Annotated in this window: 43 protein-coding genes, 2 tRNA genes and 1 pseudogene; 24 read left to right on the plus strand and 22 right to left on the minus strand. The window is 66.1% G+C overall.

The genetic code is table 11. The features are described 5' to 3' along the window. Positions 1–366: 366 nt before the first annotated feature. On the plus strand, positions 367–660 hold the full coding sequence (locus IEY87_RS44615; protein ID WP_189144982.1) for a hypothetical protein: 294 nt from the start codon (positions 367–369) through the stop codon (positions 658–660). A 670-nt stretch (positions 661–1,330) separates the two neighbouring features. Here IEY87_RS44615 and IEY87_RS44620 read toward each other — a convergent pair. Together IEY87_RS44620 and IEY87_RS44625 are read right to left on the minus strand one after the other, a co-directional pair. Then, positions 1,331–1,897 carry a nucleoside/nucleotide kinase family protein gene (locus IEY87_RS44620; RefSeq protein ID WP_189144983.1) on the minus strand — a complete coding sequence of 189 codons (567 nt, stop codon included), beginning with the start codon at positions 1,895–1,897 and terminating at the stop codon, positions 1,331–1,333. After that, on the minus strand, positions 1,894–2,625 hold the full coding sequence (locus IEY87_RS44625) for a P-loop nucleotide/nucleoside kinase family protein (RefSeq protein WP_225277824.1): 732 nt from the start codon (positions 2,623–2,625) through the stop codon (positions 1,894–1,896). Before IEY87_RS44625 ends, IEY87_RS44620 begins: the two co-directional genes overlap by 4 nt. A gap of 180 nt (positions 2,626–2,805) precedes the next feature. Here IEY87_RS44625 and IEY87_RS46480 point away from each other — a divergent pair, with 180 nt between their 5' ends. Then, positions 2,806–2,943 carry a hypothetical protein gene (locus IEY87_RS46480; protein WP_225277825.1) on the plus strand — a complete coding sequence of 46 codons (138 nt, stop codon included), beginning with the start codon at positions 2,806–2,808 and terminating at the stop codon, positions 2,941–2,943. 224 nt (positions 2,944–3,167) lie between these two features. On the opposite strand, the gene IEY87_RS44630 is transcribed toward IEY87_RS46480, so the two are convergent. After that, positions 3,168–3,539 carry a winged helix-turn-helix domain-containing protein gene (locus IEY87_RS44630; RefSeq protein WP_189144985.1) on the minus strand — a complete coding sequence of 124 codons (372 nt, stop codon included), beginning with the start codon at positions 3,537–3,539 and terminating at the stop codon, positions 3,168–3,170. Positions 3,540–3,690: 151 nt separating this feature from the next. On the opposite strand from IEY87_RS44630, the gene IEY87_RS44635 reads away from it, so the two are divergent. The 8 genes from IEY87_RS44635 (at position 3,691) to IEY87_RS44670 (ending at position 9,719) form a co-directional block, all read left to right on the plus strand. After that, positions 3,691–4,020: an SCO3933 family regulatory protein gene (locus IEY87_RS44635; protein ID WP_189144986.1), complete on the plus strand. Its 330-nt coding sequence runs from the start codon at positions 3,691–3,693 to the stop codon at positions 4,018–4,020. Next, a complete protein-coding gene (locus tag IEY87_RS44640; protein ID WP_189144987.1) occupies positions 4,013–5,341 on the plus strand; it encodes an FtsK/SpoIIIE domain-containing protein in 1,329 nt (442 codons plus the stop codon). The genes IEY87_RS44635 and IEY87_RS44640 overlap by 8 nt, the downstream gene beginning before the upstream one ends. 23 nt (positions 5,342–5,364) lie before the next feature. Next, positions 5,365–6,081 (plus strand): DUF2637 domain-containing protein, encoded by a 717-nt coding sequence (locus IEY87_RS44645; RefSeq protein WP_189144988.1) that lies wholly within the window; start codon positions 5,365–5,367, stop codon positions 6,079–6,081. Between the two features lie 14 nt (positions 6,082–6,095). After that, positions 6,096–6,425: a hypothetical protein gene (locus IEY87_RS44650; protein ID WP_189144989.1), complete on the plus strand. Its 330-nt coding sequence runs from the start codon at positions 6,096–6,098 to the stop codon at positions 6,423–6,425. A 2-nt stretch (positions 6,426–6,427) separates the two neighbouring features. Next, positions 6,428–6,589, plus strand: coding sequence for a hypothetical protein (locus IEY87_RS44655; protein WP_189144990.1), 162 nt, complete (start codon positions 6,428–6,430; stop codon positions 6,587–6,589). Positions 6,590–6,838: 249 nt separating this feature from the next. After that, positions 6,839–8,170 (plus strand): replication initiator, encoded by a 1,332-nt coding sequence (locus IEY87_RS44660; protein ID WP_189145016.1) that lies wholly within the window; start codon positions 6,839–6,841, stop codon positions 8,168–8,170. Then, a complete protein-coding gene (locus IEY87_RS44665) occupies positions 8,167–8,358 on the plus strand; it encodes a helix-turn-helix transcriptional regulator (protein ID WP_189144991.1) in 192 nt (63 codons plus the stop codon). The genes IEY87_RS44660 and IEY87_RS44665 overlap by 4 nt, the downstream gene beginning before the upstream one ends. After that, a complete protein-coding gene (locus tag IEY87_RS44670; RefSeq protein WP_189144992.1) occupies positions 8,355–9,719 on the plus strand; it encodes a tyrosine-type recombinase/integrase in 1,365 nt (454 codons plus the stop codon). Before IEY87_RS44665 ends, IEY87_RS44670 begins: the two co-directional genes overlap by 4 nt. 1,596 nt (positions 9,720–11,315) lie before the next feature. Here the strand turns inward: IEY87_RS44670 and IEY87_RS44675 are convergent. Together IEY87_RS44675 and IEY87_RS44680 are read right to left on the minus strand one after the other, a co-directional pair. Further along, on the minus strand, positions 11,316–13,352 hold the full coding sequence (locus IEY87_RS44675) for a hypothetical protein (RefSeq protein WP_189144993.1): 2,037 nt from the start codon (positions 13,350–13,352) through the stop codon (positions 11,316–11,318). Continuing rightward, on the minus strand, positions 13,352–13,654 hold the full coding sequence (locus IEY87_RS44680) for a hypothetical protein (protein ID WP_189144994.1): 303 nt from the start codon (positions 13,652–13,654) through the stop codon (positions 13,352–13,354). The genes IEY87_RS44675 and IEY87_RS44680 overlap by 1 nt, the downstream gene beginning before the upstream one ends. Positions 13,655–13,963: 309 nt before the next feature. Between IEY87_RS44680 and IEY87_RS46485 the strand changes: the two genes are divergently transcribed. Beyond that, positions 13,964–15,559, plus strand: coding sequence for a restriction endonuclease (locus IEY87_RS46485; RefSeq protein ID WP_225277826.1), 1,596 nt, complete (start codon positions 13,964–13,966; stop codon positions 15,557–15,559). Positions 15,560–15,593: 34 nt separating this feature from the next. On the opposite strand, the gene IEY87_RS44690 is transcribed toward IEY87_RS46485, so the two are convergent. The 5 genes from IEY87_RS44690 to IEY87_RS44710 all read right to left on the minus strand — a co-directional run bounded on the left by IEY87_RS44690 (position 15,594) and on the right by IEY87_RS44710 (position 22,637). Continuing rightward, a complete protein-coding gene (locus tag IEY87_RS44690) occupies positions 15,594–16,253 on the minus strand; it encodes an HAD family hydrolase (protein ID WP_189144995.1) in 660 nt (219 codons plus the stop codon). Positions 16,254–16,324: 71 nt separating this feature from the next. Beyond that, a complete protein-coding gene (locus IEY87_RS44695; RefSeq protein WP_189144996.1) occupies positions 16,325–18,199 on the minus strand; it encodes a DNA/RNA helicase domain-containing protein in 1,875 nt (624 codons plus the stop codon). A 61-nt stretch (positions 18,200–18,260) separates the two neighbouring features. Further along, the gene (locus IEY87_RS44700; protein ID WP_189144997.1) at positions 18,261–19,004 is read right to left on the minus strand and encodes a CBS domain-containing protein; all 744 of its coding nucleotides are present in this window, start codon (positions 19,002–19,004) and stop codon (positions 18,261–18,263) included. A gap of 608 nt (positions 19,005–19,612) precedes the next feature. Next, positions 19,613–21,298, minus strand: coding sequence for a DUF2075 domain-containing protein (locus IEY87_RS44705; RefSeq protein ID WP_225277827.1), 1,686 nt, complete (start codon positions 21,296–21,298; stop codon positions 19,613–19,615). A 173-nt stretch (positions 21,299–21,471) separates the two neighbouring features. Further along, positions 21,472–22,637, minus strand: a protein-coding gene (locus IEY87_RS44710; RefSeq protein WP_372462274.1) for an IS3 family transposase whose coding sequence is annotated in 2 segments (ribosomal slippage) — positions 21,472–22,346 and positions 22,346–22,637 — 1,167 coding nt in all. Because the reading frame shifts where the segments join, the coding sequence is not laid out codon by codon here. Between the two features lie 417 nt (positions 22,638–23,054). On the opposite strand from IEY87_RS44710, the gene IEY87_RS44720 reads away from it, so the two are divergent. Then, positions 23,055–24,935, plus strand: coding sequence for a DNA/RNA helicase domain-containing protein (locus IEY87_RS44720; RefSeq protein WP_189144999.1), 1,881 nt, complete (start codon positions 23,055–23,057; stop codon positions 24,933–24,935). A 30-nt stretch (positions 24,936–24,965) separates the two neighbouring features. Here the strand turns inward: IEY87_RS44720 and IEY87_RS44725 are convergent, their stop codons facing one another. Beyond that, positions 24,966–25,307, minus strand: coding sequence for a nucleoside triphosphate pyrophosphohydrolase (locus IEY87_RS44725; RefSeq protein WP_225277828.1), 342 nt, complete (start codon positions 25,305–25,307; stop codon positions 24,966–24,968). Between the two features lie 31 nt (positions 25,308–25,338). Here IEY87_RS44725 and IEY87_RS44730 point away from each other — a divergent pair, with 31 nt between their 5' ends. Further along, entirely contained in the window at positions 25,339–26,355 is a 1,017-nt protein-coding gene (locus tag IEY87_RS44730) for an HNH endonuclease (protein ID WP_189145000.1), read from the plus strand. A gap of 32 nt (positions 26,356–26,387) precedes the next feature. Here the strand turns inward: IEY87_RS44730 and IEY87_RS44735 are convergent, their stop codons facing one another. The 4 genes from IEY87_RS44735 to IEY87_RS44750 all read right to left on the minus strand — a co-directional run bounded on the left by IEY87_RS44735 (position 26,388) and on the right by IEY87_RS44750 (position 29,112). Next, the gene (locus tag IEY87_RS44735; RefSeq protein ID WP_189145001.1) at positions 26,388–26,927 is read right to left on the minus strand and encodes a protein NO VEIN domain-containing protein; all 540 of its coding nucleotides are present in this window, start codon (positions 26,925–26,927) and stop codon (positions 26,388–26,390) included. 103 nt (positions 26,928–27,030) lie between these two features. Next, positions 27,031–28,274, minus strand: a protein-coding gene (locus IEY87_RS44740; RefSeq protein WP_189145002.1) for an IS3 family transposase whose coding sequence is annotated in 2 segments (ribosomal slippage) — positions 27,031–27,992 and positions 27,992–28,274 — 1,245 coding nt in all. Because the reading frame shifts where the segments join, the coding sequence is not laid out codon by codon here. Positions 28,275–28,305: 31 nt separating this feature from the next. Next, positions 28,306–28,776, minus strand: a complete 471-nt coding sequence (locus tag IEY87_RS44745; protein ID WP_189145003.1) for a hypothetical protein — start codon at positions 28,774–28,776, stop codon at positions 28,306–28,308. 263 nt (positions 28,777–29,039) lie between these two features. Next, positions 29,040–29,112 (minus strand) — tRNA-Arg (locus IEY87_RS44750). A gap of 998 nt (positions 29,113–30,110) precedes the next feature. Between IEY87_RS44750 and IEY87_RS44755 the strand changes: the two genes are divergently transcribed. Further along, complete coding sequence (locus IEY87_RS44755; RefSeq protein ID WP_225277829.1) at positions 30,111–31,244, plus strand: M15 family metallopeptidase; 1,134 nt, start codon at positions 30,111–30,113, stop codon at positions 31,242–31,244. Here IEY87_RS44755 and mscL read toward each other — a convergent pair. Genes mscL through IEY87_RS44770 form a run of 3 tightly spaced genes read right to left on the minus strand, consistent with a single transcriptional unit; the run spans position 31,241 to position 33,032 of the window. Beyond that, positions 31,241–31,642 carry a large conductance mechanosensitive channel protein MscL gene (gene mscL / locus IEY87_RS44760; protein WP_189145004.1) on the minus strand — a complete coding sequence of 134 codons (402 nt, stop codon included), beginning with the start codon at positions 31,640–31,642 and terminating at the stop codon, positions 31,241–31,243. The genes IEY87_RS44755 and mscL overlap by 4 nt on opposite strands. A gap of 23 nt (positions 31,643–31,665) precedes the next feature. Beyond that, positions 31,666–32,229 carry an SAF domain-containing protein gene (locus IEY87_RS44765; RefSeq protein WP_225277830.1) on the minus strand — a complete coding sequence of 188 codons (564 nt, stop codon included), beginning with the start codon at positions 32,227–32,229 and terminating at the stop codon, positions 31,666–31,668. Further along, a complete protein-coding gene (locus IEY87_RS44770; RefSeq protein WP_189145005.1) occupies positions 32,226–33,032 on the minus strand; it encodes an S-methyl-5'-thioadenosine phosphorylase in 807 nt (268 codons plus the stop codon). Before IEY87_RS44770 ends, IEY87_RS44765 begins: the two co-directional genes overlap by 4 nt. Positions 33,033–33,167: 135 nt before the next feature. Between IEY87_RS44770 and IEY87_RS44775 the strand changes: the two genes are divergently transcribed. Then, positions 33,168–35,135, plus strand: coding sequence for an MFS transporter (locus IEY87_RS44775; RefSeq protein ID WP_189145006.1), 1,968 nt, complete (start codon positions 33,168–33,170; stop codon positions 35,133–35,135). Positions 35,136–35,175: 40 nt separating this feature from the next. Here the strand turns inward: IEY87_RS44775 and IEY87_RS44780 are convergent, their stop codons facing one another. The 3 genes from IEY87_RS44780 to IEY87_RS44790 all read right to left on the minus strand — a co-directional run bounded on the left by IEY87_RS44780 (position 35,176) and on the right by IEY87_RS44790 (position 37,631). Next, on the minus strand, positions 35,176–35,463 hold the full coding sequence (locus tag IEY87_RS44780) for an FmdB family zinc ribbon protein (protein WP_189145007.1): 288 nt from the start codon (positions 35,461–35,463) through the stop codon (positions 35,176–35,178). A 68-nt stretch (positions 35,464–35,531) separates the two neighbouring features. Continuing rightward, complete coding sequence (locus IEY87_RS44785) at positions 35,532–37,037, minus strand: potassium/proton antiporter (RefSeq protein WP_189145008.1); 1,506 nt, start codon at positions 37,035–37,037, stop codon at positions 35,532–35,534. A 24-nt stretch (positions 37,038–37,061) separates the two neighbouring features. Beyond that, complete coding sequence (locus IEY87_RS44790; RefSeq protein WP_189145009.1) at positions 37,062–37,631, minus strand: 5-formyltetrahydrofolate cyclo-ligase; 570 nt, start codon at positions 37,629–37,631, stop codon at positions 37,062–37,064. A gap of 24 nt (positions 37,632–37,655) precedes the next feature. Here IEY87_RS44790 and galU point away from each other — a divergent pair, with 24 nt between their 5' ends. The 7 genes from galU (at position 37,656) to IEY87_RS44825 (ending at position 42,225) form a co-directional block, all read left to right on the plus strand. Beyond that, positions 37,656–38,558 (plus strand): UTP--glucose-1-phosphate uridylyltransferase GalU, encoded by a 903-nt coding sequence (gene galU / locus IEY87_RS44795; RefSeq protein ID WP_189145010.1) that lies wholly within the window; start codon positions 37,656–37,658, stop codon positions 38,556–38,558. Continuing rightward, positions 38,545–39,732, plus strand: coding sequence for a molybdotransferase-like divisome protein Glp (glp, locus tag IEY87_RS44800; protein ID WP_189145011.1), 1,188 nt, complete (start codon positions 38,545–38,547; stop codon positions 39,730–39,732). Before galU ends, glp begins: the two co-directional genes overlap by 14 nt. Then, positions 39,729–40,199, plus strand: coding sequence for a cyclic pyranopterin monophosphate synthase MoaC (gene moaC, locus IEY87_RS44805; protein WP_189145012.1), 471 nt, complete (start codon positions 39,729–39,731; stop codon positions 40,197–40,199). Before glp ends, moaC begins: the two co-directional genes overlap by 4 nt. Next, a complete protein-coding gene (locus IEY87_RS44810) occupies positions 40,196–40,672 on the plus strand; it encodes a MogA/MoaB family molybdenum cofactor biosynthesis protein (protein ID WP_189145013.1) in 477 nt (158 codons plus the stop codon). The genes moaC and IEY87_RS44810 overlap by 4 nt, the downstream gene beginning before the upstream one ends. 72 nt (positions 40,673–40,744) lie before the next feature. Further along, the gene (locus IEY87_RS44815) at positions 40,745–41,398 is read left to right on the plus strand and encodes a GNAT family N-acetyltransferase (protein ID WP_189145023.1); all 654 of its coding nucleotides are present in this window, start codon (positions 40,745–40,747) and stop codon (positions 41,396–41,398) included. Between the two features lie 124 nt (positions 41,399–41,522). Beyond that, positions 41,523–42,101, plus strand: a complete 579-nt coding sequence (gene sepX, locus IEY87_RS44820) for a divisome protein SepX/GlpR (RefSeq protein WP_189145014.1) — start codon at positions 41,523–41,525, stop codon at positions 42,099–42,101. A gap of 47 nt (positions 42,102–42,148) precedes the next feature. Beyond that, positions 42,149–42,225, plus strand: a tRNA-Ala gene (locus IEY87_RS44825). 235 nt (positions 42,226–42,460) lie between these two features. On the opposite strand, the pseudogene IEY87_RS47400 reads toward IEY87_RS44825, so the two are convergent. After that, positions 42,461–43,150: pseudogene (locus IEY87_RS47400) on the minus strand (site-specific integrase); the annotation flags it as partial. Here IEY87_RS47400 and IEY87_RS46490 point away from each other — a divergent pair. Both IEY87_RS46490 and IEY87_RS44840 read left to right on the plus strand, forming a co-directional pair. Beyond that, on the plus strand, positions 43,032–43,379 hold the full coding sequence (locus IEY87_RS46490) for a hypothetical protein (protein WP_225277831.1): 348 nt from the start codon (positions 43,032–43,034) through the stop codon (positions 43,377–43,379). The pseudogene IEY87_RS47400 and the gene IEY87_RS46490 overlap by 119 nt on opposite strands. Further along, positions 43,376–44,254: an IS3 family transposase gene (locus tag IEY87_RS44840; RefSeq protein ID WP_189145015.1), complete on the plus strand. Its 879-nt coding sequence runs from the start codon at positions 43,376–43,378 to the stop codon at positions 44,252–44,254. Before IEY87_RS46490 ends, IEY87_RS44840 begins: the two co-directional genes overlap by 4 nt. The last annotated feature ends 70 nt before the right edge of the window (positions 44,255–44,324 follow it).

The raw sequence follows: 44,324 nt of genomic DNA on the forward strand, positions 1-44,324 counted from the left end.
CTTCAAGGATCTGCTCCCATCGAGAGCGATCCTCATCGAACTCCCAGGTGCGCGTGTGCTCGACGTATCTGGCCACGCTATGAGACTAGAAGGGCATTTCATGCCCCTTCAGGTCGGATCACGGAGCTCCGTGAAGCTTCATGGGATAGACAGGGGCTTACAGGATTGCTAGCTTGGAGGCATGGCATCGGTGAGTGGCCGAGTGACGTGAACCCGGGCTTCCGTCGCCTCGCTGGGCGCGAACCGCAGCGAGGGACACCTGCGGGACGCGACGCGACAGGCCGCTCACTGATGCCCGCGACCGCTCGCCAGGGCGGCGCCTCTCGTTGCCCTGCTCCGTAACCACGAACGTACGGCGGTGATGGCATGACCTGCCCACGATCTCGTACCGACTACCGCGGCCTCCACGTGGCGGCCGCACACATCCAGGCCGAACTGCTGGAGTGGGAACATCCTGTCCTCCGTGTCGACCGGGTGCGGGTCCGGGCGCACACCTGCGTCTGCCAGAGCCCGATCTTCGAACTGTGTACGGCGGGCGGGCTGTGGTTCGTCCGCCGCATCACCGCCGAATCCCCCGCCGTCGTCGAGGAAAGCCCGCAACTGTCCGCCCGCGACGGCGAGAACCTGTGGTGGCGGATCCTGCACGGCAAGGCGCGCTGACCCAGCGCTCCGGCCCGGTGCCCGACGAAGGCCCCCGCCACCTGCCGGGCGATCTCGGCGGACACGACCGGACCTGCCGAATCCGACGGCCAGACGAGGCTCTCCCGGGATCAGCATGCCGGGGGCGGTACTCGCCTGCGGCGATCCCGCGCCGGATCCCGTCGGGCTCGAACCCCCTGACGCAACGACAGGAACCCCAAGACACCCAGCCACTCCCAGAAACCCCCAGGGACGGATAGGCAGGACTAGAAAGGCGGCGCAACCTCGATCATGCGGCACCCAGCCACACCGGCGCTCCCCGGTGACGACACACCAGCCCGGCCCGGACGGACACACACCACAACGCCCCGCTCCACAGCGGCGCTCCCCTCCCTGCACCGCGGGTGCTCATGGACATGACCCCACCCAAACGCGCACGCGACTTTCACGGCACCCACGCCGCTGGCCCCCGCCAGCCCTCTCAACTGGTCGAGTGGAGCCCGCCGGCGCCACGCACCGACCGCATCCGGGTGCGCGACCACACCTGTAGCTGCCGCTTTCCGACCTACGAGCTGTGCACGGCCGCCGGCCTCTCGTTCGTACGGCGCACCACCAGCGACAAAACGATCACCGAAAGCCCGTGGCTGCCCTCCCGCGAGGCACAACAGCTATGGCAGAAGATCTTGCACGGTCAGGCGTGGTAGCTCACGCGACGTACCTGCACGCCCTGGAAGGTACCGGCAATCTGCCGGGCCACTTCACCGGCCGATACCTGATCGGTGTACAGCCGGAGCGCGAAGAGCCCATCGCCATGGACATGCAGATCGGCCAAAGTCTCATCCCATGCCCGCAACCGCTGAGCCGTGTCACTGTCCCCGCGTCGCCGGGAACGTCGCTCGCACGTCTCGCGCGACACCCACAGCATGACCGGCAGCCACGGCCCGGCCTCGACCAGACGCCGAACGTCGGGGATGTTGCCCATGTGCACGACGGGCAACATCCCGGCGCCGGTGATCTGCTGAACCTGGTGGCGGTCGACGGCGTAGGCGTTGCCGTAGCGGTAGGTCTCGACCAGCAGCCGCCCGGCCGCGCGCAGTTCGGCCAGGCGCTCGAAGCCGACGAACTCGTACTCGCTGCCGTGCCAGGTGCCGGCCTTGAGCTTGCGCAGCAGCACCAAGCGCGAATCCAGCGCGGTCAGTGCGGCGGTCACGGTGCTCTTGCCGCTGGCCGGTGGCCCGTACAGCACGATGCCCGTCACGTCAGGATCCGTTTCAGCGTCTGGCGGGTCTGGTCGGCGAGGCTGATCGCCGCGCCGAGGCGGTTGTCCACGGTGATGTGCGCGGTCTGCGGGCTAGTGTCGGTGTCCAGGCCGCTGACGTACGTCTCCCAGTTCTTCAGCTTCCACGCATCACGGGGAGCCCCGCGAAACTCGATGTACTCGCGCATGGACTCCCGATCGCAGCGCACCCACACCACCGCTACATCGATGCCCCTGGCCGCGCACCGGTTGGTCAGCCGCGACACCCAATCGGGATCGACCAGCTCGGCGACGAACGGCGCGGACAAAATGGCCGAGGTGCCGACCTTGAGGTTGTCGAACGCGGTCTCCATCAGGCACCGGTACTCCAGCGGCCGGACCTCGCTCAGATACAGCTCGGTGTGCCGGTCATGCGGGTCACCGCCGAGGGAGACGAGCAGTCGTTCGACCATGGCGCGGGTCAGCGAGTCCTTGTCCAGGAACGCCCAGCCGGTGATGTCGGACAGGAACCGGGAGAACTCCGTCTTGCCCGACCCGGCGTAGCCGCCCACGATCGTCAGGATCGGTTTGGGGCTGCCCTGGCCGTGGCGGCGTCGCCAGGCATCCACGACGCGGTTGAGGAGGGCGTTCTGCTCGGCGTTGGACGGAGCGCCGGAGACCTTGACGAGCGTTTGTTCAATGACTTGGGCGGCGGCGTTGTCGGTGGCGGGGTCGGTGGATGGGGGCAAATCCGAGATGGAGTTTTCCACCTCGGTTATCTCGCCGGGTAGCGGCGAGCGGAAACCAAGGGCCGGTTCATTTGCCTGATATAGGAGACAATAGGCCCGCCGGTAGTGAGGTCCGGGATATACCGATCCCTGTTCATGTGACCAGAGTGTCTGGAAATTGGCGGCTGGTGCGGTCAGGCCGTGCCGGTGGGCGACCTGGCGGAGCTGGTCACCTGCGGCTTCGAGGGTGAGGCCGTGCGCTTCGCGGTGCTGGCGCAGGACCAGGGGCTGCCATCCGGGACGGTGAATTGTCTTCATCGCATCCTTTGCGCACTTTGAGGGGCGGGCATGTGTAAGCGCATGTGTAACCGCCGTGCAGGCAGCAGTGAAGAAGCTTAGCTAACGCTCTGTGATACTCACCAGCGCGAATCCGCGGTGAACTAACGGCATCCCCGCCGGGATAACGACCAGCCAGAAAAGGGGTGCCGAAGTGACCACAAATGAGCGGATAATAAGTGAGCTTCAGGCCATTCGGTCTGACATGGAGGAGTTGGCCTGCCGGGTCAGCGAGATCGCTTCGGCTCTGGGAACACGGCCTTCTCCAGATCGGCGATCCGGTCGCCGAGAACCGCCAGAGTGCTGCGCATCTGAGCGAGCTGGTCCATGACCTCGGATGAGGCCGGCTCCTCGGCTGTGAGAGCCGCCGCCGCGTCTTCGCGGACGAACACTCCCTTGCCCTGCTGGCCGATGATCAGATTCTCGGTACGCAGGACGCTGATGGCCGCCTTGACCACGCTGGCTGAGACGTCGTAGCGCTGGCAGAGCTGGGCGGTCGAGGGCAGCGCGGCGCCGGGCGAGAGTGAGCCCGTTCTGATCTGCGCGCGTAGGTCGTCGGCTATCTGGAGGTAGCCGGGCCGACCGGACTTCTCGACCATCCCGTGCCTTCCGTGAGGTGCGTGCACCTCCAGTTGAGCACAGCCACCCCGACATGCCAACCAAGTCTGCGTGGAAGCCCTTGACAACTTAGGATTCTAAGCGTTCTATGTATGCATAGCGTTACGCTCCAACTACTCAAAGGAACCAACCATGCGCACCGTCCCCATCCCTGTCGACACGAACAAGCTCACCATTACCTGCGTGAAGGCCCCGCGCCCGCGCGTCCTGAACCGGGACACCGGTGAGATCAAGACCGACAAGAACGGCAACACCGTCTACGAGGTCACGGTCTCGGTGGAGGACGAGTTCGGCCGGATCGAGCTCGTCAAGATCGGTATCACCGGTGAGCCGCCGATCAAGGCCGGTGACCCGGTCAACGCGGTCGGCCTGCTCGGCTACGTGTGGGAGATCGCCGGCCGGTGGGGCATCTCCTACCGCGCCACCGCGCTCCTGCCCGTGCGGGAGGCCACCGATGCCTGACCAGCACAGCATCGCGCTCGGGGTCCTGGCCGCTGTGGCGGCCGGGCTGTGGGCCTGGCGCCGCTGGCACTACCGCTCCTTCTGGCTGGTGCTCGGCTACCCGATCACCGCCGTCACCGTCCTGGCGACCTGGCGCAAGGTCGCGCTCGGCTGCGGGCTGACCAAGAAGCGGCAGCGTTTCTGGTTCACCACCGTGCCCGGCCTGGTCGCCTCCACCGGCGTCGTCCGCGTCAAGCGCAAGTGGCAGCGCATCGCTGTGGACACCAAGCCGTGGATGTGGCTGCCGATGCCGACCCGGCACGGCTGGCGGGTCACCCTGCACATCCTGGAAGGGCAGATCCCCGCCGACTACGCCGACGCCGCCGAACGGCTCGCGCATTCGTGGGGTGTGCACGCTGTCCGGGTCACCTCTGACAAGCCCGGACGGGTCCGCCTGGCCGCGACCATTCGCGACCCGCTCGTCACGGTCGACGAGCTACCGCCGTCGACGGAACTGCTCAAGGTGACCGTGGGCCGGTTGGAGACCGGCAGGCCCTGGGTCGTCGACTTCCGCACCGTCCCGCACTGGCTGAACGCCGGAGCCACCCAATCCGGCAAGTCCAACCTCGCCAACGCTTTGATTGTCGGCCTCTCGCCGCAGCCGGTCGCTTTGGTGGGCTTCGACCTCAAGGGCGGCGTGGAGTTCACCCCGTACAGCCCGCGTCTGTCGGCGCTGGCCACCAGCCGGGCCGAATGCGGCGGCCTGCTCGATGATCTGGTGGCGCTGATGACGGACCGGATGGGCGTGTGCCGGATGGCCTCGGCGCGCAACATCTGGCAACTCCCGCCCGGCCTGCGGCCCGTCCCGGTCGTGGTCCTGGTGGATGAGCTGGCCGAGCTGTATCTGATGGCTGACAAGAGCGAGAAGGACGAGATCGCCAGAACCTCCACCGCGCTGCTGCGCGTCGCCCAGCTCGGGCGGGCGTTCGGCATCTACCTGTTCTGCTGCGGCCAGCGGATCGGCTCCGACCTCGGGCCGGGGGTGACCGCGCTGCGGGCGCAGTGCTCGGGCCGGATCTGCCACCGGGTCAACGACCCGGAGACGGCGACCATGACGCTCGGTGATCTCGACCCGGCCGCGCTCGACTCCGCCCGTGCCATTGCCGCCGAGACGCCGGGGGTGGCGATCGTGGCCGGCCAGGACGGTCAGTGGTACCGGGCCCGCTCCTTCTACGTCAGCGAAGCCGCGGCCGAGTATGCCGCCCGCAGCTACGCCGACCGAGCCCCGGCCTGGGCCGACGTGATGGCCGCACAACCACAGCCCGACTCCCAGACCGCCTGACCCACCGGAAAGGAGGAACGCTGATGCGCCGCTTGGTCGCCTGGCTGCTCGACACCGGCCCGGTCCTCGTCCTGGCCCTCATCGCGGGCGCGGGCTCGTTCACCCACATCCGCGACACCGCCACCGAGCACGGCCAGCACGGCTGGATGGCTTGGGCCGTGGCCGTGTGCATCGACCTGACCTGCGTCATGGCCGCCCGCGAACGCCAACGCGACAAACACACCGGCCGACCAAGGCGCGGCCCGCTGTCGTGGCCCGTCCTCGTCCTGACCGGCGGCATCATCCTGTCCCTGGCCGCCAACCTGCAACAGGCCGACCCGACCGTCTGGGGCTGGATCACCGCCGCCACCCCGGCCGCCGCCTTCTTCGTCGCCGTCTCCATGCTCGAACGCCGCGCCGCCGCCACCCGCACCAGCGAATCGTCCCCGGACGTCTCGCAGACGTCCCCGTCCTGGACGGCGGCGTCCCCGTCCGTCCCCGACCGTCCTCAAGCCGGCCCGCCAGCGGTCCCGGCTGCGGACCGTCCCGCGCTCGTCCCCGTCCACCACGACGACCACCGGGGTGGCCACCAGGACGACGGTCCCGCGCCCGACCCGACGCTGCTCGACTACGCCCGCCGTGTCGCCGACGAACACCACGCCGTCCACGGCAAGCCCATCACCCGCGACCTGCTGCGCGCCCGCCTGGGCGTCTCCAACCAACTTGCGGCCGCCCTGCTCAGCACTATGCGCACCCACTGAAAGGGAGATCACCTATGACCGACGACCGAACCGCTCTCGTCCACGGACTGATCCAGATGGCCGTCTTCCTCCAGGCCAACCACGAGGTGCCGGCCCCTCATGGGGTCACCGTCCACCACTTCATCCCGCGCGCCGATGACGATCAGATGCGCGCCCAGATCGACCACCTGGCCGCCCTGCTCGGCAGCGACATCGACGCCGGAGGCGGGCACTACGGCACCTCGCGACTCTTCGGCCCCGTCGAATACCGGGCCGTGGCCATCCTCGCCGACGCCCGCGCCACGTACGCCGCCCAAGACAGCTACCGGGGCTGCGTCACACCCGACACCGTCAAGGAGACCTGATCATGCGAATCCGCCTTGAAGGAAACCGCGCCGAGCTCACCCTCGGCCTGACCCACCTGCGCGAGGTCTTCACTGTCACCGCGATGTCGCGGGCCTACCCCGACCGCTCCCGGCCCCGCAACTACCGCGTCTACGTCCGCATCACCCCGCGAAAGGACCGCTGAGCATGGACGACACCGTCACCTACTACCGCTGCTGCACCTGTAGCGGCACCGGTCTCACCGACAACGACACCTGCGCCGACTGCTCCGGCACCGGCATCGAAACCCACGGCGCCTGAATCGCTGTAGCGCCCCCCGCCTGGCCACACATCCGCCAAGACCTGTGCCAGGCCGGGGGCCATCCCACACCAGATGACTGGATAGGACGGTCCCATCTTGCCCTGCCTTGCCCGCTCCCACGCCGTCGCCGGGATGATCGACCGGCTCCACCACCCCGACTACGACCGCTGGGCCGCACAGATCAAACGCGCCGGAGGATGCCGACAGCCCATCCACCTACGCGGCAAAGTCGACCGCTACGACCAGGCCACCGGCCAACTCCTGCACCGCTACACCACCAACCGAGAGCCCGACGGCATCCTGCGCGTGCCGTGCAAGACCCGCCGCGCCTCCCGCTGCCCCGCCTGCGCCGAGACCTACCGCGCCGACACCTACCAACTCATCCGCGCCGGCCTGATCGGCGGCAAGGGCGTGCCGGAGACGGTCAGCGCGCACCCGTGCCTGTTCGTCACCCTGACCGCGCCGTCCTTCGGCACCGTGCACACCCGCAGGGAGAAGAACGGCAAGGCCCTGCCCTGCCACCCGCGCCGCGACGCCGAGACCTGCCCGCACGGCCAGGTCATGTCCTGCACCGACCGGCACAGCGCCGACGATCCACGCCTGGGCGAACCGCTGTGCCCGGACTGCTACGACTACGAAGGCTCGGTCCTGTTCAACGCCATCAGCCCGGAACTGTGGCGGCGCTTCACCGAAGCCCTCCGCCGGCGCTTCGCCAAACTCTCCGGCCTCATCCTCAAAGCCCTGCGCGAGCAGGCCGTCATCTCCTTCGCCAAGGTCGCCGAATACCAGCGACGCGGCGTCGTCCACTTCCACGCCGTGATCCGCCTCGACGGACCGGACGGCCCTACCTCGCCGCCCCCGGCCTGGGCGACGGCCGATGCCCTCGCCGACGCCGTTCAGCACGCGGCATCGGCCGTGACAGCGGAGATCAAGCCGCTCAGCCGCACCTTCCGGTGGGGCAGCCAGCTCGACGTCCGCCGCATCACCATGACCGGCGACCTCACCGAGCAAGCCGTCGCCGCCTACATCGCCAAGTACGCCACCAAAGCCGCCGAATGCGTCGGCACGCTGGACCGGCGCATCCAGCCCCTCGACGACCTCGACGCGCTCCCGATCCGTGAGCACGCCCGACGCCTGATCGCCGCATGCATGCGCCTGGGCACCCTCGACGACCTGGCCGACCTCCGGCTCACCCACTGGGCCCACATGCTCGGATTCCGCGGCCACTTCTCCACCAAAAGCCGCCGCTACTCCACCACCCTCGGAGCCCTCCGCGCCGCCCGCGAAGAACACATGCGCGCCGAGGAGATCACGACCGGACGCCTCCCGCTCTTCGACGAAGACACCGTCCTGGTCATCGCCCACTGGCAGTACGCCGGACAAGGCCTCTCCGCCGGAGACCAACTCCTCGTCGCCGCCATCACCGGCACCCGGCTCCCATCTGCGGGAGGTGGTGCTCGATGAGCAGGCGTGACGAACTGCTGACCGTTCCTCAGGTCCTCGACGAGCTGGGTGGCGTCTCCCGCCGCACCTTCTATCGCTGGCGCGAGCTCGGCCGTGCGCCGGTCTGCATCCAATTGCCCAACCTCGAACTCCGCGTCTGGCGGAGCGACCTCATGGCCTGGCTCGACTCGCGACGGGAGGCGGCGTGAACACCACTTACGACGTGAAGCTCGCCCAGATCCAGCAGCGTTCCAGCGGCGGTGCGATCACCTACGTCGCCCGCTGGCGGGTGGCCGGCAAGGAGAGGTCCAAGAGCTTCCGGACCAAGGGCCTGGCCAACGCCTTCATATCCGACCTGCGGCAGGCGACCAAGGCGGGGGAGGAGTTCGACGTTGTCACTGGCCTGCCGGTGTCGATGCTCGAATCGCGGTCTTCCGGGCCGTCGTTCCTGGAGTTCGCTCAGGCGTACGTCCTTCGGCGCTGGAACACCTCAGCCGCCCGGACCCGTGAGACTGATGCGTACGCCCTCCTGACCCTCATCCCCGCCCTGGTGACCGACGCGCCGCGCCGTCCCTCCGCCGAGGACCTGCGGGACGTTCTCCGGACGCACGCGCTGCTTCCGGAGAAGCGGCGTGCCAACCTGACCGCAGCACAAGCCGCGGCTTTGAGCTGGCTGGAGAGAGCGTCTCTCCCGTTGTCAGCTCTGGGAGAGGCCCACGTTGTACGTACGGCCCTCGACGCCATCTCGGTCACCTTCGCCGGTGCCCCGGCGGGAGCGAACACGGTTCGCCGTAAGCGCGCCATCCTCCATCACCTGCTGGAGCATGCGGTCGAGCAGAAGGTGTTCAGCAGCAACCCGCTGAACGAGATCAAGTGGGCAGCACCAAAGGCCGTGACGGTCGTCGATCCCCGCACGGTGGTCAACCCGGCTCAAGCACGGCAACTCCTCGACGCCGTACCCAAGGTGGGCCGCAAGCGCGGTCCTCGGCTGAGGGCACTGTTCGCCTGCATCTACTACGCAGCCCTCCGACCGGAGGAAGCGGCCGACCTGCGGGTGAAGAACAGCACCCTGCCCGAGACGGGCTGGGGCCTGATCATCCTGGAGAGGGCACGCCCCCAGGGCACGAAGCGCTGGACCAACTCCGGGGAGACCCACGAGTCACGCAGCTTGAAGCACCGTGCGGACAAGGAGACGCGAGAGATCCCGATCCCGCCTGCCCTGGTCGCCATGCTCCGCGAGCATATCGCCGAGTACGGGACCGCCAAGGACGGCAGGATCTTCCGCACCGGCACCGGCGGGACCTACTCCAGCTCGGCGTACTCCTACGTCTGGCAGGAGGCCCGAAAGCTCGCCCTCACGCCCGCTCAGGTCGCCTCGTCGCTGGCTGCTCGCCCGTACGACCTCCGCCACGCCGCTGTCTCGCTCTGGCTGAACGCGGGAGTCCCGGCCCCCGAAGTCGCCAAGCGAGCCGGTCACAGTGTGGATGTACTGCTGCGGGTCTACGCGAAATGCATGGACGGCCAGCAAGAGCAGATCAACGGCAAGATCAACGACGCCTTGAACCCATAGCCCACGTTCCATCCACCTTCGGCCCCGGCCAGACCGGGGCCGTTTCGTTCCGCGCTGCTCGCCATGCCGAGTGGTTCCCACTGGATGGCGCCACGCTACGCCACTCTGAAAGTACGGGTAGTGATTAGGGAGGCCCTATGCACGATGAACACGACCGCCTCACTCCTTCGGCCCGAGGCCTCCGCCCGTTGTACCGACCGCCGTACGGCCTGCCGCGCCGGAGAGGCGCCAAGCTCCTCAACGAGTCCAAGGGCTTCGGGCGACGGTACGCGGCCCCGACGCCGCCAAAGAAGCCACCGCTACGAGATGGAGATCTCCACACCCGAGCGGCGATCGTCGCCGGCTTCTTGGCCTGCGCAGCCCTGGGCATCTGGTCGAGTGCCTGGGGCGCCGAGAGCGTCTCCCGAGGGTCGGGAACCGCCACAGGGCCGGCGCCCGATCTGAGCACGTCGGGGCGTGCTGTCGGGCTCCCTTCGCTGCCGCAGCCCAAGACCACACTGAGCGCATCGCCCTCGACCACATCGACCCCAAGCCCTGAAGCGTGGAAGAGCAGGAAGGGTGACCGAGCAAAGGGCTCGGCCCTTCCACGTCACCGGATTCAGCGCGTCCCTATGGAGTCGCGTAGGACGATCGCGACGCCCGTGGACAAGGGAAGAAAGACCAAAGCTCCCAAAGCCAGCATCAAGAAGGGGTCCGTCTCGGTGATCGCCGCGAAATGCGACGAGCTCTTCCCGCCTTCTCGACCTGCTTTTCGCGTACGCAACCAGGCATGTCATCAGATTTACGGTTAGTTATCGAAGCCAGCGATCCATGGCCGCGCGTGGCGTAGATGGGTTGCTATGCCCGCTTCGAACACGATCACTGCCGCAGTCGGCGTAATTCCGGTTGTTTATAGGGATGTGTGAGACGTTTACCGGTATGGGCTGGTGTGCTTGACTCCTCCCTTGTAGCCACACTCTCGGGGAGGGGGCCATGGGGGAGTTCGTTGGGATCGACCCCCTCGGGTATCAATAATCGAATTTGTCACCGGATCTAACGATAGCCGTCGGCCTCAGGATCTGCTGGTTAGCAAAATGGGACGCAATTGCCTGGCGAACTCGATGACGTCCGCCCGGTGATCTCTGCCGGACGCTCCTAGATAGAGTCTGATGGATAGCATTTTGGTGCCATCGGCCGTCCAGGCTGAGACGTAAGCGCCGGCAGGCTCACCGTCCTCACGTCTCAAGAGCGCACTGTATCCCGGGCCGATTTCCGCAGGTAGGGCGGTGCCCTTGTCGGCGACTCTTCTGCGTTCCAAGCCATCCAGGGAGAACTGCAAAGGGTCGTGCAGCTCAAACGACAATCGCACCGGTTCCTGCATGTCTGCTGACTTGGACACGATGCAGTGAGAGAAGTGGGATACCGTTCTCGTTCCGCTGGCGTAGAAGTCGTCGAGGCCGGTCGCCCGGGAGATGGCCTGGCCCGAGATCAGGCCGCATTCGCCCGGGGATGCGGTGACAACCCCCAGAGGGCGTTGATCTCGTGGAGGGGGCGGTGGCGAGCATGCGGTGATGATGCCGAGCGTCGCAGCCAGTAGGAAGATCGGTGCGCGTGCCCTCATTCGTCTGCCTCGGGGTATGGGGGCGGCTGTGGCCGGAATCCTTCCTCTACGGCATTGCCGACATCACGGAAGATACCCGAGGCAGGCGAGAATTTCAGCCACTCGTGATACGCATACTCCTGCAGTGAGGTCATTGCGCTTCGGGGCAGGATGTCGCCGTCTTTGATGAAGTCTTGCGGCGTGTTCTTCGCATAGTTTTCAGACGCGTGCGGATGCGTGGATGCCGTGCTTCCCCCAAAAAGCCCGTGCCGCATCAGGGCATCAGCGGTCAGGTCTTTGAACATGTTCTTGCTCGTGAAGAGGGTGGTCTCGGCCTCGTCCCGGGCCTTCTTCCCGTCCTCGAACTTGACCTTGTCGCTGACGTTGCTCTCCACAAACTCGTATCCGCCCACGACCCAATCACCCGCAGGCGTCAGTACGAGCTTCAGCGTGCTGGTCGCCGCATCCTTCAACGCTTCACGCGTCTTGTCCCTGGCGTCCGCAGCGTTGATCTCGGAGAGATTGCCCGCGTCGACGACGAATTTGAGTGACTTACCCAGGTCTTGCACCCTGGCCTTGAAATTTTCCCCTGTGGCGCCTGCCATGCTGTCTACAAGGATCTTCTGGCGTTGAGCCTCGATCTCGGCCTTGGTCGCGTCGGGGTGGCTGCTGCGCCACTTGTCGAAGATCGCTTCATTGGCCTTCACAATCTGCGCCGCCTGGGCGTCGAGAACCATCGCGCTGTACTTCCCGTGGCCTTCCATGACGGTCTTGAGGGCTTGGGTGTCCTTGAACGCCCAAGTCGTGGCGCTCTTCGCAGTTTCGTAGCCGAACAGGGCTCCGTACGGTTGTTTGCCTGGCAGCACCGGGTCTGTGTCTGAAAGGGGAGTGACGCCGGGGGCTTCACCGGTCTCGCGGGAGATCCGGTTCACATCGCTCATGTAGGCGGTGAAAACACGAGCAGCGCTCTGTCGAGTGTCAGGAAGCGCCGCTTGCGCCTTGGGATCGGCCCAGAAGTGGACGGCCCAGGATGCGATCAGAGCTGACTTGTACCCTCTCGAAGTGCCTGGAGGCTGACCGTTGTCGCGGAACGTCGTCGACGCCGCCTCGATGGCTCTGCCGAGTTCCCGACTGCCGCTGGCCCAGTAGTTCTCCCTCATCAAGAAGGCCAGCGGCTTCCGTGCAGGGTCGGTGAAGAAATCCTGGGCCACTCTGGCGTTGTTCGCCAAGGCGGCGGCCAACCCCGGCCCGAACCCCACGATGTCCTGTTGCTCGGTTTGCGGCTTGGAAGCGTTGTCGAAGACCTTGTTGGCTACGTCGAGGAGGAAGGCGTCATCGAAGCTGCCGTACCTCAGGAGTTGGTCGACAACGCGGCCACTCGCCACATCGCCGTCTCTTGCGATCAGTTCATCCGCGTAGCTCTTGGGGAGCTTCATGTCCCCGACTCCTCGCGAGGCCGTGCCGAGCGTCACGCTCAGAGCCATCGCTAAGCGGTCCACGTCCGAGGAGGGTGGCTTCTTCCAGATGTCTTCGAGAGAACGCCGCTCCGAGAAGTAGAGATCTCCTAGGAGTGCTTTGAGCTCCTTGGGCGGTACCTCCTTGGCGAAAGCGACGGCGAAGTAGGGATCGCGCTGGTGGTTCTCCAGCAGGTCGAGGGTCTGACGGGAGAGGGCAGGCCGTCCGTCGACGCTGGCCGCATTCTTCCCCGCCTTTCGAAGCTGGTCGGCAACTGACTTGGCCGCTGCCGCGCCGCTCGCCGGTGAGTACGAGGCCCAGAGCGTCTCATCTGCCCAGATCACGCCCTTGTCGAGACCGATCTTCTGCGTGGCGACGATGAGATCCAGGCGACGCTGTAGGTCGGGAACCTCCTGGGCGATCTGGAAGCCGATATCCCTCAGTAATCCCGGGCCGGCCATGCTCGTGCCGATCGAACTCAGTGCCCTGCCGAGCTGGGCATCCGCGGCCGTCCATGCCTGCTGCAGGCGCTTGATCTCGCCGATCAACTGCGTCATCAGGGAGGGATCGATGCCAATCTGGTTCGGAGGTGAGCTCATCAGCGTGACTCCCCGGGCGGGAAGATCGGTGACCGCCCTGGCCACTGGCCCAACGAATCCATTGGCTTCGCCGGTTCAGGGCTCGCGGAAGTGGAGTCGACCAGCGCGAGTGCCCGCTGGAAAACGCTTCTATACGCCAGGTCCCATGCCTTGCAGTCCTCGATGAGCCGGTCCGCGGCCCTGCCCTTCATCGCGCCGCTTTCGAGCAGGCCGACGAGTTTGCGCACGTCGTTGGCGTGCTGGTCACGTAATTGCTCGATCATCCGTCGAGCGGCCTCGATCTGTTCCTGCGTCGCCATCATCCTCGGATCCTTCGGATCTTTGAGACGGCTATCCCTGGGATCAATGTGACCATAAGGGGCACGGGTTGGCGCGTCGAGGGGATTTGCCGAACTGGTATTGACGCGACAATCGAGCGGAATGACGTGATTAGTTGATCACTTGTGACTTGGGCGGCAAGTGCGGCTCGCAGGCTCCAAAGCGACCTTGAGTAGAAGCCTGACGGATACCCTCTGCTGATCTACGCTGGACTGCAGGTAACGGTCGGTGTCTTTCAGTCGATGGCATCGATGAGTCGGGATTGCATACGGGGAGTACGAAGGGCTGATTGCGTGGCGGGTGGTCGTAGCGAGTGGGAAAGGCGTCAGGCGGCTCAACGTAGAGAAGCTGAACGGCGAGCACGCGAGGCGGCCAGACTGGCGAAGGAGAATGAGCGCGAACGTCAGCGCCGGCATCTGGAGAAGCAACAGGCGGCAGCTGAGCAAAAGACTGCGAAGGTAGCGAAACGCATCGAGGAGATTGATCAGATATTGGTCAGCGTGCTCCGTGTGCGTCCCCTGGCCTTCGACCAGATGAAGGCTGTCCCTTCTACGCAGCCGTTCGACCCCGGGCGCATGGGCGTCGCTGAACGGCCTCCAGACTGGGGACAGTTCGCTCCGCCTACGCCCTCCGGTCTCAGCAAGATCTTCGGTGGTCAGAGCCGATATGAACGAAGCCTCCAGGAGGCACGCGGGCGGTTCGACAACGAGGTAGCTCAGCATCGGAAGCGTGAGGAGAAGCGCCTCCGTGAGCTTGACGCCGCTCGGGCTGCCTATGATCGGCAAATCGCTGCCGCCATGGATAAGGCGGCAGCCGACAACGCCCAGTTGGACCAGCTACGCACCGAGTTCGACAATGGTCAGCCAGAAGCCGTGGAATGGTTCGCCGCCAAAGTCTTGGACGGATCGGTCTACCCGAAGGACTTCCCTCGCCTATACCAGGTCGCGTACCGGCCCGAGAACCATGATCTTGTCGTTGAGTTCGAACTTCCTCCGCAGAGCGCCATCCCGGATGTTCGCGGCTACAAGTACGTCAAGGCGCGGGACGACATAGACCCGGTGCCCAGACCGCAGACCGAGGTCAAGCAGAGATATGCCAAGCTTCTCGCATGCGTCGCGCTGCGCACGCTCCATGAGATCTTCGCCGCCACTCCCGGCAGCATCATCGAGGCGATCGTGTTCAACGGGCGCCTCAACACCATAGATCAGGCGACGGGCAAGAAGGTGCGCCCCCACCTGCTGAGCGTCCAGGCCGAACGGGTGGCCTTCGAGGAGTTCGTCCTCGCCGATGTCAATCCGGTGGCGTGCTTGAAGCGGCTCAATGCCTTGGTCTCTCCGAACCCATATGACCTGGAGGCGATTGAGCCGTTCATCGCCTTCGACCTCAAGCGTTTCCGTTTCTCTGCGGACATGGATGTCGTCGCAGGGCTGGATTCACGTCGCGATCTCCTGAAGCTGACTCCCACGGAGTTCGAACATCTCGTCAGAGAGCTGTTCATCGCCATGGGGGCGGAAGCCTGGACAACCATCCCGTCCAAGGACGGCGGCGTGGACGCGGTGGCCACGAGCAACAACCTCTTCTTCGGCGGAGTCTGTCTCATCCAGGCGAAGCGGTGGGCGGGGCTTGTCGGGCTGGACGCGGTCCACGCGCTCACCGGCGTCATGGCGGACCACAACGCCACTACGGGTGTCCTGGTCACCACCTCATGGTTCGGGCGGGCCAGCGAGCAGTTCGCCCAACGGAACAGGATCACCTTGATCAACGGCGCCGAGCTCAAGCACCTCATCAAGCAGTACTTGAACATCGATGTCATTCCGGGGACAACACCCCCTCGCAATGCGAGAGCCTCCGACAATACGCAGTCTGGCCGCCCAGGGCCCGACGCCTGAGCGCAGCTCTGCAGGAGTAGCGGATACGGCGCCGCTACTCCTGCATCTGAGCCCCGCGCATGATGGTGATGCTTTGGAGGACGTTGCTGACAACGTGGTCGGCTTGGTGCTCGTGGCCTGACCACGTGCCTCGGTTGATCCAGATCGCACGTAGGCCGGCGCCCTGGGCACCTTGGATATCTGCGATGAGGTTGTCGCCCACCATCCAGCCGCCCTCGGCAAGGTCGACTCCACACCGCTCAGCGGCGATGTGGAAGAGCCGGCTCTCCGGCTTGCGGACGCCTTCGACCCCCGATACGGCGTATCCGTCCACCGCATCGGCCAAGCCGGTCCGCTGGAGCTTGCCGAGCTGGTTGTCGGCCATGCCGTTCGTGACGATCCCGACTCGCCATCCCGCGGCGCGCAGCTCGGCCAAGGCTTCGGGCACACCTGGGTAACACCGTACGAGATTCGGGATGCGCTTACGGTAGGCGGCCCACAGCTCGCCGACATCCTCAGGCAGTGCGAAGTGCTCGCGTATCTGTCCGAAGAACGCCTCTCGATGTGGATGCGTGTCGCGATCCAGGGAAGCGAGCCACGCGACGCCATTCGTGCCGAGCCGCCACTGCTCGGCGAACTCCTTCGCCCAATGCAGGTACGCGGTGTCGAGGTCGACAAGGGTCCTGTCGAGGTCGAAGAGGGCGAGGCGCTGCACGTGGCCACCCTAGACGTGAGGTGCTCGCCGACAACAGAGCCGGCCCAAGGGGCTTCGCTGCTGACTTCGGTCTAGTCCCTTTGAACCCGTGGTACGCGCATCAAATTGGCAAGATACTCCCGCAGGGCCGGATTGACCGCATAGATGACCGTCCCCCGCATACCTCTCGTGAGCAGAACCTTGTACACATTGCGGACAAGCTGGTCGAAGTCGCTGTCGGAGACTGACTTTCGGCTCTTGAAGGCGGGGTCCTTGTTCTCGCTGCGGACAGTAACCAGTTGCCCGTCCTGGACGGTCAGGTCGGGGCCCAGAATGACGCCGTTCCAGTCGTACTCGAACCCCTGGGCGGTGTAGACGCACCCGACCTGTCCGAATCCGTTGGGCTCGCTGGCCCACAGCATGCTGGGCGGGTAGTCGCCGACGGCGCGATCCTTCTTGACGTTCCATGGCCGCGCCCAGTCGCCGATGACCACGTCATCGACGAGGGTGTCATCGGAACGCGGTTCGCTCCAAGGCCAGCAGTAGCCTGCGGTCATGCGGGCGGTGCCAGGTTTGGCGCTCAGGAACGCCTCAAGCTCTTGTGGCGAGTCGGCAAGCTGCACCTCGAAGGCATCGTCTCCGTCCCACTCCATCGGCCCGCCGTCGGCCAGGCCGAGCAGGCGGAGAACCCACTGTTCGTACTTCCTGCTGCCGCCGCAGCGGAACTGCTCGTCGAGCGATACGAACCGCACGTCATAGCCCTTGGTCCGGGCATAGTCCTCGATCCCGGCCACGGTGCCGAGTTCCCCTGGTCGCACCACTTGGTGCTGATCGAGGAGGAAAACCGGAACACGAGCCGTGGACAGCAACTCGTCGAGCTGGCTGCGGCCCGTCCTCTTGGCCGCCGGGGTGAAGCGGTTGGTGGAAGTCTCGCGGATGCGATGAGCTTCGTCGCAGATCAGCACGTCCATGCCGTTCTGCTCGGCGTCGGTGAAGCTGTTGAAGTACTTGAAGAGGTTCTTGATCCGCGTGCTGCCGCGACCGGGGTAGCGCCGCATGGTCTGAGTGAACGACTGCGAGCCGGTGGCGTGCAGCGCAGACCGGCCCTGCCGGTAAAGCTCGCCGAGAAGTGACAGAGCGATGACGCTCTTGCCGCTCCCCGGCCCCCCGGTGACGACGACGACCTGCTTGAAGTCCGCTCGTCGAGCTCTGTCGACGGCGCCCATGACCAACTCGTACGCGACCTGCTGCTCATCCAGCAACGTGAACTGCTCGCGCTCGCGGATCTCTTTCGAGGCGTAGGCCATCAGCTGCTTGCTTGGCGCGACTGGGCTGGACAGGAGCCGATCCGCGGCGTCCGCGCCCGGCTTGTCCGACAGTCGCTCGCTCAGATAGCGGAGAAACTCTCCGCGCCGTTGTTTGGTGAACAGGCGGCTGCGCTCGTCGCGCACCAACTCCGACAGGCCGTCGATGTCCAGGTCCATCGCGTTGTGGAGGTACGCGGCTCCGTACACGGCGTTCGGCTTGCCGCTGAGCACGCCGAGGAAGTCGCACATGTACTCGCAGTACCGGCGAACCTGCTCGGCGGGATGCAACATCTCGCCACCCGGCATGCCGTCCACGATGACCAGATGCTCGCCTGATTCGGACGGCTCGGCACGGCTCCACTGCTTGAGCTCGACGACGACGTACGAGTCCTCGCCGGTCCGTGGATGTACGCCTGCGAGGACTACGTCGGCCCGCCGGCTGGTCAGTGGAAGCTTGTACTCCACGAGCATTTCCACTCTGCCCAACCCGGCATCGAGCAGGTCGTGTGCGAGAACCGGCAAGCTGCGCTGCCAGGACTTGACCTCGGAGGGAGAAGGACGGCGTCCAGTGGATGCTCTTACGTTCTCAGCGATCGCTTCTATCAGGGTGGTTTCGAGCGGAGAGGCCAGCAGGCTTTCAGCCGTCGTTCTCATCACCATTGACGCTGCCTCTGCCCTCGAAGGTGTGTCTGCCCCTTCTCGGTTGAGTGGGTGGTCACCTTCAACATCCTGTGTCCAACTTTCTGAGCCAGCTGAGAAATCCGGTGAGCTGCTCGACCTCTTCTTCGGCCGGAGCCGTCAATATCGACCCGTGATGATGGGCGAATCGGTTCCGTATCCGACGCACACCAGCGACTTCCTCCACAAACGCCGCCTGATCGATGCGCCAACCGAGACGCGCCCAGCAGTCTGGCCGGCGAAGCAGATACTCGATGTTTCCCAGGCTCAACTCGTTCACAGAGCTAAGAGACGGCTTACTGGCTGCCTCCTGGAGCTCGATAACGGTTGGGAAGGCCACGTCGATGATGCGCCGAAGCCGGCGCTCGATCTCCCCAAGCAGCCGATGGGGAGCGCTGAAGCGATCAAGCGCGGTTATGGCATCGCGGAGGGTAACGATGCCGTTGATACGTGACTGATCGTCCTCAACGAATGCGAACTCGTGGCGTTCGAGCAACGGCAGGATCTCCTGCACCTCGGCGTCGAGGTCAACTGTCTTAGCAGGACGGATAGCGCGCTTCAGGATCTGTTCGCGACTGCAGAGCCGGGCGATGGCAATGGACTCCAGTGTCACGACACCGATCAATGCCAAAGCATCGGTCAGGACAGGCAGCTGACCTACACCGTGAAGAGTCAGGAGAGTCTCAGCTCGAGCCAGGCTGTCGGTCGTCGACAGGCTGATGAGTCGGCCCGGGCGAGCGGAGGGGAGGTCTGCAACGCGCAGCACGATGCTGCCGTCGTGTGTCATCAGTGGCCCCAGGGCCAAAGGACGTGCGTGCAGGGGCGCGCGAAGGCGACCATGCGTTTGGGCAGCATGGGCTACTCCTACGGGTAGGGGCTGTCCTGGACCGCTATGCGGCGGATGCCCGTCGGGCCGTCTGATGTTGAGACGATAGCGCGCCAAGGCGACAGTCCGCACCATTGATGTGTATAGGGCGAGCACGATGAGAGCGAACTACTTGGACATATCGGCTGATACTGCCGTGGGAGGGGCGCGCTCTATGGAGCATCTCTGCAGATCAGAGGGAGGATGTGCTGTAGGCGTCCGAGCGGAGGATGCTCTCCGGCCAGCACTTAAGTGCCGAGTTCGTCCTTCGCCCTTGCAGCCGCCGGCACGCCCACCGGATAGTCGCTGCGCGTCAAGCGAGCGGGTATGACGGTGCCTGGGGGTCGATGCCTCGTCGTATAAGTAGGGGTGTAGGTGTGCCGCTACAGCGTGCTAGTCCGCGCATCTCAATAAAGACTCCTGCTGCGACTTACGTCCAATACCCGAACTCCATTGAGACGAAGGAAGCATTTGTTCGCAGGTGTGCGTCAGTACAAATGTCACTCCTCCCTTCTGCATACTATGACTGATCAAGACGTTCGAGATATTGCTGCGGGCAGCAAGCCGGCCAGGTGATCCCGCAGCTCAGGATCAACCGCATAGATCACCGTGCCTCGCATGCCTCGCGTGAGCAGGACCTTGTACACGTTGCGCACCAGCTGGTCGAAGTCGCTGTCGGGGACCGACTTACGACTCTTGAAGGCAGGATCCCTGTTCTCGCTGCGAACGGTAACAAGTCGACCGTCATGGACAGTCAGATCGGGGCCCAGGATGACGCCGTTCCAGTCGTACTCGAACCCTTGGGCCGTATAGACGCACCCGACCTGCCCAAAACCGTTCGGATCACTCGCCCACAGCATGCTCGGCGGGTAGTTTCCGACGGCGCGATCCTTTTTGGTGTTCCACGGCCGCGCCCAGTCATCGATGACGACATCGCTGACCAGAGTGTCGTTGGGCAGGGGGTCGCTCCATGGCCAACAGAAGCCGGCGGTCATGCGGGCGGTGCCATCTTGGGCCGCGAGATCCGCTTCGAGCTCCTGTGGTGAGTCGGCGAGTCGTACCTCGAAGTCCTCGTCCCCATCCCATGCCATGGGGCCGCCAGGGGCCAGCCCGAGCAGATGGCGAACCCACTGCTCGTACTTGCGGCTGCCGCCGCAGCGAAATTGCTCGTTGAGGGAGACTCGCCGCACGTCGTAGCCCTTCGTACGGGCATAGTGCTCGATGCCCTCGACGGTGCCGAGTTCCCCAGGGCGGACGACCTGATGCTCATCGAGCAGGAACACCGGTACCCGAGCCGTAGACAGCAACTCGTCGAGCTGGCTACGTCCAGTGCGTTTGGCGGCAGGAGTGAAGCGGCTGGTAGAGGTTTCGCGGATGCGGTGAGCTTCGTCGCAGATGAGGACGTCGAGGCCGTTCTGTTCGGCGTCAGTGAAGCTGTTGAAGTAGTGGAAAAGGTTCTTGATCCGGGTACTGCCTCGGCCAGGGTAGCGCCGCATGGTCTGAGTGAAAGCCTGGGAGCCGGTGGCGTGCAGCGCCGATCTGCCCTGCCGGAAAAGCTCGCCGAGAAGTGACAGAGCGATGACGCTCTTGCCGCTGCCGGGACCTCCGGTGACGATGACGACTTGCTTGAAGTCCGCGCGCCGGGCGCTGTCGACGGCGCCCATGACCGTCTCGTACGCGACTTGCTGCTCGTCCAGAAGAGTGAACTGTTCGCGTTCGCGGATCTCTTTGGATGCGTACGTCATGAGCTGCTTGCTCGGCGCAACGGCGCTGCTGAGGAGTCGATCGGCCGCCTCAGCTCCTGGCTTGTCCGACAGTCGTTCACTCAGGTAACGCAGAAACTCGCCGCGTCGCTGCTTGGTGAAGAGCCTGCTGCGTTCGTCGCGGACCTGATCTGACAGGCCGTCCACGTCCAGGTCCATGGCGTTATGCAGGTATGCCGCGCCATAGACGGTATCCGGATTGCTGCTGAGCGCTCCTAGAAAGTCCCGCATGTACTCGCAGTATCGACGGACCTGTTCGGCAGGATGCAGCGCTTCGCCGCCGGGCATGCCATCAACGATCACGAGATGCTCGCCCGCTTCAGAGGGCTCGGCCCTGCTCCACTGCTTGAGTTCGATCACGACGTAGGAATCCTCGCCAGTCCGCGGATGGATGCCGGCAAGCACCACGTCCGCACGTTTGCTGGTCAGAGGGAGCTTGTACTCCACGAGCATCTCGACCCTGTGCAAACCTGCGTCAGCCAGGTCACGAGCGAGGGCCGGCAGACTGCGCTGCCAAGACCTGACTTCGGAGGCGGAGGAACGACGCCCTGTGACGGTTCGCACGTGTTCGGCGATGGTTTCCGCCAGGTGAGCTTCCCCCTGTAGCACGGACACCTGAGGTGAGGTCACTCAGCGGTGTCTGACGGCCTGTAGAGGGCCTCGAACGTAACAGGGCTGTGCATTCCAATGCTGGAATGTCGTCGGTATGGATTGTACCAGCATTCGATCCATTCAAAGATGGCGTTGGCCAGTTCTTCTCGGGTTTTCCAGATTTTGGCATCGAGAAGTTCGAGCTGCATCGTTCCCCAGAACGACTCCATCATCGCATTATCGTAGCAATCACCTACCGTGCCCATGGAGCCGAGCAGGTCCGCGTCTCGCAGGCGCTTGCCAAAGGCCCAAGACGTATATTGCGTACCGTGATCGGAATGAAGAATGGTCGAGTGGGCGTCCGGCTTCCGCCGGGCCACCGCCATCGCTAACGCATTCACCACGAGATCTGTATCTTGACGTGCGTCGATGGACCAGCCGATGACACGTCGTGAATAGGCGTCCATGACGGTGGCGCAATACGTCTTCCCCTCGCCGGTGGGATGCTCGGTGATGTCGGTCAGCCAGAGTCGATCGGGCGCCTCGACATCGAAGCGGCGCTGCACCAGATCTTCCTCGGTGGCCTGATTGACCAGGTTACGGCGGCCCTTGCGCCGATAGACACCCTGCAGGCCGGCGACACGCATGAGCCGTTCCACGCGCTTGCGGTTGACCTCCTCGCCCAGGCCGAGCGTGAGCTCGGCGTGCACCCGCGGCGAGCCATAACTGCCGCGCGAGTCGGCATGTATCTGACGGATCATTTTGGTGAGTTCTTTGTTGCGCAGTTCACGCAGCGGCTCAGGCCGGCCGAGCCATTCGTAATATCCCGAAGTCGACACCTGGAGTACCCGGCAGGCCACCGCGACCGGAATGTGGTCGTCGGCGAGTTCGCGGACCAGCGAGTAGATTACTTTGGGAGGACGTTCTCCCGGGCGAAGTACGCCGCCGCCCGCTTGAGAATGTCGTTCTCCATCTCCAGCTGTTTATTGCGGCGCCGCAGCTCGGCGAGTTCCTTCTTCTCCGCGCTGGTCAGCCGATCGCCGGTGCCGGCGTTTTCGTCGGCGTCGGCCTGTCGCAGCCAGTTCTGCAGGCACGACCGGCTGACGCCCAGGTCCTGGGCGAGTTGGAGGAGCGGTTTGTCACCTTGGCGCGCGAGCTCGACCGCGCGGCGCCGGAACTCTGGCGGGTGAGGTGAGGGCATGAAGGACATCCTTCCTGATGATCAAGGGTGACTTCAGGGCAAGTGTCCGGAGAACAGGGGGAAGCTCAAGGGCGGTCTCGCTGGGAGAGGCGAGTACGTTATCGACAGAAAGCCGCAGCGCCGTCACAGACATCCCCCAGGGCAGCACGAGAGAACTCGTGCGGGTGGGGGCATATCCGCTCCGGCCGGAGCCGTACGAGTGCGGAAGCCCGTCGGGCCGCATCGCGTGGTCGCCCAAAGAGTAGCGGCGGCACCGGCATGAGGGAGCCGCAACAGAACACGGACAGATGGCGTGGTGCTCCCGCGCTTTGCCCGCCTCCCGCGTCTGGGCGTGAACTCGGGCGATCCATCGAGCGGCATATCCCTGCCGGTCGGGCGATGTCTGAATAATGGATCTTATCCCTTATAAATCACTACATGTATCTGTTCGATGGGACCATCGCTCAAGCCGCTGCGCAGCTACGGAATCCGCAGTTCCATGCCGAGTGTGTCCGTCGGTTCACTGACGCCTATGGCGTTGCCCCTGGGCCGTCAGAGCAGGGGAGTTGGCGGCGAAGCTGGCCGGCGCTGTTGAAGGCGCTCACCGCGGCAGGCCTCGGCGGCCTGCGCATCATGTTGGAGTATCCGCTGCCGGGGACCGGACAACGAGCTGACGCTGTGGTGCTAGGTCAGCGAGTCGACGACGCCAAATTAGTGGCGGTCGTGGTGGAGCTCAAGCAATGGGAGCAGGCGGAACGGCACGCTGGCGATGCGCTACTGCTCGACGTTGGTGGAAGAGTTGAGGAGCATCCGGCGCGTCAGGTCGGCAGTTACGTGCACTACCTCACCAACTGGGTAGCCGAATCCATCGACATGGAGGTCAGAGGCGTTGTCATCATGCACAACGCCGGTCCATCGTTCGTCGAATGGTTACGTGAGCTAGTTGCGCGCGGTCCCAGCTCGGCCTATCCGATCCTCGGGCAGACCGATCTGGAACCCGAAGCCCCAGCCAGACTGTGCGCCGACCAGATGGTTTGCGGCGGCCTTGAGCCCCCTTCGACGGTGCTCGTGGAGCGTTTCGTCGAAACGCAGCACTTGCCCTCTCCGAAGCTGCTCTCCCGCGTCGCCGACGCCATCAAGGGAGTCGGCGGTTTCACTCTGATCGGTGATCAGGACAAGGCTCGTCTGCATATTCGCGATGCCGCGGTAGCTGTCGAGCACGGCCGGTCGGGACACGTGATCGTCGTGACGGGAGGCCCCGGCACCGGCAAGACTGCCATCGCGGCCCGCGTCCTCGGGGACCTCTGCCTGCGTGATGGCGCGAATCCCCGCCTACTGACTCCCTCGGGAGCGTTGACCAAGCAACTCAGTCGAGCGGTCGGAGCCACCGCCAGAGGGTTGATCACCAACATCGCCAAAGGGATACCGGGCGGATTGTCGGAGAGCAGCATCGTGCTGATCGACGAGGCGCATCGTCTGCATACCGCCACGAAGCGACGAGCAACAGAATTTTCGGACATACTGCTGCGGCTCGCTGAAAGAACTGGGGCGATAGTTCTTTTTCTGGACGAGCGGCAGATCATCCGTCCGAGCGAGGGCACAACTCTTGAGGAGTTGCGCCGTATAGCTGAGCACCTGAACCAGGCGTTCACTCACATCGATCTAACTGCCCAATTCCGCTGCGCTGGTTCCCAAGCATACCTGCGCTGGATCGACGACCTGTTCGCCCAAGAAGGCTCACCCTCCCTGTGGCTGGGTGAAGATTATGATCTGACCTTGGCTGAGTCTCCGCTAGACCTCGAGACCTGGACGAACGCTCACATCGCGCGTGGGAGCAGCGCCCGGATCGCAGCAGGGTTCTGCTGGCCATGGAACTCGCCAACAAAGCCACCGCTATTGCCGGAAGTGGCTATAACCTGGGGCGACAGCGGGGGAAACGAGCAGACATGGAAGCTGCCCTGGAACTCGCGTGCAGGTGAAGTCATTGGTGATGAGGCTGAAATTCCAGGACGTCCTTATTGGGCAACCGACACAGGAGGACATCGGCAAGTAGGATGTATCTACACGGCGCAAGGATTCGAGTACGACTACGGGGCGGTCATTATTGGCGAAGACCTCGTACGGACTCCTTCGGGCTGGATGGCGCGGCCAAGTAAGAGTCACGACAGAGAAGTCAACCATCTAATGCCCGAGAAATATCTCTTCTACGCGCTCAACACGTACCGCGTGCTTGCCACACGTGGGACGAAGGGTACGCGCCTGTATTCGACGGATCCATATACACAGCGTTTCCTGCGCACTCTTCTGCCAGGAGCCTGAAGCAAGCCGGTCCCCTTCTGAAGCGTCGACTTAACCGCGTGGCCTCACCTCATCCAGCCACAGCCCGCGTTCGAAGCCGCCTCGCTCAACTCGCTTATGGCGTGCGGCCTCCTTAACCGCGTCGTCGGAGTACCCCAACGTCGCGGTCAGGGTCATCAGAACCTCATAGATGTCAGCCAGCTCCTCAAGACGACCACCCGGCTCGGCGCGACGCAGCTCTTCAGCCTCCTCGGCGAGCTTGGCTGTCAAGGCAGCGACCAGCTCGGACTCGCCGAGCACGCGCACTTTGGCCATCTTGCCATCGGCCTCGATGATCTGAGGGATCTGATCCCGGACTAGTTTGCCGTAGACGATCGTCTGTTCGTCGCGCAAAATTGTCGCCCCCTTGGCTGATACTGCTCACATGGACTACCGCCGCGGTGTGGTCACAGGTGAAAGCGTATGGCGCGCCATCGTGCTCTATGGCGCCAACTCGGCCACCTACAAGTTCGCCTTCGGCGCGACCCTGCTCGAGGTCGCTGCCACCGGTCGTAACCATGTCACGCTCGAAGAACTGGCACCGCGGTACGCGGAACTCCTCTGTGAGGCCCTTCAGCGTCAGCCCCGACAGGGAACCTCGGCTCGCAGCAGGTTCCTCGACGCCTGCCGTGCGTTCAACGCCGGCGAGCTCGACCGCGACACGTTGCACCGGCGAACGGTCCAGCTCGGCTTCAGCAACGTTGTCGACGCATTCCCCAAGCTGGGCGGGGACCAGGCACCACTGAGCTACTACGAGGATCAGCGTAAGAACTCCGCCGCTACCGGCCTCGTGCTGCGCGACGAATTGCTTGAGCTCGCTGCCTCGGTGCACGCGCAGGATCTCGATGCAGAGACTGCTGCCCGCTGGCGGCTGGTGGAGACGGCGTGGGCCACGGGCATTTCCGATGGAGTCCTGGGCCCCTCGCTCGTTTATGACCCTGGCAAGCAGGCCCTGGTCCTCCAGTCCAAGCAGCGTCGGCGAAGCGTGACCGGGGTGGTCGCCGCCCTCAACGGCTATCAGGACGGTCGCTGCGCCTACTGCAACGAGCTCATGACGCGGCTCGTAGGCACGGGACCCGTCGTTGAGCACGTCCTGCCCTGGAAGTTGCTCACCCGTCAGTGGCATGGCCCTGACGTCGACGCCATCTGGAACCTCGTCCTGGCCTGCTGGTCCTGCAACAACGCCAAGCGGGATCGAGCTCCGCACGAGACGTGGATGCCATGGCTCGAACAGCGGAACAACGACCTCATCGAATCACGTCACCCACTACGCGAAGTGCTCATGGCTCAGACCGGTACAACGACGGCCGAGCGGCATCACACCCTCAAGCTCGCGTACCGGAGGGCGACAGAACTTCTCCCGGCGGTTTGGATGCCACCTGTAGCTGGCCGCCTCGCATAGAACCTGACTGGGGCGCACACGGCGATCTCCCATCAGGCTTCCGACTCCTGGTCGAACGCGGGCAGATGGTACTTGTATCCGACAGGTGAGAGCCGAGCTTGATCTAGTGACCAGGGATGAAAGATCGAGGCTCTGCCTCTGCTAACTGTCATCCCACCGTCGTGGTCCCGGCTTACAGTGATGTTGCTGAGTACGAACAGGGCCACGTGTGGGTAGTCCTTGGCGTGCTGGACTTCGTTGGGCGTGAGGAGAATCTCCTGCGGATCGCCCGTCGTTCCCTTGACTTCGACATGCCAAGCGGCGCCGTCGATCTCGACCACATAGTCGAAGCTCTCGGTACGCGAGGTGTCCGTGACCTTGCCGAGCTTGCTGTAGTGGAGGAGTGCCTCGTTCATCGCGTGCGTCTCGACCGCTACCTTCACCTGCTGGTCTGTAGCGAAGCCTTGCCCTTTGCGGGACGTTCGTGGTCGACCAGCGGCGGCGGCGACCTGGCGTTCGGCCTCCTCAACGCCGCTACGAGTGAGAACCGTAGGGGGCCGCTCTCCGACGAGTGCTTCTACCGCTTCCTTCACCTCTGGGAGTACATCGAGCACTGCGTTCGGGCACTTGGCAAGGTATGTCTGCCAGGTCCGTAGGGAGTCCTGGTACTGAACCGCGCCGGGATCGGTGGAGACTCTATTGGTTGACTCCAGCCGCCGGTTGGGGCTGGTGTTGAGCGTAGTAGACGGCTTCGTGTTCGGCGGGCGGGACGTCACCGATGGCGGTGTGCAGGCGCTGGTGGTTGAACCAGTCGATCCACTCGGCGGTGGCCAGTTCGACGTCGGCCAGCCCTTTCCATGGCCGTCGGGGTTTGATCAGTTCGGTCTTGAACAGGCCGATCGCCGATTCCATCAAGGCGTTGTCCAGGGCGTCGCCGACGCTGCCGATCGAGGCGTCGATCCCGGCCTCGAGCAGGTGGGCGGTGAAGGCGAAACAGGTGTATTGACTGCCCGCGTCCGAGTGATGAACCAGACCCGGCCCGGCCGGAATGCCGGTCCGCGCGCGTCGCCACAGCGCCATGTCCAGGGCGTCCAAGACGAGCTTGGCTCGTTTGGTGGTGGCCGCCGACCAGCCCACGATCGCGCGGGAGTACACATCTACGACGAATGCGACGTAGACCACGCCGGCCCAGGTCATCACGTAGGTGAAGTCTGCCACCCACCGCTGATTGGGGCGCGAGGCCGTGAAGTCGCGATTCAGCAGGTCGTCGGCGCGCTCGTGTCCGGCGTCGCGGATGGTGGTGCGCAGCTTCTTGCCGCGCCGGACGCCTTCCAGCCCCAGTTCGCCCATCAGCCGGGCGACCGTGCAGCGCGCCACCACGACTCCTTCACGGCCCAGCTGTCGCCAGACCTTGCGCACGCCGTAGACGCCGTAGTTGTCAGCGTGCACCCGGCTGATGTGCTGCTTGAGCTCGGTATCCCGCACAGCGCGGACGCTGGGCGTGCGATTCTTGGCGGCGTAGTAGGTGCTCGTTGCGATCTTCAACCCGTGTGCGGCCAGCACACGGCAGATCGGCTCGACCCCGAACACCTCTCGATGAGCGTCGATGAACGCTACGAGCGCTTGTGTGGCCGGTCGAGCTCGGCCGCGAAGAAAACCGACGCCGCTTTGAGGATCTCGTTGGCCCGCCGCAGTTCGGCGTTCTCGGCCTTCAGCCGCTTGATCTCCTCGGCTTCAGCCGTCGTGGTCCCGGGCCGCTGTCCTGCATCGATCTGCGCCCGGCGCACCCAGCTGCGCACCGTCTCGGCCGTTCCGATGCCGAGCTTTGCTGCGACCGCTTTCATCGCGGCCCACTCGGTCGGGTAGTTCGGCCGGATCTCCGCGACCATGCGCACCGCGCGCTCACGAAGCTCGGGAGGGTAGGGGGACGGACGTGCCATGACTCGATCCTCTCAAGGAATCAAGTCTCCATCAGACCCGGCGCGGTTCATACTGAATCCATGGAAAGTAGAGCCGCTGTCCGGGGAACTCCGCCTGCAGAGCATCTCGGACTGTGAACAGAGCTAATCGGCGTTGCCGGAGGACCGCTAAGGACAACGGTTCGGCCAGAGGGCGGTAGTCCGCGAGCGCAACGACGAGGCCGGGGAGCCATCCTGGCTTTGCGCCGGCTTGTCTCGCGTAGGAGCCACGTGCGACCCACCAGATCGGCTCGTTGTACCGCTCGCCTGTCGCGCGGCTGACGCCCACGATCTGCTCTGCCTCGCTGTCGTAGTGAATGACGAGGTTGTTGGCCTGGACGGCACTGACCAGTGCGTAGCCTGGGGTGCTCACGCCGCCCCGAGCAGCAATGGGCGCCTTGAGGTCGCTGCCGATGTCATCTCGTCGCGTGATTTCCATGAACAAGTTCTCATCGGACCGCTGTGACCACCAGTACGCGACCATGGTCCCCATCCTGCCGCAGCTGGATTTTGGACTCCATAGGTCCGTACTTGGCTACCGAACTCGGCTCTTCTGCAGCTCCCAAGGAAGCACGAACTGCTTCCTGATCTGGGGAAACACACTCAAGATCATCCCGCATATCTCCCGTGATCAAGGTCCTATGGCCGCATACGGGTGCCGTCGGCAACCTATCCGGGGTCTGGAAAACAAAAGACCTGCGGCCAAGAAACCGCAGGTCAGATGGCGAAAAGCCTGGTGGAGATGAGTGCCCCCGGCAGGATTCGAACCTGCGGCACCCGCTTTAGGAGAGCGGTGCTCTATCCCCTGAGCTACGGAGGCGGACGACGTAAGCCTAGCGAAAGTCTGGCGGTGCGTGTGCCGTCGGGGCGGGGTGAGTTCGGGGGGTGTTGGTTATGGGTGGTCTGAGCTGCGGTAAAGGCATGACAAGTGATCACCTTTCGGTGGGTGGTCGGTGAGTAGCGTCGGCGCCGTGGATGCGAGGCGACGTGGACAGGTGCGCAGGCGGCCCGTTGTGCTGTTTGCGGCGTTGCTGGCGCCGGCGATCTTTGCCGGTGGGCTGATGGCGGGGGAAGCGGGCCGGTATGAGGGCGAGAGGGTGCCGCTGGAGTCCAAGGGGGAGGGCTGGGTGGGGTTTGAGCCTGTGCTTGTGCCGGCGCCTGCTCGTCCTGTCCGGCGGTACGTGGCCTCGGTGCCTGCGCCGGTGGTGAAGGCACCGGTCGTACGGGTGGTCGCGGTGCCTCGTGAGGCTGAGCCGTCTGTGCCGGTGCGTGAGGCTGTGCCGACGCCGACCGTGGAGGCGAGTCCTGGCGCATCGCCGTCTCAGTGCCCGCAGGAGTGGGTTGAGACGTGGCTCTGGGAGATGTGCCGGGAGCAGGAGCGGCGGCCTGGGCGGGAGGCTGGGGGGTTGCTCGGGGGGCTTTGAGCGGCGGTGCGTCCTTTCGTCGGATTACGCCGCTGGGTGTCGCCGTACTACGCGCCTAGCGCCGCTAAGGTCGTCGGCTGCGTGGATGGCGAAGGCGACAACCCCGGCCGGCAATCGGGTGGGGGCTGGCGAATCTGGTCGGTGGTCGGGGCGAGGGGGAAATGGGCGAACCTGGCTACCTTCTCGGCCGTAGTGACCATGTAAGAGACCGTATGAACCGTGCTGAACCCTCGAGAGGCCCCACCGGCGCAGACAAGGAGCTTTCTCCGGCGAGCCGTACAAAAGCGTCGTTCGTGTCCTAACGGCTCTTCGGAGTTCGGTCCGGACACTCGGGGGGCTGTAGTAACGTGCGTGCCGGACCCGGGTCACGAGTTTGCAAACGGAGGAGTCGAACGTGCCAGCCCCTCGATCAGCAGGTCTGATCGCGGTCGTCATGGCGATGGCTTCGCTGCTCGTGCTGCCCGGCCGAGCTCAGGCGCAGGCCGAGGGCGCGGCCAAGGCGCAGGTCGAGGCCGAGGCCCAGAGCCAGGCGGGGGCCCACGTGGCGAAGGACCGCCAGGAGGACCCCTCTAACCTCACTGAGCTTCGCAAGGAGGCCGAGCAGGCCGCCAAGAAGCTTGAGGATGCGACCAAGGCGCTGGAGAAGCGGCAGGCCACCGCCAAGGCGGCTCGGGAGCAGCTCAAGGGCAAGTTGCTGGTCCTTCGGGAGTCGGAGCTTCAGCTGGGGCGGATCCGCCAGCCGGTGTCGGAGTTGGCCGAGCTGCTCTACGGGCAGCCGATCGGGGCCGACGGGGTCGTGCCGTTCCTGTCGGGTGACACCGACACGGACACGCTGCGGGCCATGGCCAGCGTCAACTACATGGTGAAGACCCGCCAGGAAGTGGTCGAGCGGACCAGTGTCCTGACCGAGCGGACGGAGAGCCTGGCCGCGGAGGCGCAGGAGCTCAGGGCGGGCAACCTGTTGGCCGAGGCGCAGCTGGCGGCCGAGGTCGATCTGCTCAGGAAGCAGTCGGACAAGATCGTCAAGTCGCTCACCGCCGCTCTGGTGAAGTTGGGGATCAAGATTGACAAGGTGGGGCGGGCGGCGCTCGGCTGCAATCCGCTGCGGGCGACGACCGCCGGCAACTACCCGAACGGGCTCATTCCCGGCGCGATGCTCTGCCCGTTGCAGCAGCGCGGCCACAGCCTGCGGGCCGACGCCACGATCGCGTTCGTCAGCCTGAACGAGGCTTACAAGCAGACCTTCGGACGGCCGATCTGCGTGACCGACGCCTACCGGAACCTGGCCGAGCAGCAGTCGATCTACTACCGGCGGCCCGGCTTCGCTGCCGTGCCCGGGCGGAGCAACCATGGGCTGGGGCTGGCCGTGGACCTCTGCGGTGGGGTGGAGAGATTCCGGTCAGCGGAGTTCAACTGGCTGGAGAAGAACGGCAAGCGCTATGGCTGGTTCCACCCGGACTGGGCCTACAGCAGCCCGTTCGAGCCGTGGCACTGGGAGTATGACCCGAAGATGGACAAGCTGCCCTAGAGGGCGGCGCTGAGCTCGGTGGTGCAGTGCGCGCAGCGGGTGGCCGCGATCGGAATCTCGGACAGGCACTCGGGACAGTCGCGGTGGGTGGCCTCCTCCTGGGCTTGCGCCCGGTCTTTGAAGTGGGTGTACGGCTTGACGATCAGGAAGTAGATCACCGCCGCAACCAGCAGGAACGAGATGACGGCGTTGATGAAGTCGCCGTACAGGAAGTTGGACCGGCCGACGGTGACCTTCAGCGAGGAGAAGTCGGGCAGCCCGCCGAACGCCGAGATCAACGGCGTCAGCAGGTTGCTCACGAACGAGTTGACCACGGCGGTGAAGGCCGCTCCGATGACGACCGCCACGGCGAGGTCGATGACGTTTCCCCGCATGAGGAATTTCTTGAAGCCATTCATGACCACGGATAGTAAACGATCCGTCACCTTCTGATGGTGATCGACAGGTGGCCGCCGGCTTGGGCGCCTGCCAGCTCGTTCGCCTGTGCCGGGGTGGTGGCGAGCACGACCAGGGCGCCGTGGTCGTCCTTGGCGGCCGGGATGGTCAGCACGGTGACCTCCTCGGCCACCGGTCTGGCGCTCTGGCCCTCGTACGCCGCGAGCACGCTGATCGTCGAGCCAGGAGAGATCAGGCGCACGGCGTCGGGGTCGGCGATCCGTACGGGCGTGGCCACCACTCCAGGCGGCAGCCGCAGGGAGTCCAGCAGTCGCACGTCCGTGAGCGGCTCGCCGCGTCGCATCGCGGTCGCGAGCACGCGGCCCGCGGCGCCGCTGCGCAGGGCGCCGTCGGGCGGGTGCGCCAGGGAGACGGCGCGGAGGTCTCCGGGGCGCAGCACGCCGGGGGACAGGTCGCGGGCGGCGACCAGCACCGCAGGGCCCACAGCCGGACGTAGGGCCAGATATCCGGATATGACGGCGACGGCGGCGAGCGCGGCGGCGATGAGCCGGCGCCGCCGCTCGCACCGTCGTAGCCAGACTCGGATCACGGCAGCTCGAAGGGCAGCTTGAGGCCGTCGAGCGCCGAGCCGCAGGCGCACGTCCGGTCCTCGGGCAGCGCCCGCACCGCCTCGGCCACCAGGGTCCGCATCCGGGTCACGTTGCGGCCGAAGAACTCCAGCACCTCTTCGTGGGTGACCCCCTGACCGGCCTCGACCCCGGCGTCATGGTCGGTCACCAGCGACAGCGACGTGTAGCACAGGGCCAGCTCGCGGGCGAGGATCGCCTCGGGGAAGCCGGTCATGCCGACGATCGTCCACCCGTTGCCCTGGAACCACTGCGACTCGGCCCGCGTGGAGAAGCGCGGGCCCTCGATGACCACCAGGGTCCCGCCGTCGACGGTGTCCCACTCGCCCGAGCGGGCGGCCGCCACGGCCACCGCGCGCCCCGACGGGCAGTAGGGGTCGGAGAACGAGACGTGCACGGCCCCGCCATGGTCGTAATAAGTCTGGACACGTCCTGAGGTCCGGTCGACCAGCTGGTCGGGCACCACGATCGCGCCCGGCCCCACCTCGGCCCGCAGCGAACCGACGGCGCTGGGCGCCAGCACCTGGCGCACGCCGAGGGAGCGCAGCGCCCACAGGTTGGCCTGATAGGGGATGCGGTGCGGGGGGAAGCGGTGGTCGCGGCCATGCCGTGGGATGAACGCCACGGAACGGGAGCCGATGCGCCCGACGGTGACGACATCGCTGGGCGGGCCGTACGGCGTGGTGGCCTCGACCTCCTCCGCGTCGTCGAGCAGGGAGTAGAAGCCGGAGCCACCGATGACGCCGATATCTGCGCGATTAGCCATGGCGCAGAGGGTATCGGGATCGCGGGAGGGCGAGATGGAGCCGAACGGAGTTCTGTGGATAACCCGGTTTCGGGCCTGTGGACAACCATCGCTCCGTAAAGTGATCGTTCCAGTGCGGAGAGTATGATCGGGCGCATGCGGCATCGGGGTCTTGGGCTCATCATCATCGCGCTCATGCTCGGCATGCTGCTGGCCGCGCTCGACCAGACCATCGTGTCGACCGCGCTGCCGACCATCGTCGGCGACCTCGGCGGCCTGGCGCACCTGTCGTGGGTGGTGACGGCCTACATCCTGGCCTCCACGGTCTCCACCCCGCTGTGGGGCAAGCTCGGCGACCAGTACGGCCGCAAAAGGCTCTTCCTCGCCGCCATCGTCATCTTCCTGGCCGGCTCGGCGCTGTGCGGGCTCAGCCAGAGCATGGCGCAGCTCATCGCCTTCCGCGGGATCCAGGGGCTCGGCGGCGGCGGGCTGATGGTGCTGGCCCAGGCCATCGTCGGCGACGTCGTCTCGGCCCGCGACCGAGGCAAGTACCAAGGCTACTTCGGCGCCGTCTTCGCCGTCTCCAGCATCGTCGGGCCGCTGCTCGGCGGCCTGTTCGTGGACCACCTGTCGTGGCACTGGGTCTTCTACGTCAACCTGCCCCTGGGGGCGATCGCGCTGTTCGTGGTCGTCGCGGTGCTGCCGGGCGACCGGACCCGCACCAGGCACCGGATCGACTACGCCGGCGTGGTGCTGCTCGGCGGCGCCACCTCGTGCCTGGTTCTGATCGCCACCTGGGGCGGCACGATCTATCCGTGGCGCGATCCGGTGATCGTCGGGCTCGCCGTGGCGGCCGTGGCGATGCTGGCCGGGTGGGTGGTCTCGGCGCGGCGGGCGCGGGAGCCGGTGCTGCCGCTGGAGCTGTTCCGGATCAGGGCGTTCTCGATGGCGTCGATCGTCGGGTTCGTGGTGGGGTTCGGCATGTTCGGCGCGCTCACCTATCTCCCGCTCTACCTGCAGATCGTGCACGGGGTGAGCGCCACGCTGTCCGGCGTTTACCTGCTGCCGATGATGGCGGGCATGCTGACCATGTCCATCATCAGCGGGCAGGTCATCTCCAAGACCGGCAAATACCGCTATTTCCCCATTGCTGGCACCGCGTTCGCGACCGTGGGGATGTTCCTGCTGTCCACGCTCACCGAGTTCAGCAGCCTGGCGGCGTTGGGCGTCTACCTGCTGGTGCTCGGGGTCGGCCTGGGCATGACCATGCAGGTGCTGGTGATCGTGGTGCAGAATGCCGTCGACTTCAAGGATCTCGGCGTCGCCACCTCAGGCGCCACGTTCTTCCGGTCGATCGGCGGCTCGTTCGGGGTGGCCACGCTCGGTGCCGTCTTCACCGGCCGGCTCGCCGCCGACGTCAGCGAGGTGCTCGCCAGGAAGGCGCTGCCGACGGGCTTCGACCCGGCGACCGTCCAGCGGGACCCCACGGCCATCCAGCGGCTGCCGCCCGATCTGGCCGCGGAGTTCCTACATGTGTACGCCGACTCCGTCGCCGTCGTGTTTCGGGTGGCGGCGCCCATCATGCTGGCCGCGTTCGTCCTGACCTGGTTCATCCCGCAGCAGCGGCTGCGGCAGACCACCAAGGCGGCCGACCTGGGCGAAGGGCTGGGCGCCACGTCCGCCGAGCGGTCGTCGCTGGCGGAGGTCGAACGCGGTCTCGTCCGGCTCGCCGACGCCAACCTGCGCAAGGGGTTCTACGCGCGGATGGGCGACCTGGCGGGGCTGGAGGGCATGACGCCCGAAGGGGTGTGGATCATCGCCAGGCTGGGCGGCGAGGACTGGGTCTCGGCCCAGTCGCTGGCCGAACGCGCCCAGGTCAGCAGGAGCCAGGGCAGGCCGTACGTCGACCAGCTCATCGATGACGGGTTCGTCGAGCGGTCGCAGGACGGCGACCAGCTACGGCTCACCGCGCGCGGACAGGAGGCCGCGCTGCGGCTGCTGCGCGGCTCACGCGAGGCGCTCAGCCGGCTGGTGGCCGACTGGGGCGCCCATCCGCAGCTTGAGCAGCTCCTCGACAGGATCGCTCCGGAGCTGCTCGGGGCGCTGGGAGACCGGCCCCGTTAGGTGGCCGCAGCGGTGGGAGCCGGCGTCGAGACCGGCCTCGCTAGTTGGCCGCGGCGGCGGGCGCCGGCGTCGAGGTCGAGGCGGCGGGCTTGCTGCTCTCGGCGGGCTTGGTTTCGGCGGGCTTGCTGGAGGGGGCCGAAGAGGTCGACGACGCGCGGTTGTCGGTGCGGTAAAAGCCCGACCCCTTGAACACGATGCCGACGGCAGAGAACACCTTGCGCAGGTTGCCCTCGCAGCTCGGACATACGGTCAACGTGTCGTCGCTGAACTTCTGGACGACCTCGAGCTGCTCACCGCAGTCGTTGCAGGCGTACTGGTAGGTCGGCACGCGCTCCTCCTAAAGGCTTTGGCACTCGAGTGATGCGACTGCTAATGGTAACTGATAGGTCCAAATTCCTATTCCAGTCCCCGCTCGCCGTACCATCCGGCCAGTTTCCCGCGCCGGCTGACGGCGCGCAGGCGGTGTTCCACCTGGTTGCGGCAGTCCACCGTGGTCACCACCAGGAGCTGGTCGTCGGACCTGATCCTCGTGCTCCGCGACGGCACGAACGACTTCCCGTCGCGGACGACCAGCGTCACCTGGGCCCCGGCCGGCAGCCGCAGCTCGAAGATCTCCACGCCGTGCAGCTGGGAGCCGGGAGGGACCCTGACCTGCAGCAGGTCGGCGTTCAGCTCTTCGAGTGGCGCGGCCTCCACCTCCAGGTCGTGCGCCTCGCCGGGGGCGGTCACCTTGAGCAGCCGGGCCACCAGGGGCAGCGTCGGCCCCTGGAGCAGCGTGAACACGATGACGATCACGAAGACCTGGTTGAAGATCTCCTTCGAGCCCGCGACCCCGGCCGCCCACGGGATGGTCGCCAGCACGACCGGGATGGCGCCGCGCAACCCCGCCCAGGACAGGAACGCCTGCTCGCGCAGGCTCACCGTGCCCAGCCGGGCCATCCGGGTGACCAGCGAGCTGGCCATGACGGTCAGCGGCCGCGCCGCCAGCACCAGGATCGTCCCGGTGATCAGGCCGGGCACGATCGCCGCCGGCATCTCCCTGGGGCTGGCCAGCATGCCGAGCATCACGAACAGCCCGATCTGCGCCAGCCACGCCGCGCCCTCCGCGAACCCCTTGGTCGCCGCCCGGTGCGGCAGCCGCGAATTGCCCAGGATCAGGGCGGTCAGGTAGATGGCCAGGAACCCCGAACCGTGCAGCAGCACGGCCCCGGCGTAGGAGACCATGGTCAGCGCGAGCACGGCGATCGGGTAGAGGCCCGAGGCCGGCAGGGCGATGCGGCGCAGCGCGTAGGCGCCGGCGGGGCCTACGGCGAGTCCGACGGCGGCGCCGATCAGCAGCTCGACCGTCGTCTCCAGCAGGAAGGTGCCGACGCTCGGCGCCGTGTGGGCGGCGCTGCTCAGCAGCACCACGGCGATCACCGTGGGGGCGTCGTTGAACCCGGACTCGGCCTCCAGGATGCCCGCCAGCCTGGGCGGCAGCGGCAGCCTGCGCAGCACGGAGAACACCGCGGCCGCGTCGGTGGGGGCCAGCACGGCCCCGAGGATCAACGCGGTGGTGATGTCGACGCCGAGCAGGAAGTGCACGGGCACCGCCACCGCCGCGATGCTGACCGCCACGCCGAAGGTGGCCAGGATCAGCGCGATCGGGACCGATCCACGTACGTGGTTCCAGTTCGTGGTCAGGCCGCCCTCGGCCAGGATCATCGCCAGCGCGAGGAAGCCGATCTCCTTGGCGATCCCGGGATCGCTGAACGGGATGCCGGCCACGGAATCGCCCAGGACGAGACCGAGCCCCAGGAACAACAGCAGACTCGGCAGGCCGCTGCGGTGCGCCACCCGTACGGAGACGATGGCCGCGATGACGATCGCGGCACCGACAAGGAGCCAGACATCAAGCGTCATCTGGTCCCCTCTATGTGTGTGTAGTCACTTAAGACTAGTGAGTCCCACCGGTGTGATCGCAAAGTGGACCGGTCTGTCATGCGGCTCGGCCGGCACATCGTCCCTGAGCTCGCCCTCGTGCAGCAGCGCGACCGTGGGCACGTTCGGCCCCACCCTGCTCAACGCGCGGTCGTAGGAGCCACCGCCGCGGCCGAGGCGTACCCCGGAGAGCCTGTCCACGGCCAGCGCGGGCACGATCACGAGCGCCGCCGTGCGGATCGCGTCGATCCCACGCCGGGTGTCCACCGGCTCCGGCACGCCGAACCGGCCGGGCGCGAGCGTGTCGGGACCGTCGTACACCGCCCAGTCGAGATCGTTGTCCTCCCGCAGGACCGGCAGCATCACGGTGGTCCCGTGTTTCCACAGGGCGAACACCAGCCCGTGGGTGTCCGGCTCGGTGCCGATCGACCAGTAGCAGGCGACCAGTCCGGCCATCTGCGCCCACGGCTGATCGAGCAGCGTTTCGCGGATATTGGTGGCGTTCGAGCGCAGTTGCTCGGGTGTGAGTGAGGCGCGCGCCGAAATCAGCTCACGGCGCAGGTTCAACTTGTCCACAGGTACCTCCACTAGGGTCTACTCATGGCTGACTTCGACCCTGTGACGAAAGCCGTCGTGCCCGCCGCGGGTCTGGGCACCCGGTTCCTTCCGGCGACCAAGGCGACACCCAAAGAGATGCTGCCCATCGTCGACAAGCCCGCCATCCAGTATGTCGTCGAGGAGGCCGCCTCCGCCGGGCTGCTCGACCTTCTGATGGTGACAGGCAAGAACAAGCGGTCGATCGAGGATCACTTCGACCGCGCGTTCGAGCTGGAGGAAGTGCTCGAGGCGAAGGGCGACGAGCACCGGCTCTCCCAGGTCCGCGACCCGGCCGCCCTGGCGACCCTGCATTACGTACGGCAGGGCGAGCCGAAGGGGCTCGGTCACGCGGTGCTCTGCGCCAAGCAGCACGTCGGAGACCACCCGTTCGCGTGCCTGCTCGGCGACGACCTCATCGACCGGCGCGACCCGCTGCTCAAGCGCATGATCGAGGTGCGCAACACCTACGGCGGCAGCGTGATCGCGCTGATGGAGGTCCCCAAGGAGCAGGTCTCGCTGTACGGCGTGGCCACCATCGAGGGGAGCGTCGAGGACGACGTGGTGCGGGTGACCGACCTGGTGGAGAAGCCGCCGGTGGACGAGGCGCCCTCCAACTGGGCGATCATCGGCCGCTACGTCATCGACCCCGCGGTGTTCGAGGTGCTGGAGAACACCCCGCCGGGCCGTGGCGGCGAGATCCAGCTCACCGACGCGCTGCGCACGCTGGCCGGCAAGAGCGTGGCGGAGGGCGGGCAGGTGCACGGCGTGCTGTTCCGCGGCCGTCGCTACGACACCGGCGACAAGCTCGACTACCTGCGTACCGTGGTCAAGTTCGCGGCGGACCGGCCGGACCTGGCGCCCGACTTCCTGCCCTGGTTGCGAGAGTTCCTCGATGAAATCAGTTGACGCGCACCTGGCCGACATCCTGGCCACGGTGCGCCCGCTCGCGCCGCTGGAGCTGGAGTTGGAGCAGGCTCTTGGCGGGACGCTGGCGGAGGAGATCACCTCACCGGTGCCGCTGCCGCCGTTCAACAACTCCGCCATGGACGGATACGCCGTACGGTCGGTCGACATCGCGCAGGTGCCGGTCACCCTGCCGGTGATCGACGACGTGGCCGCCGGCTCCGACGAGCTGCGGGCCATCGGCCCCGGTCACACCATGCGGATCATGACCGGTGGCCCCCTCCCCGCGGGGGCCGACGCGGTGGTGCCGGTGGAGTGGACCGACGGCGGCACGGTCTCGGTCCGGATCGATCGTACGGTCGAGGTCGGCAACGCCATCCGGCACGCGGGCGAGGACGTGCCCTCCGGCGCGGTCGTGCTGGAGGCCGGCACGGTGATCGGCCCCGCCCAGCTCGGCATCATCGCCGGGGTGGGCCGCCGCCGGGTGCTGGCTCGCCCCCGGCCACGGGTCGTCGTGCTCGCCACCGGCGCCGAGCTGGTCGAGCCCGGCCTTCCGCTCGGCCCTGGGCAGATCTGGGACTCCAACAGCTTCACGCTGACCGCCGCCGCCCTCGAAGCGGGCGCCGACGCCTTCCGGGCGCCGACAGTGGGCGACGACCCGGCGGCCTTCCTGGAGCAGCTCGACGCCCAGCTCCTCAGGGCCGACGCCGTCATCACCAGCGGCGGCGTCTCCATGGGCGCCTACGAGCCCGTCAAGGAGGCCCTCGCGCCGCTCGGCACCGTACGCTTCGAGAAGGTCGCCATGCAGCCCGGCATGCCCCAGGGCTTCGGCGTCGTGGGCGACGACCAGGTGCCGGTCTTCGCACTGCCCGGCAACCCCGTCTCGTCGTTCGTCTCTTTCATGCTTTTCGTACGGCCTGCGCTCGGCAGGATGCGTGGACTGCCCGCCGGGCCGGCCGAGACGGTCACCGCCCGGGTCACCGGGGCGTTGCGCTCGCCCGAGGGCAAGCGGTCGTTCCTGCGCGGGCGGCTCGACCCCGGCGGTGAGGTGACACCGTTGCGCGGGCAGGGCTCCCACCAGCTCGCCGCCCTGGCCTCGGCCAATGCCCTGATCGTGGTGCCCGAGGACGTCACCGACGTGCCGGCCGGTGCGGAAGTGCAGGTGATCAGGCTGTGAGTGAGTTCACCCATCTGGACGAGACCGGGGCCGCGCGGATGGTCGACGTGTCGGCCAAGGACGTCAGCGCGCGCACCGCCACCGCCACCGGGCGGGTGCTGCTGACCGGCGAGGTCGTCGAGCTGCTCCGCTCCGGCGAGGTGCCCAAGGGCGACGCCCTGGGAGTGGCGCGGATCGCCGGCATCATGGGGGCGAAACGGACACCCGACCTCGTCCCGCTCTGCCATCCCATCGCCCTGCACGGCGTGAAGGTGACGCTGGACGTCGAGGACTGGGGTGTGGCGATCACCTGCCGGGTCAAGACCGCCGATCGGACGGGTGTGGAGATGGAGGCGCTGACGGCCGTCACGGTCGCGGCGCTGGCGCTGATCGACATGGTGAAGGCCGTCGACCCGGCCGCGGTGATCAGCGACGTGCGGGTCGAGGAGAAGACCGGCGGCAAGACCGGCCTCTGGACGCGGCCATGATCCGGGCGCTGGTGGTCACGGCGTCGAACCGGGCATCCGCCGGGATTTATGAGGATAAATCCGGGGCGCTGCTGGTGACGCTGCTCGGCGAGGCGGGCTGCACGGTCGACGGCCCGGTCGTGGTGCCCGACGGCGACCCGGTGGAAGGCGCGCTGCGCGACGGGGTCGCCGCAGGCTACGACGTGATCGTGACCACAGGCGGCACCGGCCTGACCCCCACCGATCTGACGCCCGAGATGACGGCCCGAGTCATCACCCGGGAGATTCCTGGCATCGCCGAGAGCATCCGCTCGGCTAACCGCGACAAGGTCCCCACCTCGATCCTCTCCCGGGGCCTCGCAGGTCAGGCAGGCGCCACCCTCATCGTCAACCTGCCCGGATCCAGCGGCGGCGTACGCGATGGCGTCGCCGTACTCACGCCCATCCTCCAGCACGCCGTCGACCAGATTCGCGGCGGCGACCACCCTCGTTGATCTCCACTGATTCCCAAGTGCACGAAGTGACCGGAATCGACCCGTGGCGGCATCGGGCGTGATAGGGGGATGATGAGAGATGTGGATCGACTACGCGGCTGGCCTGCGACGCTGAGCGAAGGTCCGGTCGGCCTCCGGCCGCTCCGGCTGGGGGATGTGCGCGTATGGCGCGACACCCGGGTGCGCAATGCCGACTGGCTACGCCCCTGGGAGCCCAGCAACCCCGAAACGCCCCTGTTCAAGACCGGACTCGGACCGTACATCTCCATGGTCGGCACGCTGCGCCGCGAGGCCAGGCAGGGCATGGCCCTGCCCTGGGTGGTCACGTACGGTGGTCGCTTCGCCGGACAGCTGACCATCGGCGCCATGGTCTGGGGGTCGGCCCGCTCCGCACAGGTCGGCTACTGGATCGACGGCGCGCTCGCGGGCCGGGGGATCACCCCCACCGCCCTCGCCCTGGCCGTCGACCATTGTTTCTTCACCGCGGGATTGCACCGGCTGGAGGCGAACATCCGACCTGAGAACCAGGCCAGCCGTAGGGTGGTTGAGAAGCTCGGGTTCAGGGAAGAAGGCATTCGGCGTCGTCAACTCCACATCGATGGAGCCTGGCGCGACCACATCTGTTACGCGTTGACCGTTGAGGACGTTCCTGGCGGGCTGCTCGTGCAGTGGCGTCGCGCTCGTGAGTCAGCAGCTCACGGCGGGTCTCCAGTAGAAGAGGTTTGACGATCTCGCGACACACCGCATCGAATGCTCGTCAACTAGTGACAGACGGTCTTACGGTGCGTGACGTGAGCACATTGAAGGCGCCAGAAGCACAGAGGCGCTTTCGTGCTGCCCGGAGGTGCCCATGAGCGGCGCTTTCCTCTACCTTGCCATCGTCGTCATGTGGCTGTGCGTCCTGATCCCGATGTGGCTGCGCAGGGACAAGACAAACCTCGCCGAACTGGCCGAGCTCGAAGAACACTACACCGGCGAATACCAACTCCCCGACCTCAGCGAGGCTGACGGCACGCAGGAGTTCGACACCGCGGAGTACGAGCGCGTCGACCCACGCCAGTTCCGGGCCCGGCGGCGAGCCATCATCGTCGCCCGCCGGCGTCGGCTGCTCTTCTTCACCAGCCTGCTCGTGGTGGCGACCGTGGTCACGGCCGCCGTGCGGGTGATCCCCTGGTGGGCGGTGGCGCCAGCCTGCGCGATCATGCTCGGCTACATGGTGTTCCTGCGGATCGCCGTACAGGTGGACCGCGAGCGGCGGCAGCGGGCCGTACAGGCGCGCGAGCGGGCCCGGCGCGTACGGGCGCAGCGGCGCGCGGCGGAGATGGCGGCGCAGGCGGAGGCCGAAGTCATCGAATTCGCGGCCCGACAGGCGGACGTCCTCTTCGACCAGTACGCGGAACCACCCCGGCGAGCGGTGGGCGACGGGTAAGGGTGGCGCGGGGACCCCCGGAAGTTTGCTAACCTGGTCGAGTCCTTGGGGATGTAGCGCAGTCCGGTAGCGCACTTCGTTCGCATCGAAGGGGTCAGGGGTTCGAATCCCCTCATCTCCACCAGAGACAACAAGGCCCGTCCGGTTATCGGACGGGCCTTTTTGCTGGTCAGGGGCTTGTTCGCTACCCGGTGCCTTCCCTTAGCTCTGGCTCGGTCACCTCCTCGGTGTCCGATTTTGGGAGCGGAATGGGAGCGGGAGTCAGCGAACACCGCGCGGGCCCTGCTGCTCCGATCGCGTGAAGCGTGCGTGTAGCGGTTGAGTGTGGTCGAGATCTGTTCGTGGCCGATGAGGCTGGCGACGTCGTTGACTGGTACGCCGCTGGAGACTAGCCAGGTGGCGTAGCAGTGCCTGAGGTCGTGGAAGCGCAGTCCTTCTCCGGCGTGCTGGGCGACGTAGGTGACTGCCTCCTCCTTGGTCAGGATGTGCTCGCGCTGTTCGGTGGCGGCCTTGGTCGTCCAGGTGCCGACGAACCGTTCCCCGGCCGGTGCGACCGAGCCGAGGAGGCCGGCGCGCACGAGCGAGGGGCGCCAGACTCGGGCGCGGAAGGTGTGGCGGCTCATCAGGTTGCCGCTACGGACGGTGAAGACCTCGCCGAGTGGACCGGCCGGGAAGGCGTCCCGGTGTGCGGTGAGCAGCTCGACCGCGAAGCCGGGCAGCGGGATCTCCCGTCGTCCTGCCCTGGACTTGGGATAGGGCTTGATCGAGATGTGCCCGTTGATCTCGACTGCGACGCGGAGCACCCGGACGGTACCGGCATCGAGGTCGATGGCATCCCATCGAAGCCCGGCGCACTCGCCCCACCGCAGCCCCGCTCCGGCGGCCAGGGCGACGACGGCACGGTACCGGTCGGGGACGTGCCGAAGGAGCATGGCGAACTCCTCCCGCGTGATGATGCGGTCATCGTCGTCCTGGCGGCGGCACCTGGGCAGGCGTACGCCCTCACATGGGTTCGCGCCGATCAGTCGATCCCGTACGGCCGAGCGCATCACTCCGGACAGCAGACGATGGCATTCGATCACGGTCGCGGGAGAGAGGCGGCTGGCCTGCGAGCAGGACACCAACGGTGGCGAGCTGGCCGAATCCGAGCGAGAGGAACTCGCCAGGCTGCGCAGGCAGCGAGCTGAGTGGGCCAAGGAGCGCGCCGAGCTGGAGATGGAGCGCGATGTGCTCAAACGCTCGGTGGTCTTGTGGGTTCGAGAGGCGATGGGCCGGTGAGCGTGGCGGCCTTCATCAGCTCCCAGAAGACCGATCATGGTGTGCCCCATGCGTTGACCTGCCGGGCCTTGGGCCTGTCGCAATCGTGGTACTACAAGTGGCGCGATCGGGCGCCGACGGCCCGTCAGCAGCGCCGCGCGGACTTGGACGCGCAGATCGAGGCGAGGTTCACCGCCTCGGGCGGTACCTACGGCAGCCCGCGCATTACTCGTGACCTGCACGAGGCGGGGTGGCGGGTATCGGAGAACACCGTCGCCGGGCGTATGGCCGCGCTTGGTTTAGCCGGCCGGGCGGTCAGGAAACGCCGGTCGCTGACCCGGCAGGGCAAGCGGCCTGCCGCCCCCGACCTGGTACGGCGCTCGTTCACCGCGGTCGCGCCGGACGTGTTGTGGTGCGGCGATGTGACCGAGATCGTCACCGGCGAGGGCGAGCTCTACCTGGCCACGGTCGAGGATCTGTTCTCCCGCCGGCTGCTCGGCTATGCGATGTCGGAGCATCACGATGCGACGCTGACCATCGCCTCGCTGCAGATGGCCGCGGTCACCCGCGGCGGCACCATCGATGGGGTGATCTTCCATACCGACCTCGGCAGTGAATACAGTGCCGCCCGCTTCCAGGACGCCTGCCGGCACTGGGGCGTCGTCCAGTCGATGGGCCGGGTCGGCTGCGCGCTCGACAACGCCGCCGCCGAATCGTTCAACTCCACCCTCAAGGTCGAATACGTCCACCGGTACCGCTTCGCAACGCGGGCCGAAGCCCGCCTGAAGATCGCCACCTGGATCGCCGACTTCTACAACACCCGCCGCCGGCATAGCGCCGCTGACGGGCTGCCTGAGGTGCCTAGCAGATTCCGGACAGTCGACTACATAAGCTGACAGAAGCCTGGAAGAGGTAGGTACGTGACGAGGCGTCGCAGGCAGTTCTCGCCGGAGTTCAAGGAAGAAG

Origin of the sequence: Nonomuraea glycinis, from assembly GCF_014646515.1 — a bacterium.
GTDB classification, from domain to species: Bacteria; Actinomycetota; Actinomycetes; order Streptosporangiales; family Streptosporangiaceae; genus Nonomuraea; species Nonomuraea glycinis.

Excerpts from the sequence above, each read along its gene's own strand:
- IEY87_RS44785 (WP_189145008.1), bottom strand. The coding sequence starts at position 37,037 with ATGACGCTTGATGTCTGGCTCCTTGTCGGTGCCGCGATCGTCATCGCG.
- IEY87_RS44630 (WP_189144985.1), bottom strand. The coding sequence starts at position 3,539 with ATGGTCGAGAAGTCCGGTCGGCCCGGCTACCTCCAGATAGCCGACGAC.
- IEY87_RS44770 (WP_189145005.1), bottom strand. The coding sequence starts at position 33,032 with ATGGCTAATCGCGCAGATATCGGCGTCATCGGTGGCTCCGGCTTCTAC.
- IEY87_RS46490 (WP_225277831.1), top strand. The coding sequence starts at position 43,032 with ATGGCGAACTCCTCCCGCGTGATGATGCGGTCATCGTCGTCCTGGCGG.
- IEY87_RS44705 (WP_225277827.1), bottom strand. The coding sequence starts at position 21,298 with ATGCTCGTGGAGTACAAGCTCCCTCTGACCAGCAAACGTGCGGACGTG.
- IEY87_RS44675 (WP_189144993.1), bottom strand. The coding sequence starts at position 13,352 with ATGAGCTCACCTCCGAACCAGATTGGCATCGATCCCTCCCTGATGACG.
- IEY87_RS44615 (WP_189144982.1), top strand. The coding sequence starts at position 367 with ATGACCTGCCCACGATCTCGTACCGACTACCGCGGCCTCCACGTGGCG.
- IEY87_RS44640 (WP_189144987.1), top strand. The coding sequence starts at position 4,013 with ATGCCTGACCAGCACAGCATCGCGCTCGGGGTCCTGGCCGCTGTGGCG.
- IEY87_RS44695 (WP_189144996.1), bottom strand. The coding sequence starts at position 18,199 with ATGGTGATGAGAACGACGGCTGAAAGCCTGCTGGCCTCTCCGCTCGAA.
- IEY87_RS44655 (WP_189144990.1), top strand. The coding sequence starts at position 6,428 with ATGCGAATCCGCCTTGAAGGAAACCGCGCCGAGCTCACCCTCGGCCTG.
- IEY87_RS44815 (WP_189145023.1), top strand. The coding sequence starts at position 40,745 with ATGAGAGATGTGGATCGACTACGCGGCTGGCCTGCGACGCTGAGCGAA.
- glp (WP_189145011.1), top strand. The coding sequence starts at position 38,545 with ATGAAATCAGTTGACGCGCACCTGGCCGACATCCTGGCCACGGTGCGC.
- IEY87_RS44635 (WP_189144986.1), top strand. The coding sequence starts at position 3,691 with ATGCGCACCGTCCCCATCCCTGTCGACACGAACAAGCTCACCATTACC.
- IEY87_RS44720 (WP_189144999.1), top strand. The coding sequence starts at position 23,055 with ATGTATCTGTTCGATGGGACCATCGCTCAAGCCGCTGCGCAGCTACGG.
- IEY87_RS44700 (WP_189144997.1), bottom strand. The coding sequence starts at position 19,004 with ATGACACACGACGGCAGCATCGTGCTGCGCGTTGCAGACCTCCCCTCC.
- galU (WP_189145010.1), top strand. The coding sequence starts at position 37,656 with ATGGCTGACTTCGACCCTGTGACGAAAGCCGTCGTGCCCGCCGCGGGT.
- mscL (WP_189145004.1), bottom strand. The coding sequence starts at position 31,642 with ATGAATGGCTTCAAGAAATTCCTCATGCGGGGAAACGTCATCGACCTC.
- IEY87_RS44730 (WP_189145000.1), top strand. The coding sequence starts at position 25,339 with ATGGACTACCGCCGCGGTGTGGTCACAGGTGAAAGCGTATGGCGCGCC.
- IEY87_RS44775 (WP_189145006.1), top strand. The coding sequence starts at position 33,168 with ATGCGGCATCGGGGTCTTGGGCTCATCATCATCGCGCTCATGCTCGGC.
- IEY87_RS44665 (WP_189144991.1), top strand. The coding sequence starts at position 8,167 with ATGAGCAGGCGTGACGAACTGCTGACCGTTCCTCAGGTCCTCGACGAG.
- IEY87_RS44650 (WP_189144989.1), top strand. The coding sequence starts at position 6,096 with ATGACCGACGACCGAACCGCTCTCGTCCACGGACTGATCCAGATGGCC.
- sepX (WP_189145014.1), top strand. The coding sequence starts at position 41,523 with ATGAGCGGCGCTTTCCTCTACCTTGCCATCGTCGTCATGTGGCTGTGC.
- IEY87_RS44745 (WP_189145003.1), bottom strand. The coding sequence starts at position 28,776 with ATGGTCGCGTACTGGTGGTCACAGCGGTCCGATGAGAACTTGTTCATG.
- IEY87_RS44810 (WP_189145013.1), top strand. The coding sequence starts at position 40,196 with ATGATCCGGGCGCTGGTGGTCACGGCGTCGAACCGGGCATCCGCCGGG.
- IEY87_RS44680 (WP_189144994.1), bottom strand. The coding sequence starts at position 13,654 with ATGATGGCGACGCAGGAACAGATCGAGGCCGCTCGACGGATGATCGAG.
- IEY87_RS44660 (WP_189145016.1), top strand. The coding sequence starts at position 6,839 with ATGATCGACCGGCTCCACCACCCCGACTACGACCGCTGGGCCGCACAG.
- IEY87_RS44645 (WP_189144988.1), top strand. The coding sequence starts at position 5,365 with ATGCGCCGCTTGGTCGCCTGGCTGCTCGACACCGGCCCGGTCCTCGTC.